At 63.0% G+C, this 56,621-nt stretch carries 51 protein-coding genes (2 of these 51 cut by a window edge); 23 read left to right on the plus strand and 28 right to left on the minus strand.

Annotation, left to right across the window (positions count from 1 at the left end; translation table 11 throughout):
- From JQ641_RS00530 to JQ641_RS00540, 3 genes are all read right to left on the minus strand, one after another.
- Positions 1-513 carry the 5' portion of a Bug family tripartite tricarboxylate transporter substrate binding protein gene (locus JQ641_RS00530; RefSeq protein WP_211993757.1) on the minus strand. The gene continues 477 nt to the left of window position 1, outside the view, so the window shows 513 of its 990 coding nt (coding positions 1-513); its start codon is at positions 511-513; its stop codon lies off the left edge, out of view.
- A gap of 98 nt (positions 514-611) precedes the next feature.
- Positions 612-1,520: a LysR family transcriptional regulator gene (locus JQ641_RS00535; RefSeq protein WP_211993759.1), complete on the minus strand. Its 909-nt coding sequence runs from the start codon at positions 1,518-1,520 to the stop codon at positions 612-614.
- A 43-nt stretch (positions 1,521-1,563) separates the two neighbouring features.
- Positions 1,564-2,418 (minus strand): hypothetical protein, encoded by an 855-nt coding sequence (locus JQ641_RS00540; protein WP_211993761.1) that lies wholly within the window; start codon positions 2,416-2,418, stop codon positions 1,564-1,566.
- Between the two features lie 244 nt (positions 2,419-2,662).
- Here JQ641_RS00540 and JQ641_RS00545 point away from each other — a divergent pair, with 244 nt between their 5' ends.
- The 5 genes from JQ641_RS00545 (at position 2,663) to JQ641_RS00560 (ending at position 6,147) form a co-directional block, all read left to right on the plus strand.
- Positions 2,663-3,415 (plus strand): SDR family NAD(P)-dependent oxidoreductase, encoded by a 753-nt coding sequence (locus JQ641_RS00545; protein WP_211993763.1) that lies wholly within the window; start codon positions 2,663-2,665, stop codon positions 3,413-3,415.
- Positions 3,416-3,478: 63 nt separating this feature from the next.
- Positions 3,479-4,177: a pirin family protein gene (locus JQ641_RS00550; protein WP_211993766.1), complete on the plus strand. Its 699-nt coding sequence runs from the start codon at positions 3,479-3,481 to the stop codon at positions 4,175-4,177.
- A 139-nt stretch (positions 4,178-4,316) separates the two neighbouring features.
- A complete protein-coding gene (gene wrbA / locus JQ641_RS00555) occupies positions 4,317-4,916 on the plus strand; it encodes an NAD(P)H:quinone oxidoreductase (protein ID WP_211993767.1) in 600 nt (199 codons plus the stop codon).
- Between the two features lie 68 nt (positions 4,917-4,984).
- A complete protein-coding gene (locus JQ641_RS38370; RefSeq protein ID WP_283815150.1) occupies positions 4,985-5,116 on the plus strand; it encodes a hypothetical protein in 132 nt (43 codons plus the stop codon).
- 83 nt (positions 5,117-5,199) lie between these two features.
- Positions 5,200-6,147: a DUF5996 family protein gene (locus tag JQ641_RS00560; RefSeq protein WP_211993768.1), complete on the plus strand. Its 948-nt coding sequence runs from the start codon at positions 5,200-5,202 to the stop codon at positions 6,145-6,147.
- A gap of 7 nt (positions 6,148-6,154) precedes the next feature.
- Here the strand turns inward: JQ641_RS00560 and JQ641_RS00565 are convergent, their stop codons facing one another.
- From JQ641_RS00565 to JQ641_RS00580, 4 genes are all read right to left on the minus strand, one after another.
- Positions 6,155-7,009, minus strand: a complete 855-nt coding sequence (locus tag JQ641_RS00565; protein ID WP_211993769.1) for a protein-L-isoaspartate O-methyltransferase family protein — start codon at positions 7,007-7,009, stop codon at positions 6,155-6,157.
- Between the two features lie 150 nt (positions 7,010-7,159).
- Positions 7,160-7,354, minus strand: a complete 195-nt coding sequence (locus tag JQ641_RS00570; protein WP_192738988.1) for a hypothetical protein — start codon at positions 7,352-7,354, stop codon at positions 7,160-7,162.
- Between the two features lie 162 nt (positions 7,355-7,516).
- The gene (locus JQ641_RS00575) at positions 7,517-8,713 is read right to left on the minus strand and encodes a GNAT family N-acetyltransferase (protein WP_211993770.1); all 1,197 of its coding nucleotides are present in this window, start codon (positions 8,711-8,713) and stop codon (positions 7,517-7,519) included.
- Positions 8,714-8,726: 13 nt separating this feature from the next.
- Positions 8,727-9,665 carry a hypothetical protein gene (locus JQ641_RS00580; RefSeq protein WP_211993771.1) on the minus strand — a complete coding sequence of 313 codons (939 nt, stop codon included), beginning with the start codon at positions 9,663-9,665 and terminating at the stop codon, positions 8,727-8,729.
- A 261-nt stretch (positions 9,666-9,926) separates the two neighbouring features.
- Between JQ641_RS00580 and JQ641_RS00585 the strand changes: the two genes are divergently transcribed.
- Complete coding sequence (locus tag JQ641_RS00585; protein WP_211993772.1) at positions 9,927-11,018, plus strand: glycosyltransferase family protein; 1,092 nt, start codon at positions 9,927-9,929, stop codon at positions 11,016-11,018.
- Positions 11,019-11,021: 3 nt separating this feature from the next.
- Here JQ641_RS00585 and JQ641_RS38605 read toward each other — a convergent pair whose 3' ends face one another.
- From JQ641_RS38605 to JQ641_RS00605, 4 genes are all read right to left on the minus strand, one after another.
- Positions 11,022-12,335, minus strand: a complete 1,314-nt coding sequence (locus tag JQ641_RS38605) for an O-antigen ligase family protein (protein WP_211993773.1) — start codon at positions 12,333-12,335, stop codon at positions 11,022-11,024.
- The gene (locus JQ641_RS00595; RefSeq protein ID WP_211993774.1) at positions 12,332-13,333 is read right to left on the minus strand and encodes a glycosyltransferase family 2 protein; all 1,002 of its coding nucleotides are present in this window, start codon (positions 13,331-13,333) and stop codon (positions 12,332-12,334) included. Before JQ641_RS00595 ends, JQ641_RS38605 begins: the two co-directional genes overlap by 4 nt.
- 168 nt (positions 13,334-13,501) lie before the next feature.
- The gene (locus JQ641_RS00600; protein WP_211993775.1) at positions 13,502-14,491 is read right to left on the minus strand and encodes a glycoside hydrolase family 26 protein; all 990 of its coding nucleotides are present in this window, start codon (positions 14,489-14,491) and stop codon (positions 13,502-13,504) included.
- Positions 14,478-16,373 carry an acyltransferase family protein gene (locus tag JQ641_RS00605; protein ID WP_211993776.1) on the minus strand — a complete coding sequence of 632 codons (1,896 nt, stop codon included), beginning with the start codon at positions 16,371-16,373 and terminating at the stop codon, positions 14,478-14,480. The genes JQ641_RS00600 and JQ641_RS00605 overlap by 14 nt, the downstream gene beginning before the upstream one ends.
- Before the next feature lie 513 nt (positions 16,374-16,886).
- Between JQ641_RS00605 and JQ641_RS00610 the strand changes: the two genes are divergently transcribed.
- From JQ641_RS00610 to JQ641_RS00640, 7 genes are all read left to right on the plus strand, one after another.
- Complete coding sequence (locus tag JQ641_RS00610) at positions 16,887-18,326, plus strand: lipopolysaccharide biosynthesis protein (RefSeq protein WP_211993778.1); 1,440 nt, start codon at positions 16,887-16,889, stop codon at positions 18,324-18,326.
- Positions 18,327-18,332: 6 nt separating this feature from the next.
- Entirely contained in the window at positions 18,333-19,139 is an 807-nt protein-coding gene (locus tag JQ641_RS00615) for a class I SAM-dependent methyltransferase (RefSeq protein ID WP_211993779.1), read from the plus strand.
- Positions 19,140-19,141: 2 nt separating this feature from the next.
- Positions 19,142-19,894 carry a polysaccharide deacetylase family protein gene (locus JQ641_RS00620; protein ID WP_249150121.1) on the plus strand — a complete coding sequence of 251 codons (753 nt, stop codon included), beginning with the start codon at positions 19,142-19,144 and terminating at the stop codon, positions 19,892-19,894.
- Positions 19,895-20,050: 156 nt separating this feature from the next.
- The gene (locus tag JQ641_RS00625) at positions 20,051-22,351 is read left to right on the plus strand and encodes an exopolysaccharide transport family protein (RefSeq protein ID WP_211993780.1); all 2,301 of its coding nucleotides are present in this window, start codon (positions 20,051-20,053) and stop codon (positions 22,349-22,351) included.
- On the plus strand, positions 22,344-23,165 hold the full coding sequence (locus JQ641_RS00630; protein ID WP_211993782.1) for a WecB/TagA/CpsF family glycosyltransferase: 822 nt from the start codon (positions 22,344-22,346) through the stop codon (positions 23,163-23,165). The genes JQ641_RS00625 and JQ641_RS00630 overlap by 8 nt, the downstream gene beginning before the upstream one ends.
- Complete coding sequence (galE, locus tag JQ641_RS00635) at positions 23,165-24,175, plus strand: UDP-glucose 4-epimerase GalE (RefSeq protein WP_211993784.1); 1,011 nt, start codon at positions 23,165-23,167, stop codon at positions 24,173-24,175. Before JQ641_RS00630 ends, galE begins: the two co-directional genes overlap by 1 nt.
- A gap of 186 nt (positions 24,176-24,361) precedes the next feature.
- Entirely contained in the window at positions 24,362-24,829 is a 468-nt protein-coding gene (locus JQ641_RS00640) for a cupin domain-containing protein (RefSeq protein ID WP_249150122.1), read from the plus strand.
- Positions 24,830-24,906: 77 nt separating this feature from the next.
- Here JQ641_RS00640 and JQ641_RS00645 read toward each other — a convergent pair whose 3' ends face one another.
- On the minus strand, positions 24,907-25,857 hold the full coding sequence (locus JQ641_RS00645; RefSeq protein ID WP_349628472.1) for a DUF6492 family protein: 951 nt from the start codon (positions 25,855-25,857) through the stop codon (positions 24,907-24,909).
- A gap of 316 nt (positions 25,858-26,173) precedes the next feature.
- Between JQ641_RS00645 and JQ641_RS00650 the strand changes: the two genes are divergently transcribed.
- Complete coding sequence (locus tag JQ641_RS00650) at positions 26,174-26,515, plus strand: hypothetical protein (protein WP_211993793.1); 342 nt, start codon at positions 26,174-26,176, stop codon at positions 26,513-26,515.
- On the opposite strand, the gene JQ641_RS00655 is transcribed toward JQ641_RS00650, so the two are convergent.
- The gene (locus JQ641_RS00655) at positions 26,489-30,592 is read right to left on the minus strand and encodes a bifunctional diguanylate cyclase/phosphodiesterase (RefSeq protein WP_211993795.1); all 4,104 of its coding nucleotides are present in this window, start codon (positions 30,590-30,592) and stop codon (positions 26,489-26,491) included. The two genes, JQ641_RS00650 and JQ641_RS00655, sit on opposite strands and share 27 nt — an antisense overlap.
- Before the next feature lie 380 nt (positions 30,593-30,972).
- On the opposite strand from JQ641_RS00655, the gene JQ641_RS00660 reads away from it, so the two are divergent.
- Genes JQ641_RS00660 through JQ641_RS00670 form a run of 3 tightly spaced genes read left to right on the plus strand, consistent with a single transcriptional unit; the run spans position 30,973 to position 34,225 of the window.
- A complete protein-coding gene (locus JQ641_RS00660; protein ID WP_211993796.1) occupies positions 30,973-32,025 on the plus strand; it encodes an Ldh family oxidoreductase in 1,053 nt (350 codons plus the stop codon).
- 31 nt (positions 32,026-32,056) lie between these two features.
- Entirely contained in the window at positions 32,057-33,424 is a 1,368-nt protein-coding gene (locus JQ641_RS00665) for an LLM class flavin-dependent oxidoreductase (protein WP_211993797.1), read from the plus strand.
- A 15-nt stretch (positions 33,425-33,439) separates the two neighbouring features.
- Positions 33,440-34,225, plus strand: a complete 786-nt coding sequence (locus JQ641_RS00670) for a fumarylacetoacetate hydrolase family protein (protein WP_211993799.1) — start codon at positions 33,440-33,442, stop codon at positions 34,223-34,225.
- A 3-nt stretch (positions 34,226-34,228) separates the two neighbouring features.
- Here JQ641_RS00670 and JQ641_RS00675 read toward each other — a convergent pair whose 3' ends face one another.
- Together JQ641_RS00675 and JQ641_RS00680 are read right to left on the minus strand one after the other, a co-directional pair.
- Positions 34,229-35,212, minus strand: coding sequence for a tripartite tricarboxylate transporter substrate binding protein (locus tag JQ641_RS00675; RefSeq protein WP_211993801.1), 984 nt, complete (start codon positions 35,210-35,212; stop codon positions 34,229-34,231).
- A 24-nt stretch (positions 35,213-35,236) separates the two neighbouring features.
- Complete coding sequence (locus JQ641_RS00680; RefSeq protein WP_211993803.1) at positions 35,237-36,124, minus strand: LysR substrate-binding domain-containing protein; 888 nt, start codon at positions 36,122-36,124, stop codon at positions 35,237-35,239.
- A gap of 101 nt (positions 36,125-36,225) precedes the next feature.
- Between JQ641_RS00680 and JQ641_RS00685 the strand changes: the two genes are divergently transcribed.
- Entirely contained in the window at positions 36,226-36,984 is a 759-nt protein-coding gene (locus JQ641_RS00685; protein WP_211993805.1) for a sulfite exporter TauE/SafE family protein, read from the plus strand.
- Positions 36,985-37,052: 68 nt separating this feature from the next.
- Here the strand turns inward: JQ641_RS00685 and JQ641_RS00690 are convergent, their stop codons facing one another.
- The 6 genes from JQ641_RS00690 to JQ641_RS00715 all read right to left on the minus strand — a co-directional run bounded on the left by JQ641_RS00690 (position 37,053) and on the right by JQ641_RS00715 (position 42,257).
- Positions 37,053-37,910 carry a D-amino-acid transaminase gene (locus JQ641_RS00690; protein WP_211993811.1) on the minus strand — a complete coding sequence of 286 codons (858 nt, stop codon included), beginning with the start codon at positions 37,908-37,910 and terminating at the stop codon, positions 37,053-37,055.
- Positions 37,911-38,090: 180 nt separating this feature from the next.
- On the minus strand, positions 38,091-38,822 hold the full coding sequence (locus JQ641_RS00695) for an amino acid ABC transporter ATP-binding protein (RefSeq protein WP_211993812.1): 732 nt from the start codon (positions 38,820-38,822) through the stop codon (positions 38,091-38,093).
- Between the two features lie 9 nt (positions 38,823-38,831).
- Positions 38,832-39,524: an amino acid ABC transporter permease gene (locus JQ641_RS00700; protein ID WP_192740329.1), complete on the minus strand. Its 693-nt coding sequence runs from the start codon at positions 39,522-39,524 to the stop codon at positions 38,832-38,834.
- A 3-nt stretch (positions 39,525-39,527) separates the two neighbouring features.
- Positions 39,528-40,259: an amino acid ABC transporter permease gene (locus JQ641_RS00705; RefSeq protein ID WP_211993813.1), complete on the minus strand. Its 732-nt coding sequence runs from the start codon at positions 40,257-40,259 to the stop codon at positions 39,528-39,530.
- A gap of 80 nt (positions 40,260-40,339) precedes the next feature.
- A complete protein-coding gene (locus JQ641_RS00710; RefSeq protein ID WP_249150154.1) occupies positions 40,340-41,191 on the minus strand; it encodes an amino acid ABC transporter substrate-binding protein in 852 nt (283 codons plus the stop codon).
- A gap of 91 nt (positions 41,192-41,282) precedes the next feature.
- Complete coding sequence (locus JQ641_RS00715) at positions 41,283-42,257, minus strand: LysR family transcriptional regulator (RefSeq protein ID WP_211994260.1); 975 nt, start codon at positions 42,255-42,257, stop codon at positions 41,283-41,285.
- A 415-nt stretch (positions 42,258-42,672) separates the two neighbouring features.
- Here JQ641_RS00715 and JQ641_RS00720 point away from each other — a divergent pair, with 415 nt between their 5' ends.
- Entirely contained in the window at positions 42,673-43,938 is a 1,266-nt protein-coding gene (locus tag JQ641_RS00720; RefSeq protein WP_211993814.1) for a D-amino acid dehydrogenase, read from the plus strand.
- Positions 43,939-43,952: 14 nt separating this feature from the next.
- On the opposite strand, the gene JQ641_RS00725 is transcribed toward JQ641_RS00720, so the two are convergent.
- Positions 43,953-44,816 carry an alpha/beta fold hydrolase gene (locus tag JQ641_RS00725; protein WP_211993817.1) on the minus strand — a complete coding sequence of 288 codons (864 nt, stop codon included), beginning with the start codon at positions 44,814-44,816 and terminating at the stop codon, positions 43,953-43,955.
- Complete coding sequence (locus tag JQ641_RS00730) at positions 44,813-45,229, minus strand: hypothetical protein (RefSeq protein ID WP_211993819.1); 417 nt, start codon at positions 45,227-45,229, stop codon at positions 44,813-44,815. Before JQ641_RS00730 ends, JQ641_RS00725 begins: the two co-directional genes overlap by 4 nt.
- 342 nt (positions 45,230-45,571) lie before the next feature.
- On the opposite strand from JQ641_RS00730, the gene JQ641_RS00735 reads away from it, so the two are divergent.
- From JQ641_RS00735 to JQ641_RS00745, 3 genes are all read left to right on the plus strand, one after another.
- Positions 45,572-46,537, plus strand: coding sequence for a tripartite tricarboxylate transporter substrate binding protein (locus JQ641_RS00735; protein ID WP_211993822.1), 966 nt, complete (start codon positions 45,572-45,574; stop codon positions 46,535-46,537).
- Positions 46,538-46,718: 181 nt separating this feature from the next.
- Entirely contained in the window at positions 46,719-47,204 is a 486-nt protein-coding gene (locus JQ641_RS00740; RefSeq protein ID WP_211993824.1) for a tripartite tricarboxylate transporter TctB family protein, read from the plus strand.
- Between the two features lie 7 nt (positions 47,205-47,211).
- Positions 47,212-48,720 carry a tripartite tricarboxylate transporter permease gene (locus JQ641_RS00745; RefSeq protein WP_192740337.1) on the plus strand — a complete coding sequence of 503 codons (1,509 nt, stop codon included), beginning with the start codon at positions 47,212-47,214 and terminating at the stop codon, positions 48,718-48,720.
- Between the two features lie 157 nt (positions 48,721-48,877).
- Here the strand turns inward: JQ641_RS00745 and JQ641_RS00750 are convergent, their stop codons facing one another.
- Together JQ641_RS00750 and JQ641_RS00755 are read right to left on the minus strand one after the other, a co-directional pair.
- Positions 48,878-49,714, minus strand: a complete 837-nt coding sequence (locus tag JQ641_RS00750; RefSeq protein WP_211993826.1) for an IclR family transcriptional regulator — start codon at positions 49,712-49,714, stop codon at positions 48,878-48,880.
- 164 nt (positions 49,715-49,878) lie between these two features.
- The gene (locus JQ641_RS00755) at positions 49,879-51,264 is read right to left on the minus strand and encodes a M20 family metallopeptidase (protein ID WP_211993828.1); all 1,386 of its coding nucleotides are present in this window, start codon (positions 51,262-51,264) and stop codon (positions 49,879-49,881) included.
- Between the two features lie 182 nt (positions 51,265-51,446).
- Between JQ641_RS00755 and JQ641_RS00760 the strand changes: the two genes are divergently transcribed.
- Positions 51,447-52,835: an LLM class flavin-dependent oxidoreductase gene (locus tag JQ641_RS00760; RefSeq protein WP_211993829.1), complete on the plus strand. Its 1,389-nt coding sequence runs from the start codon at positions 51,447-51,449 to the stop codon at positions 52,833-52,835.
- A 119-nt stretch (positions 52,836-52,954) separates the two neighbouring features.
- Here the strand turns inward: JQ641_RS00760 and JQ641_RS00765 are convergent, their stop codons facing one another.
- The 3 genes from JQ641_RS00765 to JQ641_RS00775 form a co-directional block, all read right to left on the minus strand.
- Complete coding sequence (locus tag JQ641_RS00765) at positions 52,955-54,619, minus strand: thiamine pyrophosphate-binding protein (protein ID WP_211993830.1); 1,665 nt, start codon at positions 54,617-54,619, stop codon at positions 52,955-52,957.
- Positions 54,620-54,886: 267 nt separating this feature from the next.
- The gene (locus JQ641_RS00770; RefSeq protein WP_249150123.1) at positions 54,887-55,402 is read right to left on the minus strand and encodes a GFA family protein; all 516 of its coding nucleotides are present in this window, start codon (positions 55,400-55,402) and stop codon (positions 54,887-54,889) included.
- Positions 55,403-55,509: 107 nt separating this feature from the next.
- Positions 55,510-56,621 carry the 3' portion of an alkene reductase gene (locus JQ641_RS00775; RefSeq protein WP_211993831.1) on the minus strand. 16 nt of this gene lie beyond the right edge of the window, so only the last 1,112 of its 1,128 coding nucleotides appear in the window; the start codon falls outside the window, past its right edge; its stop codon occupies positions 55,510-55,512.

The raw sequence follows: 56,621 nt of genomic DNA on the forward strand, positions 1-56,621 counted from the left end.
CAGCGTGCCGTAGGGGCCCGACGAGCCGTAGGGGATCTGGCCGGGGCGCTTTTTGGCGTCATCGACGAAATCCTGCAGCGTCTTCCATGGCGCCGAGGCCGGCACCGCCAGCAGCGTGGGGTCGGCCAGCACGCGCGCGACCGGCGCGAATTGCGATACTTCGTAGGCCACCGGCCGCTCGAACAGCCGGTCGGCTTCCGGCAGCACCGCCAGCGACGACAGCGTCATCAACAATGTGTAGCCGTCGGGCTCGGCGCGCGCCGCCGCCGCATTACCGACCGATCCGCCGCCGCCGCCGGCGCGGTTGTCGACGAGCACAGGCTTGCCGAGGATTTTCTCCAGCGCCTGCGCCACCGGCCGCGCCGCCAGATCAGCCTGGCCGCCGGGCGGAAACGGCACGATCATGGTGATGTTGCGCGAGGGGTACGCGGCTTGCGCGAAGGCCGTGTTAGCGAGCGCAGATTGCGCGAGCGGCAGCACGGCAGCGGTTTTGAGAAGTTCGCGGCGATTCATTGGCATTTCCCCCGGAGTTCTTGTTTTGGTTGTTGGAGGTAGCCTAGCCGAAACACCGTGCCCTGGGCAAAGGCGCCGTTCGTCGCGCCGTCTCGGAACTACTTCTTCTTCCCCTTGGCGAAATGCTTCATCAGAAACTCCGCCAGCACCTCGACGCGGGCGGGGCGCGGGCCGCCGGGCGGGGTTACCAGATGCACCGCGCCTTCCGGTTGCTTCCAGCCCTTGAGGATCACCTCGACCTCGCCGGAGGCGATCGCATCGCCGACGATGAAGTCGGGCAGATCGGCGATGCCGAGCCCTGCAATCACCGACGGCAACACCGCCTCGCCATTGTTGACGCGCAGTTGCCCGGCCGGGCGCACGCTGGCCTGCTCGCCGGCGGCGTTGGTGTAGTGCCAGACGCCTTGCGTCGAGAGATAGGCGTAGCCGAAACATTTGTGCTGGGAGAGATGCATCGGATGCGTCGGCCGGCCGTGGCGCTTGAGATAGGACGGCGCCGCCACCGTGTAGCGCGGCATCGCGCAGAGCCGCCGCGCGATCAGCGAGGAATCAGGCAGCCGCGCGATGCGCAGGCCGGCATCGAAGCCCTCGCCGATCAAATCCACCGTCGCATCGCTTAAGTGCAGGTCGATCGAGACTTCCGGATACTGGCTCAGGAATTCCGGCAATAGCGGCGCCACCGCCTTGACCCCGAACGTCATCGGCACCGCGAGCCGCACCAGCCCGCGCGGCGCCGTCGATTGCGACAGCGCCTCGTTCTCGGCCGCTTCACCATCGACCAGGAGCTGCGTCGCGCGCTCGGCGAGCTTTTGGCCGGCGTCGGTCAACGCCAGCCGCCGCGAGGTGCGGTTGAACAGCCGCGCGCCGAGACGTTGTTCGAGCCGGCTCACCGCCTTCGACACCGTGGCCTTGGACAGCGCGAGTTCGGTCGAAGCGGCCGCAAACGACCGCAATTCCACGACCTTCGCGAAAATCGCGAGCGCTTCGAAATCCGGAAGTTTCGCCATTCGGCCCGCCTGTCAGATTGGAATCATCGGGCCTCGCCCGAAATCAGGATGCGAGCTTCACGATACCATAGAGATTGAATTTGAAATCACCCTCCGCGTAATCGGACTCGAAGGACAGTTTGGCGCGGCGCGACTTAAGCGTTGCCTCCAGTCCTTGCCGCGCGATCTCGTCAGCGACCGCATCCATGGTCGCGACGGCTTCGCGTTCACTGCCATGGGACTTCGGCACAAACACTTCGGGCAATCCTGCCAGGTGAAAACCGACGCTTTCCAGATAATCGTCCGAGGCCAGCGGCCGCTTGGCAAATGCCAGGCGACAAACGCGTCGCAACGCGAAGTCATCATCGGATTTCAGTGCCGCACTGGCCTGAAGGATGAGTTCGTTCCACCTGACGAGGCCGTGCGCGACACCGGCGCTCTCGCCCTTGACGGCGGTAGCCCCTGCCTTGATGACCTGATGGACCAGCATCAAGGCACCGGTGGAAACGACCATGGCGGTTTCCGACGTCATCGGCGGGCCCAGCACGTACAGCACCGATTGGTGATTTTCCACCGCGTCCTCATCGGCGCTGGAGCGGGCATTGGGATGCACGCGATCCCACGAAACCCCAAACGAACGGCTCATGCGCGGATCCGGCTTGTCCTGGGAATAGGTGTGATCGATGCTGAAGCCGGTGGCGAAATCGCGGATGGCCATTGAAGCCGCGTCCGACAGCTTCGCCAGGCCGTTCGCACCGCCAAGGAAACAAAGAACGTGGCGGGGTTTCACCGCCAATCGCCGCGCTTTCGCAGCGGCATCCTGACCGGACGAGGCCGGCTTCCGGCCACCGGCGTCTGACGGTCCTGCCACCAGCAGCGCTCCCATCAATCCCAATACTCCGCGGCGAACGGCGTTCATGCGTAACTCCTCCATACGGCGCCTCGCGCCCGAGTGACTGGCATCAGTCTGGGCAAGCCGCCCGGCGGTTCGGTCCAAGAGACCGATTCCGTTGTTTGCGCGGCCGAAAATAATGGATGTCCGGCACGGGCGGCATTTCCATTAGCCCACAAATAGAAACAATATGTTTCGATAGTTTCTATTTATATACCACGTCGGGAGGCATATCCAATGGCCATCGGAATTCAAGCAACGGAGAAATCCAATGGCCAAGAAACTTTCGGGCAAGGTAGCACTCGTCACCGGCGGCTCCCGCGGTATCGGCGCAGCCAGCGCCCGCGCCCTCGCGGATCAGGGCGCCAACGTCGCCATCAGCTATGTCGCCTCCCCTGACAAGGCCGAAGCCGTCGTCAAGGAATTGAAAGCGAGGGGTGTCGAAGCTCGCGCCTTCAAGGCGGACCAGGCTTCATCTGTCGAGGTCGAGCAACTGGTGAACGACGTCGCCAAGCACTTTGGCCGGCTCGACATTCTCGTCAACAATGCCGGCGTCGCCGTCAGCGGCGCAGTCGATGATGTCAACGCCGACACCGCGGCACTGGCGCGGCAGGACGCGATCAATGTGCACGGCGTTGTCACCGCGATCCGCGCTGCCTCGAAACTGATGGGCGAAGGCGGACGCATCGTCACCATCGGTTCGGGCATTGCGACCCGCGCCTCGTTCCCGGGCCTCGCCGACTACGCCGCCACCAAGGCTGCGATCGTCGGCTACAGCAAGGGCGCATCGCGCGACCTCGGCCCCCGCGGCATCACTGTGAACGTGCTGCAGCCGGGCTCGATTGATACCGACATGAACCCGAAGGACGGCGGCGATTTCGCCGAAGCCCAGCGTACGCAGCACGCGCTGCAACGCTACGGCACCGCCGAAGAGATCGCAGCCGGCGTCGTGTTCCTCACCAGCCCGGACGCCTCGTTCGTGACCGGCACCGTCCTCAACGTCGATGGCGGCTTCGGCGCCTGATCCAATCCAACCTGGGCGCGTTGCGCCTGCTCCTCGCACAAAACTCAACAAGGAGTATTTCCCATGATCGAACTCAGACCCTTTGCAAAACTCGGCGGCGCTGACCACGGCTGGCTGAAGGCAAAGCATCACTTCTCCTTCGGCAGCCATTATGACCCCGACAATATGGGGCATGGTAGCTTACGGGTGTGGAATGACGACGAGATCGCCCCCAACACCGGCTTTCCCGCCCATCCCCATGCCAACATGGAAATCATCACCTATGTGCGCGAAGGCGCGATCACCCATCAGGACTCCCTTGGCAACAAGGGCCGCACTGAAGCCGGCGACGTGCAGGTGATGAGCGCCGGATCCGGCATTCGTCACGCCGAGTATAATCTGGAGCCGACCAATACACGTATCTTCCAGATCTGGATCGAGCCGACCACACAGGGCGGCCAGCCGACCTGGGGAGCAAAGCCGTTTCCGAAGTCGGACCGTTCCGGCAAGCTCGTCACCATCGCCAGCGGCATTGCCGGCGACAAGGATGCACTGCCGATCCGCGCCGACGCCCGCGTGCTCGCCACCACGCTGAAGGCCGGCGAGAGCGCGGAGTACGAAGCCGGCAAGGCGCGGCATCTGTATCTGGTGCCGGCAGCGGGTAGCGTCGAAGTCAACGGCGTGCGCGTCAACGCCCGCGATGGTGCCGCGATCCGCGATGAGGCCAGGCTGACCATTACGGCGCTGGAAGATAGCGAACTGGTGCTGGTCGACGCGGCGTAGTCACCACACTCAATAGTCGTCATGCCCGGCCTTGTGCCGGGCATCCACGACTTCCCCCAGCAGATCGAAAGACGTGGATGGCCGGGACAAGCCCGGCCATGACGAACTTCAATTAAACCAACCTCAAAGGAGAGCCATCATGGCCAAAGTACTCGTCCTCTATTACTCCGCTTACGGTCACATCGAGGCGATGGCGAACGCCATTGCCGAAGGCGCGCGCGAAGCCGGCGCCACTGTCGATATCAAGCGCGTGCCCGAACTGGTGCCCGCCGAGGTCGCCAAGGCGTCGTACTACAAGGTCGACCAGGCCGCTCCCATCGCGAAAGTCGAAGAACTCGCCAATTACGATGCCATCATCGTCGGCACCGGCACCCGCTTCGGCCGGATGGCGTCGCAGATGGCGAACTTCCTCGATCAGGCCGGCGGCCTCTGGGCCAAGGGCGCCCTGCACGGCAAGGTCGGCGGCGCCTTCACCGCAACCGCCACGCAACATGGCGGCCAGGAGACCACGCTGTTTTCGATCATCACCAACCTGCTGCACTTCGGCATGACCATCGTCGGCCTCAACTACGGCTTTGCCGGCCAGATGAAGCTCGATGAAGTCACCGGCGGCGCGCCCTATGGCGCCACCACGATCACCGGCGGCGATGGCAGCCGTCAGCCGAGCGACAACGAGCTCGCCGGCGCGCGCTATCAAGGACGCGTGATCGCGGAGACCGCGAAAAAACTGCATGGCTGATGCGAGATGGGCGGCATTCTCATTTGAGATTGCCGCCCCATTTATCCATCGGGGACGATGGATTTAGCATGGTCGAACTTCTCTTTATGGCCCAACTGGTGCGCCGACCGCTGCAGGCGATTGCACGGCGCTGGTGGTGCCGCAGCCTTTTCCGCGCCTCGCGCGGGCAGCGGCGCTGCCCGGAGTGCACCAAATCGTGAAATCGGTCTGACGGTTTCGTGATACGAAACGGATTCGTGATACGGAATCCACCACTCGCTTTTCACCGATACGGGGTTCAGGCATGAGCAATCTTCCGCAATCCCCGTGGCCGGAATTGCCGACCGCGGCGTGGCGTGACACCTATGCGACGCTGCATCTCTGGACCCAGATCGTCGGCAAGATCAGGTTGAGCAAAGCCCCCTGGCTGAACCATTCCTGGCATGTGGCGCTCTATGTTACGCCGCGCGGGCTGACGACGACGCCAGTGCCGGACGGCACACGTACGTTCCAGATCGATCTTGATTTCATCGATCACGTCCTGCGCATCTCGACCAGCGATGGCGCGAAGCGGCAGTTTGCGCTTCCGGGAAAATCGGTAGCCAGCTTCTACGCCGCCACCTTGGTGACGCTGACCGAGCTGGACATTTCCGTCACCATCGACGAGATGCCGAATGAACTGCCGGACCCGGTCCGGTTTTCGGAAGATAACGTCCACGCTTCCTACGATCCCGAAGCGGTCAAGGGTTTTCTGCAGATTCTCGTAAACTGCGATCGCGTCTTCAAGCAATTCCGCACCGGCTTTCTCGGCAAGGCCAGCCCGGTGCATTTCTTCTGGGGCAGCTTTGATCTGGCGGTGACCCGCTTCTCCGGCCGTCGCGCGCCACGTCATCCCGGTGGCGTACCGTATCTGTCCGACGACGTCGCCTGCGAAGCGTATTCGCACGAGGTCAGCAGCGCCGGCTTCTGGCCGGGAAGCGGCGCGATCGATTATCCCGCCTTCTACTGCTACGCCTATCCGGAGCCTGCGGGCTTTCGCGCTACGAAGGTGCGGCCGGACGCGGCGTTCTTCAGCGAAGCGCTCGGCGAATTCATCCTGCCCTATGATGCCGTGCGCACGGCTGATAATCCCGACCAGGCGTTGCTGGATTTCCTGCAAAGCACCTATGAAGCCGCGGCGATTTCAGCGAAATGGGATCGCGACGCGCTGGAATGCGACTTGGGCCAACCCAGCGTGGTGCGGCAGGTTTAGCCGCGGATCAATTCTCGTGGCCAGGGCTGGCTTCTGCCGTTGAAAGCCACCAGCCATCACCCGCAAACCAGCAGGTGTCATCGACGGCGCCATCGAGCCGGAGCGACCGCACGTCTTCCCACCCCTGCAGAAACGCCTCCGTCAGGCGGCGGCCGGCATCCTCGTCCTGAAGACCGATGCAGCCAATAAACTGTGCCCGGCCGCGGAACCTCGCCGGCCAGACCGCGCCCTGATCGGGACGTGTGACCAGCAGCATCCCGCCATGCACACCCGCGGGCGCAAGTGGAAACAACAGCCGGCCACCGCGACGCAACGCATCGAGCCACTGTTGGGCTGGCTGGGCCGCACCGGCACACACGTAGATCAAATCCGCTTTCGGCAAATCCGCCGCAATGCCCGATTTTGACTGAACGCTTACCTGTGGCAGGTCTTTCAGATTGTCGCGCGCGCGATCCGCCAGGCCTTCGTCAATCTCATAGGCGTGCACCTGACCGCGCGGCCCGACGAGTTGTGCGAGAATCGCTGTGTAGTATCCCGTGCCCACGCCGACTTGCAGAACCGTCTCACCTTCCTTCAATTCGCAGCCATCGAGCCAGTAGGCATGCGCGCTGGGCATTCCGATATTGAGACGTTGCGCGCTATCCAGCGCGACCAGCGCATTCTGATAAATAAACGCCGGATCATCATTCGGGGTCGTCACGTAATCATGCGCGCCGAGCGTGATCAGCCAGGGCCCGGGCCCCACAAACGGTTCGCGCTTGACCGCGCGAAAAGCCTGTTCAATCCGGGAATCCCGGACCTTGGCTGCGGCGCAGACAAGGCTGGCATAGAATGAATGCAGATTTTCCGACCGCTCTTGCATGATCAACTTCCGGCGTTGCGATGCTCGATCCTATTCGAGGCTGTCGCCTGCAGGAAGTTCCGCACGATGGCCAAAAAAGCCGGGAAGCGCCGCCATCACGGCGAAACGGGATCGCGATATAGTTTCAAGTCCAATCGGAATGAAACGGCGCTAATGCTGCAATTGCGGCTTGACCACGGTCTGGCGAACTTCTGCGCCGCAGTCGGCGCATTCAAAGGTGAAGTCGATCTTCGCCATGCTCCAATGCGGCTCGACGTCCCTTACAAACATCGGAATCCCGATGCAGCTCGGACAAATGACGAAAGCCGGCTCGATGTTGTCGTGATGGTGGATATAGGCTGGCATGTCGGCACTCCCCACGGAAGCATTTTGTAGCCCTTGACCCGACCATCAGCATACGCCGCTGCCGTAAGGGCGATCATGAACTCTTGCGAACACAGGTAGAACAGCCGCACAATCCCGCCGAGTGTGACAGATTTGCACGACCGTGTCGTCTCTGCCACAGCGTCAATTCTCTTCGCGCGGCAAGGGTTTACCAGGCGCCCGCTTCAAATAAGCCATGAGCTTCGGATAGTTGCGCAGCTCGCGCGCGGCGCGGTCGCGCAATGCGTAGGGCAATCCGCGCAGGCTCAAGGCGGCGCTGATGTCGACCAGTGGCAGCGGTGTCACGCCAAAACGTCGCTTATAGTCATAATCGCCCACGCTGAAGTCGAACTCGCGCACGCCGTCTCTGTGCAAGGCAGCCATGGTACGTTCGATGACCAGCCGGCCCGGCGAACAAGCCGACCATGTGTCGCCGGCATTGCTGACCCGCAGCATGACATAGCGCAGGCCACTGCGAACGCCCAGCAAGGTCGCGACGACTTCCTCGCCGACGGTCAGCGCCGACAACACGGCATAGCCTTCACTGAGGCCATCACGTACGAGGTTTCGATAGAAATCGGCGCAGGCCCCGTCGCCGAGAATGAAGCTCGCCCCGAGATGCTGCATGCGGGCGCTCTGTTGCGCATCCAGGGTGGCAAGAACGCGCAAGGCTTCGTCGTTCTCTCCTGCAATCCTGAATGCAGCGCCGGGATACGCCGTAAACGCGCGCCAGCTCCGTTCGAGAACCCTGCGGACGTCGCGCTTCAGCGAACGCTTGTACTGATCGAAATCCTCGCCTGTGGTGACGAGATTACCGTTCAGCGAGCACGGCCCGGCACCATCCAGCATCGCCAGCGGGTTGGACCCGCCCTGCAGATCGAGTGGCATTTTCTTGAAGCGAATGAGATCAGCGCCGCCAGGCAGCCGGCGCAACGCCAGCCGCAGCTCGCGCCACAGGATGGCTGCCGCCTTAGGTTCGCGCGGCGCGGCCGGACCGAGCAGCGGCGCATTGTAGTCGGTCAGTTCGAGGTCGGCGAACTCTACGACGCAGATGCGCTTCAGCTTGCGCCTGATCAGCGGCAGAAGCAGTGCGACTTCGCCTGTCGCACGGTCCCTGACCGTTGCAATGAGCGGCTCGATACCGGGCTGTCCGGCGAACGCGCCATACCATGCCGCGAGCCATTTTTCGTGCTGGAAGATGGTCGCCTGTCCACGACGATACGCACCGTCCCAGTTACCTGCGACGGTATCCCAATTGTCGAACTCCACGGAGAACGCCGCAACCTGCGACGTGCGGTTGCGCCCCACGTGCCGTGCTGCGTCGTTCGTCAGTGTCGTCACGATCAAGCCGCCTTCATGCCGCCTTGAGAAGATCGACCACCTGCTCCGGATGATCGTGGTCGAGCCGGAATTCGATCTCGTTGCGCGCCTTGCGCTCGCGCTTGACCCAGGAAGTGTTGCGCAGTGCCTTCTGCATCACCGCCTTGCCCCAGAACGCCGGACCCTTGAGCGAACGGCTCTTGGGCGTATATCCGAAGCGATTGCGCAGCAGGCCGTTGGCCAGATTGACGATCCGGGTCCGCCTGATCTCTTCATTTTCGTAACCCACCGTCATGGAGATGTTGACGGTGCCGAGATTGTCGACGCGGTGCGGCGCGTTCAGCGGCCAGTTCAGCATTTGCCCAGGTTCGAGATCGAGCACGGTCGCATAGCGATCGTACCATTCATGATAGGGCATATCGAGTTCGAGCTCGAACAGCTGGATGTCCTCGAGGTTCTTCGGAGTGACGAAGGGAGGGTTCGACGGATAGATATGGACGCGCTTGCGGCCGGCGATTTGAATCAGGCTCTGGCCGGGAAGATCGGCGTGGTAGTGAACCTGCGCCTTCGGCGCCGACAGCAGAATGCCTGCGTTGTACTGGTGCGGCAGCGCGAAGTGCGGGACCTTCTCGCCGATTTCGGCAAACATCTGGGCCAGCAGGTCGCTGTAGCGCTGGTCGATATCCGAAACCATGCGCAGGTTGAGCCAGAGGTCGCCTCTGGAAATCGCGTCGATGACCTGATGTCCGCTGAAATTGCCGATATCGCCATGCCGCCAGATACGCTTGTCGCCCTTCACGCCGGTCTGCATCAGGCTGTAGTGCTCGCGCGGATAATTCTCGATCAGTGCGGCAAGATGATCCATCGAGAACAACGGTGACTTGTGCATGTTGTGCGCAAGCCGGATGGGTGCGTGTCCCCACAGCACCGAATGGGTGTCGTCCCAATTACTAAAAATGCGATCTGCTGCCATCGTCCAACTCCTTTTTGACCTAAATTTTTTTCGCTCCGGATGACGACCGATTTCGGCTGCGTCCTGCGCGCTGTCCCGAAATCTCAGATGGCTGCCACGCCGTCGATCATCCGATGTCCCGTTATGAGACGGCCGGACAACCTTCACGCTCTAACTGGCAAGAAGGATGCCGCAGGGGTGTCGCACCCACTTACCGGACGATAAGGTCTGGGATGTATGGCTAACGCTGGCATAACCGAGAGAGCGCCGGCGACCCCCACGATGGCTTCAGAACCGCAATATCGGGCGCTGTTTCTCGGCGCGGGACCGCAAATGCAGTGCGGCGTCGGGCAATTCACGCGATTGCTGGGCGAGTGGATCGAAAAGGCCGAACCCGGCAGCTGCACGACGTTAACCCTGACGCGATCGGAAGGGTCATTCAGCGATATCTGGCGCGCCGTCGGCTCCGCACGGAGCGTGGTCTGCAACTTTCCGATCGTGGCCTGGAAGCGCGTGATGTTCGCGCCGCTGCTGGCGATGGCCATGGCGCGGCTGCGCCGGCGCAAAACTGTCCTGATTCAGCACGAATGGGCCGGACTGCATTGGCTGCGCCGGATCACCTACATGCCGGCCCTCCTGCTCGCCGACACTATCGTCATGTTCTCGCCGCTGGTGCGGCAGGAACTCGCCGAGGATTCCCTGGTGGGCTGGACCGCGAAGAAAATTGTGCTGGCCCCGCTGCCGCCGAACATAGAGGCGCCTGCAGGGATGGCGGATTCGGAGTTGCGCCGGCGTCTCGTTGCCGCAAGGCAAGACGGGCAGCTGGTGATCGGTCATTTCGGCTCGATCTATCCGGCCAAACAACCCAATGCGCTGCTGGAGATCGGCGCGATCCTGAAGCAACGTGGGCTGAGGCCCCTGATCGTCTATGTCGGCTCCTTCATCCGCGGCACCGACAATGTCGAGGAGGCATTCCACGCCCGCGCCGCGGAACTCGGGATCGCCGATAATGTGATCGTATCCGGTTTCGTCGCCTCCGATCACGAGGTGTTCGGACTGTTCGGCGCGGTCGACGGGTTTTGTTATCCGCTCGATGAAGGGCTCACCGCGCGCCGCTCCAGCGTTCTTGCCTGCGTGCAGGCCGGCCGGCCGCTGATCGTGACCGGCCCTGCGCTGCCCGACGAATTCGACCATCACGCGCGCTTCAAGGAATTGATCGATCGCTGTGCCATCGTGCTCGTGCCGCGTGGATCGAGCGCGGACGCCTACGCCGATGACATCGTTGCCGCGCTGAAACGGCCGCCGGTGCAGGCCGCGTTCGACTTCGATGGGTGGTGGCAGGACGTCGCGAACGCGGTTCGCGCGCAGCTTTGAGCCTCACTCCCGGACGCGAAATCGCGCCAGAAAGTGCAGGCCGAACACCGCCACCAGGAAGGTGAACCACAGGGGATCGGCGCGGTCGAGGAAGAAGCTCTCCATCGCCGACAGATAAAGTCCAAACAGCCAGATGCGCAACAGCGCCATCGCCAGCGGACCGTTGTTGCCGCCCTGGTCGGCTTGCTGGAAATTCCGCAGCGGCGCGATCACCAGCACCACGATGAGCAGAGTAAGGCCGGGCAGGCCCATGCCGAGCGCGGTATCGAGATAACCATTGTGGCTGTGCGCCGCGAACGCGGCCCATTCCTTGCCCGCAGGCAACTCCTCGAACGCCTTGCTGCCCCAGAACGCCACGAAGCCATAGCCGGTTGCCAGCCGCTGCCGCAGCGCGTCCAGCGCAAAATTCCAGATGTCGGTACGGCCGGTGAAGGTCGAATCCAGCGGCAGCAGCTTGGCGACCGCGGCCAGGCCTTCGCTCATGACGGTGCCGACGCTGAGCATGTTCAGCAATAGCAGCGGCGTCAGCAGCAGGATCGCCCGCACCCAGAACGAGCGAAACACAGATGTAAGCGACGTCAAAAGCAGCACGGCGAAGCACAGCGTCAGCGAACTCTTGCCGGCGGCATGAAACAGAAACAGCGAACTCAAGCCGATAATGACCGCGCCGGACAGAAGGGCGCCGGAACGCGCGATGTAGATCCCCAGGAACAGCAGCATCGCCATCACGCCGGCGGCAACGTTCTTGTGACCGAAGGCGCCGCGCCAGTCGCCGGCAAGCAGCGGCTCCTGCGGGTCAGTCGCCTGATGGATCGCAAATTGCGGCGCCAGCAGGATTCCGAGGTAACAGACCGCGAGCAGGATCAGCGCCGCGATACTGAGGAACCGCATCAGCTCGTTTTGCGATTTCGGCAGCAGCAGCATGGTCGACGTCACAGCGATAACGCACGCCGTCAAAACAAACCGCCGCATCGACGTGGCGGGATCGACCGACAGAACCACCGTCACACAGATCCATCCGGCAAACAGCAGGAACGATGGCGTCAGCAACGTGGCCAGCCCGCGCATGTTGTCACGCGCCGCCAGCGTAATCATCAGCACCGCAAGGCCGCCGAAAACCAGATAGGTCGGCGCCTCATTGCCGGTACTGACTTCACCGATCTGAATGTCGCCGAGATCGGCGAACGGCCGCAAGGAAATCCATGCCAGCACCAGCGCTCCGACGAACGCGGCGCAGCGGACGACATCCAGCACCTGCTGCCGCCAAACCCCTCCTGCGACGATACGAAGCTGAGACGTGATGGCGAGTTGGCTCACGTTATCTTCGAGGCCTTGTAGGGTTGAGGTTCGATGCCGATTGCGGCCAGCACGCTGCCGATCGCTACCGTCATCGGATGCATCGCAATGATGCGGTCGCGCTCGGTCAGGGCCGCCCGCGCAGCCTGGAGAAACGACAACGGAAACGCCGCCAGCAATTTCAGCGTCAGCCTGGCGCGTAGCCAGAGTGTCGGTGTCGCCTTGCGCTGGACGTGATAATTGATCGCGCCGATCCGCAGGCCGCGGCTGATCAGCCAGCTCAGCCTGGTCCGGCTCGGTGGCACCGTCTCGCTGATCGTGGCCTCCGCCACCCAGTGAAAGCGCATGCCAAGACGCAGGCAGCGGTAGAAGAAATCGGTGTCGCCGCCGCCGAGAAAATTGAAACGCAGATCGAACGCCGGGGCGTCGACACGCTCGAACACCGAGCGCCTGATCAGGCAATTGCCGCAACCATAGATCACCGGAACCGGTCCTGACGTGTCGTAGGCCGGGGCGAAGGCCGGGTGACGACGCAGCCCGCGCTTTCGCGCGTCGTCGAAGTCAGGCATGACCGGCCCGCCGACGATGTCGGCGCCGGTGGCTTCGGCGGTCAATATCATGCGCTCCAGCCAGTCCGGCGAGGCAATTTCGTCATCGTCGATCATCAGGAAACTTGTTGCCGCCGGGAAGGTTGCCAGCGCCGTCTCGAACGCCGCGTTGATCGCATGGCAATTGCCCTGGCGCGGCTCGACCACGCAGAGACCGGGAAACTTGTTCGATGCCAGGAACTCGGTCGCAACCGGAACGCTCTCGCTCCGCAGCGCATCGTTCTCGACCATCACAACCGCAAAGCGGTGACCGGTACGCTGGCGGGCCAGCGATTCCAGCGTCTGCCGCAGATGCTGCGGCCGGCGAAAGCAGGGAATGCAGATGACGATCCCGATCGAGGAGGGATCGAGGGCCGGCGAGATCGCCGCCAGGGCACGGGCGGCGTTCGGCATGGTGTCAGCGGTTTCCATCGGCGGGCAATCCGTTCAACTCTGGCGCATGACGTTTGCTATGGGTCCAGACGATACAAGAGCATTGCTGCAATATCCGGTCCGACAGGATGCCTGGTGGTGGCGAATTGTTCCCGACGGTTAATGGACGGGGTTAAGTTTGAATTAAATCAGGTTCAGGCCCCTCGCTCAGCGGCTGAACAGCTTTCCGAACAGCTTCTGGGATTTGGGAAACTGCCCGCCCGAGATCCGGGTTGGCCACAATCCGTCGACGTCGAAATAGGCGGCGTAGGCGATATTGTTCCTGTTCTTCACGAACCAGTCATGCATCTGCTGAATGAAGTATGGATTGTCGCCGAAATTACCGACGCCCCATTCGGGATAGCTCATCTGCTTGCCATGTTTGGCGGCAAAGTCGCGGTGCCATTCCAAGCCGAACGGCGCCTTGAGATAGAAGGCGTTCCAACGCTCTTCCGGCGAGCGCTCATGTTTGAAATCGTAGATATCCAGACCGATGTAGTCGACGACATCGTCACCGGGATAGGCGAGGTCGGCCGGCGTATCCTGCGTTCCCCATCCCGGACACCAATCATATTTGAACGCGTCGGAGTGGCGCCGGAAGATTCCGACCACGCGCCGGAACGCAGCGATGTAATCGGCTTCATGATCCTTGGCGAACCACGCCATCTGCGACAGATTCATCTCCCAGCCGAGACGGATGATCGCCCTCGGCTGCGCATCGGCAATCGCACGCGCCGCCGCTTCGAACTCGCCGTCGTGCAAGCCATTGGCGACGTCGGCGAGCGGCGTCCCCGGAACGGTCAGCGGCACCGACCAGACGACATTCCGCGACGGGTTGAGCTTCTTCCAGATGCCGGGAACCCAGGTCAGCTTGTGGAAATCTTCCCAATTCGCCTGGCCGTAGAAATCAACGCCGACCACCGACGATGGCGGCTGCTTCAACCATTTCTCCCAGGTCTGCAGCGTGCGCTCGCGCCCAACGGGACCCCAATCGACGAAGGCTCCGGCGAACTTTGCAGGACTGGAGTTGACGCGCGGGGCCGCGTTGGTGTCGACGCGGGCGAGCAACAGCAGGCTCAACACGAACGCCACCAGGAAGAATACCAGGCGCCTGAGGCCCACCCGGCGGCGAGGCGCGGGGCGGTCAGTTCGAAACATTAGACGTCCTTGTCAATTTGTTGCCGAAGGCACGAGACAGCCTCCGGCCGACCTCGGCTGCGCCCTTGTCGGTGAGATGGCCCGCGTCGAACTGCAAGGGAATATCGGCCTCGACAAACTCATCGCAACCACCGTCCCGGCAGACTGCATCGTAGACCGATGCATAGGTCGCGCCGCGAGCCTTTACCAGGGCGCTCATGGCAAGATCGCGCTCCCGGATTCCGGGCGTCCGCTTTGTGCTGGCAAGCGAAGGATGGTCGCGCAAAATCCCGTCGATCAGGAGCCGCGGCAGAGGGGCATCGTATTCGACGATCGGTCCAAGCACGATGACATCGATCCCTCTGGATTTCAGGGTATCCAGCGTGGCCGACAGGTTCGGCAGATCCTCATCCTTCCATGACGCGGAGAGAATTACCTTGTCGACATGGTTGTTGACGAGGAAATCGTTGAACGCGAGATCCATCAGATCGCGACAGGCTTTCATTTCGACCAGCGCCCCCGCCGGAACAGCCGGACGGCATTGGCTGACAGTTGCCTGCATGATGTTCACCTGCGGCATGGCGACCGACAGCCCGGACCAGAGGTGCGCGGCATGACTATCGCCAATGAGCAGATAGTTCGGCCGCGCCGGATCCAGTTTCAGGCAGGCCTCAGTGTCGAACCGCTGGCGGTTGGCCGATATGAAGCAGCGTCCGGTCCGGAACGCCGCGGACGAATCGTAGGCAAGATAGGCGCCGATATCGACGACGCGTTGCGGAAAACGGTATGGCGCGCCGCTCGCGACGAACACCAGCGCGCAAAGCGCAAATGTCGAGCCGATCGCGGCTGATGCGGCGCCGAAGACGGCACCCTTCGATGTCTCCCGCGCCATAGAACGGAACGGCAATTCGACCAGCTTCCACGACAGATAGGCGAGCCCCACCGACAGCGTGATCAACGTCAGCGTGGTCGATGCCGCCGATTCCGCGCCGAACACCATGTCGGTGCGCTGGAACACGATCAGCGGCCAGTGCCACAAATAGAGCGAATAGGATATCAGCCCGATAGCGACGAAGGGCGGCAGCGCCAGCAATCGCCCGGCCATCGATGCCCCGCTCTCGCTGGAAGCGATCACCAGGGCTGCGCCGAGGCAGGCGAGCGATGTCATCAAGAGAAGCGGCGCTGACGCCGATCCAAACAGGATCACGCCGAGCAGCAGTAGCAGCCCGGCTCCGCCGCAAATGTTCTTCCAGAATGTGGTTTCCGGCACCGGAATGAATTTGACCGCCAGCATCGCACCCAGCGCCAGCTCCCAGGCGCGGAAGGGCGTGAGATAGAATGTAAAGGAGAGATTTCTCGTACTCATGGCGATGGCAGCCGCTAACGAGAGCGCAGCGACAGCCGCGAACAGTGATTTGGCGTATTTCGGGACCCAGCGATAGACAAAAAGCATCAACAACGGCGCGATGAAGTAGAACTGCTCCTCCACGCTAAGCGACCAGGTATGTAGCAGAGGCTTTGTTTCGGCCGGCGCATCGAAATATCCGGCGGTCTGCGCAAAATAGGCGTTGGAAACCGAGCCGATGGCGCTGGCAAGGCTCTTTGCATAGCCAATCAATTCGGCCGGCAGGAAATAGATATAGGCGAAGACGCTCGTCACCAGGAACATCACGAACAGCGCGGGGAGGATTCGCAGTATCCGGCGCTTGTAGAAATTCCCGAGCGAGAACGATCCGTTGCGGATATCCGCATCGATCATGCCGCAGATCAGGTAACCCGAGATGACAAAGAAGATGTCGACGCCGACGAAGCCGCCCGCGAATCCGGGTACACCGACATGGTAAAGAACCACCGGAACTACAGCGAGGGCCCGCAGCCCGTCGATATCCGCGCGGTACTTCATTGCTGAGCCCTCGCGACGCTGCCGCAGCCGCGTCCGGTCTTCACCGTTTCAAAAGCGGACACTCTGGACAGCAAAGGTGTGCCGAAACGGGTTGAAGCCACCGCGACCTCACCGGGCGCAGCAAAATTGGATTGGAATGGCGGGCAATCTGTCATGGGGGGCACTCATGGCGATGAACATCGGCGAAGCGGAATCGTGCTCTGCAATATCCGGGCAACTCCGCAAAACCGCCGCTTCGCGCACAAATTGCGCTGGCATCGTGGTTACCGCGCGCGGTTAACCCGCTTTCGACGGTGAACCGAACGCAGAATTAACCACACCGGATCGCCGCGACCGTCAGCGGAACCGTTCGGCACCGATCTTGCTCAATGGTCTGGCAAAGGGATTCCGAGTCCAGAAAGTGCCCGCCTTGAACGTCATCGCCAGCGAGATTTCCGACATCAACCGAGTAGCGTCGTGCGACGCCATGCTCGGGCGCGGAGTCACGGGCAATCAAGCGGGGCTCGCAGCGCCATGCTGATCGGACAAGCCAGCATCAATCTGACCGCCAATATCCTCTCGGCCTTGCTGGGCCTATTGAGCGTGTTCATTTTCACGCGGCTGTTCTCGCCGCATGATTATGGCGTCTATCTGCTGGGCATCGGTTTTGCGTCCGTCATCAGCGTCTTCCTCGTCGGCTGGTTCCGTAATCTCATTCTGAGCGGACACGCCCGCGACGACGGCCCCGATGTGCGCGGCCGCGTCATCTCGGGTTACCTGATCTGCTGCCTCACCGCGCCTATCGCCTATGTCCTGGGACGGCTGGTCGGACTGGATACGAATGCGGCGCTGGCGGCGGTGGTGCTTTCCATCGCGATCGGGCTGTTCGAACTGACCCAGGATCTGGTTCGCGCCCGCTTGATGGCACTTTCGGTCATGAAGGCCACGCTGGTCCGCGCCGTCGCCGTGCTCGGCCTCGGTGCTGTCGTGGCGCTGGTCAGTCCGTCTGGCTTCCTGCTGCTGCTGTCGTCCGCGCTCGCCTACCTGCTTGCGGTGCTGGTCCAGTCGCGCACCGCCTGGCGCGGCACCAAGGCCAAATTCGACGGCACCGGCCTTGTGGCGCTGGCGAAGACCGGCCTGCCCCTCACCCTTTCACTTACCTTGCTCGCGATTTCCAGCGTCACCGATCGCTTCATGATCGCCAATCTGGTCGGCGCAGCGGATGCCGGCAAGTATGTCGCCGCGCTCGATCTGGTCCGGCAGACCCTGATGATGCCGGCCATGAGCGCCGCCGCGGCATTCTTTCCGATGGCGGTGCAGATTCATGCCAGCAAGGGCGACGCGGCGGTGCGATCGCATCTGTCCGAATGCGTCGAGTTGCTGCTCAGCATCACGCTGCCGGCCTGCCTCGGCTTCGCAGTCATTTCCGCCCATGTCGCCAATATCATTCTCGGGCCGGATTTCCGCGAGCTGGCCGCCCAGACCATGCCGATCATCGCGGTAGCCGTGGTGTTCCAGATCCTGACCCAGCAATATCTGCACGCCAGTTTCCTGCTCTCCGGGCGCAACTCGTTCTATCTGATCAATACCGCCTCGATCATCGCGGCCAATGTGATCCTGTCCTACGTCCTGGTCAGCCATTACGGCACGGTCGGCGCGGCCTGGGCGCGGCTCGGCGCCGACGTGGTCGGATTTTCCTGCGCGCTGGTCCTCAGCCGCTTCGCCTTCAAGGTCCCGCTGCCGCTCGGCCGGCTGGCGCAGATCATGATCGCAGGACTGGTCATGGCGCTGACCGTCGCTGCGCTCGACCGAAACCTGCATGTCGCCGATCTGACCGCCTGCGCCGTGCTGGCCAGCGCCGGTCTCATCACCTACGCGGCCCTGTGCTGGTTGTTCGACATCTCCCGGATTCGCGGCCGCCTGAAAACCGGCTTCGCGATGTTCCGGGCCAAATTCGCAAACATCAACGGATAAGAACAAATGACCAAGACATTTGCCCTCAATCCCCTTCATTCGGCTTTCCCTGACGCCGCCGACAAGCCGGCCGCGCTGCATCCGCAGTCGCTGCTCGACCTGCCGCCCGGCGAGGCCCGGCAGAGCCTCTTGACCGTTCACAGCATCCTCGAAGCGAAATTGCCCGCGACCGACCTTAAAATCTATGAGGCCGGCGGCGGCTCGACCAGCTTCCTGCCGCTTAGCGTGCTGCGGCGCGCCCACGTCACCGTGGTCGATATCGACGAAGACCAGATCCGCAACAATGATTACGCGCAGGAGACGATCCTCGGCGACATCCAGACTCATCGCTTCGCGCCCGACAGTTTCGATCTCGTGATCTGCTACAATGTGATCGAGCATGTGCCCGACGTCGAAGCGGCGCTGCTTGGCTTCTGCCAGTCGCTAAAGAACAACGGATTGGTCCTGATCGGCGCGCCGAATCCAAGGTCGCTGTCCGGCGTCGTCACCAAATACTCGCCGCACTGGTTCCACGTCTGGTTCTATCGCCATATCCGCGGCGATGAGAACGCCGGCCTGCCCGGCTGCGCGCCGTTCCCGACTCATTTTCATCCGCTGGTCACGCTGGCGAACCTGGAAACCTTTGCCGACAGGCACGGGCTGCAGATGATCTATTGCAAGCAGTATGAGAGCCCGCGCTATCCGGAGATGCGCCGGCGCAAGCCGCTGTTCGCGAGCCTGATCGACGCGGCCGCCAAGGTGCTGAACGTCTTCCTGCCCGGCAAGACCGACGTGCGGCACGGCGACTATCACGTGATCTTGAGGAAGCGCTGAGCATGAACGCGATGCTCTCAGAGGCAAAGGCGAAGGTCAGCCACCGGCTGGCGATGCACCTGCACGCCAATTCCTTCCGGATGCGCAACACCACGCCGATGGTCAGCTTTACCTTTGACGATCTCCCAAAAAGCGCGGCTACGACCGGCGCGGATCTGCTCGAAACACACGGTGCGCGGGGCACCTTCTATGTATCGGGAGGCCTGATTGGCGGCGAAGCGCGGGAATGGCCGACGGGCGACGCCGACGACCTGCTTTCCCTACATCGCCGTGGCCACGAAATCGGCTGTCATACATTCTCGCACCGGCGCGCCAGCGATCTCGACGTGGCCGCCCTTGCCAACGAAATCATGCGAAACCGCGGCTACCTCCGCGCGCTGGACGCCTCGATCGAAACCGAGACTTTTGCCTATCCTTACGGATTAGGATCGGTTGGACGGAAGAACCAGCTCAAGGATCAGTTCCAGACCTGCCGCAGCATCGAACCTGGCATCAACAGCGGCACAGTCGATTTACAGCTTCTTCGCGCCGTGCCGCTGATCGACGGCCAGATGGACCGCGCCGGGATCGAACGCATGTTCGACGATGCCGAAACCAATAACGGATGGTTAATTTTCTACGGCCACGACGTCGCTGAACAGCCGAGCCCCTGGGGCTGCTCGCCAGCGCTGCTCAACCACGCCCTCGAGGCGGCGGCGCGCCGGGAAATCCCGGCTATGACCATGGCGGAGGCATTGCGATGCGCCCGCGCATAAACGCTTTGTTTGCCATTTCGGTGAATAGTCCCTCAATGAGTATGGTTAATTTTCCCTGTTGCGTTTTTGGCGCGTTGAAGCCCCGCGCGCGTGGCGTAAAGCGAAGAGTAACCCCTCAGCCGATGTGTGCGGCAGTTGGAATGGAAGCTGGGGTCGATGCTTATCTATGACGAGCCGATAAACCAGGCCAAGCCTGACCCCCGGCACGCCGCAATGCCGGCATTGGGTGGCTTCAGCGTGCTCGATCTGGTTCAGCTGCTGTGGCGGCGGAAGATCGCGATCGCCTCGGCGGCGCTGCTCTGCGCCTGCATCGCGGTGGCGATCGGCAAGAGCCTGACACCGAAATACACCGCAACGGCCCAGCTCTACGTCGATCCCCGCGAATTGCAGCTGGTCGATCGCGAACTCACGCCGCGCGCCCCGGACCTGTCCGGCCTTGCGATGGTGGTCGAGAGCCAGGGGCGCGTGATCACCTCGAACAACGTGCTGTTGCAGGTGATCCGCGAGACCCATCTCGAGAAGGACCCCGAGTTCGGCGGCGGCAGCGGCAAGGGCCTGTTCGGTTCGCTGCTCGGCCTGTTCGGGATCGAGCTGCGCCCGACCGCCGAGCAGCGCAAGCTCGTCGAGATGGCGGCGCTGGAAACCCTGATCCGCCACATCAATGTGAAGAAGACCGACAAGACCTTCATCGTCGACATCGAGGTCTGGTCGATCGACCCGGCCAAGGCGGCGATGCTCTCAAATGCAATCGCCAAGGCCTATCTGACCGAGAATACGCAATCGCAAGCCGCGAGGGTCCGTCGCGCCACCAGCGATCTTTCGAGCCGGCTGACGGAACTGCAGGATCGGCTTCGTACCGCCGAGAACACGCTCGCGGTCTACAAGGCACAGAACAATTTCGTCGGCACGCAGGACACGCTGATCAGCGACCAGCAACTCTCCGCCAGCAACCAGCGGCTTGCCGCCGCGCGGGCGCTGACGCTCGACGCGCAGGCCAAATACGATCAGATCGCAGCCAGCCGCAAGACGTCGGCAGACGCCGGCGCCATTCCCGAGGCGCTGCAATCGCCGACCATCGCCAATCTGCGTTCGCAATATGCCGAAGCCAGGAAGCGCCAGGCCGAATTGCAGAGCGAGTTGGGGCCGCGTCATCCCGCCTTGCGCCAGATGGAGAAGCAGGTCGAGGATCTACGCCGGACCATCGGCGAGGAAACCGATCGCTTTCTGCAGGCGGCGAAGAATGACCTGACCCGCGCCCGGGATTACGAGGCATCGCTGAACAAGGCGCTCGAAACCCAGAAGCGCCAGAGCGTCCAGATGAGCCAGGCCGCGGTCAAGCTGCGTGAACTCGAACGCGACGTCGAAGCCAGCCGCGACGTCTACCAGTCGTTCCTCAAGCGCTCGCGCGAGACCGAGGAGCAGGAGACCCTGAACACCTCGAGCGCCCGCATCATCGGCGACGCCACCGTGCCGCAGCGGCGCACCTTCCCGCCGGGCATGGCCTTGTTCGCCATGATCGGCTTTGTGCTGGGCGGGCTCGCCTCGGCTGCGTGGATCATCGCTGTCGATCAGTTGTCGCCTGGCGCGAACCCGGTTCGACCCAACACACGGGTCAGGACATCAGCCTCATCAGCCGCGCAAAATCGGACGCCTGCGGCCTCGAGGCAACCGTCGGGCACGCCGCAGCCGGCCGTCAGCCTGATCGCGAAGCCGTCGATCACGCGGCTGCAGGAATCAGACGTGGTGCGCACCCTCGGCGGAATCCTTGCGACGGGCGGCACCCTCGATGTCGTCAAGCTCGGCTGGCCGACGCTCCGCGCCGGTTTCCCGCTGATGACGTTCCTCAACACCATGCGCGAAATCCGGACCGCACTGGCGACGCGCACAACCAAGGACACCGCGCCCGTCCTGGCCGTGATCGGTGCCGGCAATGGCGAGGACCGCAGCATTGCCGCCCTCAACGTCGCGCTCTCGGCCGCCCGCGATGGCGCCAGGGTGCTGCTGATCGACGCCGATCAAAAGACCTATACGCTGTCGAACAAGGTGGCCCACCTGGCTAAGGAAGAGACCGGCCGCCTCGGCTGGCTCAATATTGGCGCCAAGGCTGCGCGCGCCATCAAGAGCGCGAACGGGATTTCGATCCTGCCGGCCCTCAAGGCCTCGGATACCAAGGCTAGCGACACCATCCGCAAGGCGATTGCGCAGGCGCGCATCGGCGGCGACTACGATCTGGTGGTCCTCGACGGGCCCGCCATGCCGTGGAGCCCGGCCGACCACGCGCTGTTCGACGCCACCGATGGGCTGGTCGCGATCCTGCCGGTCAAGCTCGACATCAACGAGAGCATGGAAGACATCATCACCGCGCTCGGCGAGACCGAGCGCAAGCTGGTCGGTGTCGTCATCAACGAACTCACCCCCACGGCCGTCAACCGTCAGCGAGACAAACAGTATGCGTGAGCGTCGCTTAAACCCCCTCGGCAGAGCCGTTACTGCCGGCGTTCCCCGAATCACACTGGGCGGGCTGCGGCTTGCCGTGCTCGACCTCGAGCAGACCGCGGACTTCATGATCGAGATGGTGTTCCCGCAACGCCGGCTCGCTCGCCCGCTCTATCTGACCTCGGCCAATGGCGAGGTGCTGGCGCGCTGCTCCACCGAACCGATGACCGACCGGCTGTTTCGTTCCGCCGACCTGATCAATGCCGACGGCCAGCCGCTCGTGACGGTGTCGCGGTTGAAATCGTCGACGCCGCTGCCCGAGCGCGTCGCGACCACCGACCTGTTCCACGTCGTCGCCCGCAAGGCGCAGGCGGCCGGATTGACCTTCTACATGTTCGGCGCCGATGAGGCGGAGAACGCCGCCGCCGTCGCCAACGTTCGCAGGCTTTATCCGGACCTGAAGATCATCGGACATTCGCACGGTTTCCTCCGCGGCGACGCGCTGCGGGCCAAGGTCGACGAAATCAACGCGCTGGCGCCCGATTACCTCTGGCTTGCGCTCGGCGTTCCCTATGAGCAGGCCTTTGTCGAGGAATACACCTCGCGCCTGTTCAGGGTTGGCGTGATCAAGACCTCTGGCGGACTGTTCAACTTCCTGTCGGGCAGCCGGGCCCGCGCACCGTCTTGGATGCAGGCGGTCGGGCTCGAATGGGCCTGGCGCATCTGGCTGGAACCGCGCCGGCTGTTCTGGCGCTATTTCACCACCAATCCGCGCGCGCTCTATCTGCTGTTCAACAAGAGCCGGCCTTCGGCCACCGAACGGACCCGGGACTGATGGGCGCCGGTCTGGCGAGCGATCGTCCGGCCATCCTGGTCACGGGCGGCGCGGGCTATATCGGCTCGCATTGCTGCCGGGCGCTCGATGCGGCCGGTTATCTCCCCGTCTGCTACGACAACTTTTCGACTGGCCACCGCAGCTTTGTCGCGGGCGCGCTGGTTACCGGCGACATCGCCGACAAGGCCACGCTGGCGCGCGCCTTCGGCGAGCACGACATCGTCGCGGTCATGCATTTCGCCGCGTCCAGCCTGGTCGGCGAATCCGTCGTCGACCCGCGGAAGTACTACGTCAACAACCTCGCCGGCACGCTGGCGCTGCTGGATGCGATGCGCGAGGCCGGCTGCAGCCGCCTGGTGTTCTCGTCGACCGGCGCGGTCTATGGCAATGCCGACAGCAAGGCGCTGCCCGAAAACTATCCCTGCGCGCCGATCAATCCCTATGGCGCCTCGAAATGGATGATCGAGCGCGTGCTTTCGGACTATCGCGGGGCTTACGGGCTCGGCTCGTTCGCGCTGCGTTACTTCAACGCCAGCGGCGCCGATCCCGCCGGCGGCATCGGCGAGCAGCGCGAGGTGGAAACCCATCTCATTCCGCGCGCGATGATGGCGCTGCAGGGCCACGTGCCGGACTTTGCGGTGTTCGGCGACGATTACGCGACGCCGGACGGCACCGCGATCCGCGACTACATCCATGTCACCGACCTTGCCGCCGCCCATGTGCTGGCGCTGAAGCTCTTGCTCGAAGGGCATTCCGGCGGCGTCTTCAATCTCGGCACCGGCAAGGGATTTTCGGTGCGGGAGATCCTCGCGGCGATCGCGAGCGAGACCGGGCGCGAAGTGCCGCACGTCGTCAAGCCACGCCGCGCCGGCGACCCGACCTATCTGGTCGCGGACGCTTCCGCCGCGCACGAAACGCTGCACTTCCGCCCTGCTTTTTCGGACCTTCCGACCATCATCCGCACCGCCTGGGCCTGGCATAGCAAAGCTCACCCGCTCAAAAACGGGTGAGTTTGCACACCGGTGAGACCGGTGTAAGCCGCATTGTCCCTGCTGTCCTGTATGTCCGCGATCATCGTCTCTCGCCTGTCACGCATGCAGGCACGCGGCTTGCCCCGTGGGAACGAGACCGGCTAGCATCCACGACAACACAGATGAGCGCATTTCAGCTCACGCATGACAAAAAGGGAGCAAACCATGACGGCGACCAACCGGCTTTGGCGATACCTCGTGACGCCCCTTGCTCTCGCCGGGATGCTCAGCATCTCCTCGGCAGCTGAACTCAATCCTGCCGCCGTCACTTACAAACTGCCGGACCAGATTCCGTGGGGCCCGGTCAATTCCGCGGGCGCGCAAAGTGCCGTCGTCGTCGGCGATCCGAGCAAGCCGGGCTTCTATATGGTCTACAATAAATGGACCAAGGGCAATCATTTCAGCCGCCCGCATTTCCATCCCAACGACCGCTACATCGTCGTGCTGCAGGGTACCTGGTGGGTCGGTTCAGGCCCGAAATTCGATCCCGCCAACACGACGCCGATGCCTGCGGGCAGTTTCGTCACGCATTTCGCCAAACAAGTGCATTGGGACGGCGCCAAGGATGAAGATGCCGTTCTCCTGATTATGGGCGAAGGGCCGGCGACCTCGACTGGAGCGGAAGAAAAATAGCCGCAGTGCTGCAATTCTATTCCAGCAACTAACTTCGTTCGCGGACGTGTCCGGCGTTCTAAGCGGAAACGACGAGTTCAGACCGCTTCCCTTGTCATGACCGCATTCGCGCCCTGCGCCGAAGCGGGACCTTGCGGCTGCAACGGCGCGTCGTTATTCGACAAACCCGCGACCTTGCGGATAAGCGATACCGGGGTTGCCGAGAACGACTCGATGCAAAGTGCGACGACGTCAGGCGGCGAGCTGTCGACCATGGCGATCACGGCCTTTTCGTCCAATTGATCCGGTTCCCAGTAGGAAGTCGCCAGGCTTTGCGTGGTCAGCCGGTGCGTCGCCTTGTGGGTCGGCGACTGGTTCACAAAGTACCCATAGAGGATGTATTCGGAAAACGAGCGCGTCTTGCCAAGCGCCACCGCCCACGGCATTCCGGTGACGGCTTCGATCGTGGCGGTCATGTCCCGCAAGGTCGACCTGTCCCAGACGAGCACATTGCCGATGTAATCGTCGGCCGGGAACACCGTGGTGCTGCTGCCCAGCAGGCGATCGCTGTTTCGAACCCAGACGGAATGCGACGGCTTATCGGCCGGAATCGCCAGACGGTCGACATAGAGCGGGGTCAAGTCCGCGCAGGCATAGGCGGCCACATCGAACGGACGAAAGAACGTGTTATCGGAATCGACGATGCAATAGCGCTGATGCGGCAGGTGCAAGGCGCCCGCGATCTTGAGAAGCTGCTGGATATGCCAGCCGTGGAGCGGGCCCGACCGGAACGACCACCACGTCCTGCGCCCCTTGCGCGAAACAAACGGCGGCAACGCCCTCAGCCAGGACGGCAAGAAGCGCGAACTCGGCAGCACGGTGCGGCGGCCATTCTCGAACCTGGCAAAGTACGGCAGGTCATCGTCATTGACGATGACGTAATGCCGTTCGTATCCGCTGACGAACCGATCGAGACTTTCGCAGAGTAATTCGAAGCGATCGAGGTCGCCGCGATAGGTCGGGGTCATCAATGCTACGTCTTTGATCACGCCGCTTCCTGTCATGATGGTTCTGTGCGACCGGCGATCGAGATCGATCCCGATCAGGTTGATACAATAGATGATCGCTTGAGGGCTTCAAACAACGCTTCGCAGTTAAGATAAACAGTGCCTGATCGAGCTGGCTCCGGATGCCCCAGGACAAAAGCGTGGAAGGCCTGCGATATTCCAACGGTCAATTCCGTGAAAACGATGCCTGATTTCCGGCGGGGTTTTGCCTGTGTGAAGGTAAGGTTATTGAATGGTTAACCGGCGCGCATTGCGCCGGCCGCAGATGCGGATATCATCGGCAAGAAGGGACCTTTCGATGCATCCGGCGGCAAAACTGCAGTTTGAGCGCGTTGTCGTCGAATTTGGGCGATGGCGCGCACTCGCTGAGGATGACCGGCCGCCCGCTCCAGCCTGGTGGTGGGGACCGGCGGTCGAGGTACGGGATATCGCCCAGGCGCTACCGGCGCGTTGGAGCGCCAGATTGGGTTTGCCCGATGGCGCGACTTACGCCGACGGCGCCGGCGTGCTGTTCCAATCCCTGGCTGGCCAGGTCATCCAGCCCTGGCCTTATGACTTTTCGCGCAAGGTGAGGTCCACGGACTCGGACGTGCGCGATTTGCAAGCGCAGCCGTCAGACGACAGTGCTTTCCAGCCTTGAAGGCGAAGCCGGTTCACGCGCATCGCCGGCGTCGGGTTGCAGCGGCGGCGAGGCCAGCAGCGGCTCGGTTCGAAGCATATCCGCCATCTGCTGCGGCGGCAGCGGTTTTGAGAACAGGAAGCCTTGCATTTCATCGCAGGCGTGATTGCGCAGGAACGTCTGCTGCTCGATGGTCTCGACGCCCTCGGCGATCACAGTCATCCCCAGCGCCTTGCCCATGCTGATGATCGCCTGCGTGATGGCCTGGTCCTCTGAATCAACAGGCAGATCGCGGACGAAGGAGCGATCGATCTTGATGGTGTCGATCGGGAATTGCTTCATCAGCGACATCGACGAATAGCCGGTGCCGAAATCGTCGATTGCAAGCCGGATGCCGCGGTTCTGGATCGCGTCGAGCACCTTGATCGCCCGCGACACGTTGCGCATCACCATGCTTTCCGTGACCTCGAGCTGCAGTAGCACCGGCGACATGCCGCTTGCCAGCAACGCCTCGTCGACATCATGCAACAGATTGGCGTCGGCGAACTGCCGCGGCGACAGGTTGACGGCCATCGTCACCGGGCGCAGTCCGCGACGTTGCCAGGCCATGTTTTGCGCGCAGGCTTCCGTCAGTACCCAGCGGCCGATCGGCACGATCAGCCCGGTCTCTTCCGCCAGCGGAATGAATTGCCCCGGCGACACCAGGCCGAGTTCGGGATGGTTCCAGCGCAACAGCGCCTCGACGCCGGTGATCTGACCGCTCGCCATATCGACCTTCGGCTGGTAGTGCAGCGAAAACTGATCACGCTCCAGCGCGCGGCGCAGGGCGCTCTCCAGCGTCAGACGCTCGATCGACTGCGCCTTGATCTCCCTGGTGAAGAAGCGGAAGCTGTTCTTGCCGTCCTCCTTGGCAAGATACATCGCCATGTCGGCGTTCTTGGTCAGCGTCTGCATGTCGGCGCCGTCGGACGGATACATCGCGATGCCGATCGAGGCCGTGGTGTGGCACTCATGGCCGCTGAGCTGCAAGGGCTGGCTCAACACGGACAAGAGCCCACCGGCGATGCGTTCGACCTCGTGCGGTTCGGCGGCCTCTTCCAGGATCACGACGAATTCATCACCGCCGAGCCGCGCCACCACGTCGCTCGAACGCAGCGCAGCCCGCAGCCTGCCTCCGACTTCCACCAGCAGCATGTCACCGGCGTCATGGCCCAGCGAGTCGTTGATGACCTTGAACCTGTCGAGATCGATGAACAGCACCGCAAACGACCGCTGATAGCGCTCCGCGGCATCGATCGTCCGGCGCAGCATGCCGTTGAACATCTCGCGGTTCGGAAGGTTGGTCAGGCTGTCATGCGAGGCCAGATATTCGATCCGCTCGTCCGCCCGCATCTTCTCGTCGGCGCGGTCAAAATTCTCCAGCGCGAGCGATACGTTGTCGATGAGCCGCTGCAGCAGTTCGGAGAATTCCGGCGTGAACGTATCCTTCTCGATCGCAACGAAGATCATGACGCCAACGACCCGCCCCCGAACCAGCAGCGGGTAGGCTGCGCTCGCACGGGTCCCATCCCTGCGGGCGCGCGCATGGAACACCTGGCTACGCGGGTCGGCGAGGTAGTCGTTGATGATGCAGGGCTTGCCGGAGCGGATCGCCATGCCGGCGGATCCGCGTCCTTCCGGATGGACCTTATTGGCGGACACCCGCACCTCGCGCGAACTGGCGGCGGTCGGTCCGGCGGCCGCGACAATGTCCAGATAATCGCTGTCGGTTCTCGTCAGTGCAATGGAAGTGGCGGTAAACTTGCCGCCGTTTGCGGTGGCCTGGCACACCAGATCGAACAACTCAGCGCGGGTCGTCGCCCGCACGATCGCTTCATTGGTCGCGCTGAGCGCCGCGAGCATGCGGGTCAGACGTTCTTTCTGCTCCTCGGTCTTCGCCTTCTCGTCGGCGCGCTCGAACGTCTCCAGCGAGAACGACACATTGTCGGCGAGCCGTTGCAGGAGTTCGGTGAATTCATGCGTGAAGGCGTCCCTTTGCAAGGAGACGTAGAGCATGACGCCGACCACCTGCCCGCGTACAAAGAGCGGAAAGCCGGCGGCTGATCTGGAGCCGAGTTCGCGGGCCTTGGCGTGAAATGCCGCGGCGCGCGGATCGGTTAGATAATCGTTGAAGATGCAGGCCTGGCCCGAGCGGAACGTGATCCCGCAAACACCGCGGCCTTCCGGACGCGCTTCATTGATCGACAGGGTGATCTGCCGCGCGCTCTGGCCGGTCGGACCCGCGCCGGCCACGATTTCCATGAAATCGCTGCCGGGCTTTGCCAGCGCGACGGTGGTGGAGGTGAACCTGCCGCCGGTCGCCGCCGCCTCGCAAACCAGTTGATACAGTTCGTCGCGTGATCCCGCCCGAACGATCGCCTCATTGGTTGCACTGAGCGCCGCGAGCATGCGTGTAAGGCTCTCCTTCTGGCGCTCGGTCTTCGCTTTCTCGTCGGCGCGATCGAAACTTTCGAGCGCAAAAGACACATTGTCGGCCAGCCGTTGCAACAGCTCGGCAAACTCCACCGTGAACGTGTCCGCCTGGGAGGAAATGAACAACATGACCCCGACGATCCGCTCCTCGACCAGCAGCGGAAACGCGGCGCCTGATTTGGCGCCGTCGTTGTTAATCACCTGATCGAACGCATTGTTTTGCGGACCTGCCAGGAAATCGTTGTTGATGCAGGCCTGCCGGGAACGGAACGCCGTCCCGCAGACCCCGCGGCCTTCCGGAACAGCCGCGCTGATCGAGACCTTCAGACGGCGGGCGTTTTCCGCCGTCGGCCCGGCCGAGGCGACCATGTTGAAAGAATCGCTGTCTGATCTGACGAGGAGGATGCTGGTCGAATTGAAGCGGCCCCCCAGTGCTGCGGCAGCGCATACCAGTTCGAACATCTCGGCGCGCGACCTGGCCCGCATGATCGCTTCATTGGTCGCGCTGAGCGCCGCGAACATCCGTGTCAACCGCTCTTTCTGTTCGTCGGCTTTCGCCTTGGCGTTGGCGCGTTCAAAGTTTTCGAGTGCAAACGAGACGTTTTCCCCGATCCGCGCTAGCAGTGCGATGATCTCCTCATCCGCCGCCCATGCCTTGCCGACAAAGAACATCACGACACCGACGCTTTGCCCCGCCCTGATCAGGGGCACGGCGACGCAGGCAACGACGCCGGCCTCACGTCCGGCCTGCTGCCACGGGCCACCCTGCGAGATGTCGTGGTTGACGCAAAGCCGCTGCGTCCGGAACGCCTGACCGGCAACCCCCTTGCCGTAGTCGTTGTCGGCATCGATCGAGAAGCGTGTCCGGGTCAGCAGATCGAGGCTCTCGCCGGTGCCGGCCGCGGGCTTCAGCCAGATCGAATCCGGCTCTGACAGCAGGACCACCGTCGCGACCGACTTTCCGCTGTAAACGGCGGCATCGCAAACGCGCTGGTAGAGCTCCTGTTCGGTCTTGGCGCGAAGAATCGCTTCGTTGGTCGCGCTGATGGCGCCGAACATGCGATTCAGCCGCCGCATCGTCCGCTCGCCATCCTTGCGCGCAGCTTCATGATCGAAATTGTCGAGGGCAAATGAAATGTTCGCCGACATGCGTTCGAGCAATGCGACGACCGGGGCATCGATCGACCCGACTTCGCGCCGCGTGACGAGGAAGACGCCGATGCTGCGGCCGTTGCAGGTCAGCGGCAAGCCGGCGGCCGCGCCGACCTGTCCGGCAGCGGCACCCTGACGCCAGGCCAGCGAATGCGCGTCGTTGAGATAATCGTTGCTGATGCAGAGCTTCTGATCGCGAAAGGCCTGACCGCAAACCCCCGAGCCCTCCGGGGCATCAGCCAGAATCGAAATGTCGATGCCGCGCAGCCTTGCGGTGTCTTCGCCGAATCCGGCCGCAAACCGAAGCAGGTTGGTATCCGGGTCCAACAAAAAGACGGCGGTGGCCAGGAAGTCCCCGCTGGAGAAAGCGGCTTCACAGACCTTTTCGTACAGTTCTTCCGGCGATTTCGCGTACAGGATCGCTTCGTTGGTCGCATTCAACGCAGCAAATGTACGCGCGATACTGGTCTTCACGGCTCTCAAGCTCCCAGCAGACAATAAGGGCCTGCTGCCCCACGGAATTTTATGCGCGGGAGAGGCCTAAATGGTCGTTATTGGCGGCCGGAAGTTGCGATTCAGAGTAAATGCCTGCCCAACATCGCAAGGCCGTCCTCCGAAGAACTACGGTTCTGTTCACGATTTATCAGCCATGGCAGCGGCGGGCCTCCGGCGACCAACGGCCTGGGCGGCGCGATAGCCAATTTTCGTCAGGTGAAATCCGAACCGCGCGAGCCCACCTCACGGGCATGCCCGGTACGGATATTCTGCCCTTGCTCTCCCGCCACCGCTTTGAGACCATGCTACGACAACAACAAGCAAGACCCGCTGCTCGCGGGCATTCGATGAGGAAACCCATGCCGATCGTTCAGGCCGACCGTCTCGCACGCATCGGCGCGGCACTGCTCAGGGCCGCCGGCGCATCGGACGAGGAAGCCACAGCGGTCGCCGTCGGCTGCGTCAACGCCAACCTCGCCGGCCACGATTCCCACGGCATCATCGCGATCCCGACCTATATCGACCGCGTCAAGGCCGGCCATATCGTGCCCGGGGCGAAGTGGACCATCGTCCAGGAATCGCCGACCACGACCGTGATCGACGGCCATTGGGGTTTTGGGTTTCACGTCAACGCCAAGGCGATGGCGCTGACAATCGAGAAGGCGAAGACCGCCAACGTCGCCGCCTGCACGGTGTTTCGCCAGAGCCATGTCGGCCGGCTCGCCGCCTATCCGTTGATGGCGATGCAGGAGGGCATGATCGGCATTGCGACCGCCGACTCCGGCCGCTCGCCGAAGATCGTGGCGCCGTTCGGCGGCCGCGAGGCACGGCTCGGCACCAACCCGATCTCGATTGCCGTTCCCTCTGATCTCGACGCGCCGTTTTACCTTGACATGGCAACCTCCGCCGTCGCCGCCGGCAAGATTGCGCTGGCCGTCTCGCGCAACGAGGAAATCCCGAAGGGATGGATCGTCGATGCCGAGGGACGGCACACCACTGACCCCAGGGAATACAGGAAGGGCGGCGCGCTGCTGCCGCTCGGCGGCAGCGAGGGTTACAAGGGCAGCGGCCTTGCCGCGATGGTCGAGGTGTTATGCGGGCTGCTCACCGGGCTCGGCTTCGGCGTCGAGCCGACCGGGCGTCACAATGACGGATGCTTCATGGCGGTGTTCAACGTCGCCGCGTTCCGGCCGCTGAAGGATTTCAAGAAGGAAGTCGCCGAATTCGCGCGCTATCTGAAAGAGACACCAACGTCCGAAGGTTCCACCGGCGTGTTCTATCCGGGCGAGGTCGAATATATCCGCGAGCAGCAGCGCAAGGTTTCCGGCATCGAAATCGAGGACGCGACCTGGGACAAATTGCGGGCGCTGGCCGGCGAGTACAAGCTCGCGGCCGAACTCGATCTGACATGAAGCCGCGCTTGGCCGATACGGGGAGAAAGATATGACACGGCAAATGGTGATGGTCGGCTTCCTGCAGGCGCAGAACTGCACCAATTTGCCGAGTTCCTGGCGGCACCCGGAATCGCGCGACGATTCGATGTCGGCCGATTACTATCAGGAGATCGCCCGGATTCTCGAAGCCGGCAAATTCCACATGGCCTTCTTCGACGATCGCCTGGCAATGCCGGACCGCTACGGCAATGACCACGCTCACACCGTCGAATACGGCATCCGCTGCGTGAAGATGGACCCGATCGTGGTGCTGACCACGATGGGCATGGTCACCGAGAAACTTGGGCTGGCCTCGACCTGCTCGACCACCTATTTCGAGCCGTTCGATGTCGCGCGCCGCTTCGCCACGCTCGATCTGATGACCGGCGGACGCGCGGGGTGGAACGTCGTCACCTCGCTCAATGACGGCGAGGCCCACAACATGGGCAAGGATGCCCATCTCGAGCATGACTTCCGCTACGACCGCGCCGACGAATTCATGGAAGTCGTGCTCGGCCATTGGGACACCTGGGAAGACGGCTCGCTGATCATGGACAAGAACAGCGGCCGCTTCGCCGATCCGGCCAAGGTCAGGCGGCTCGACCACAAGGGCCAATTCTTCAAGTCGCGCGGGCCGTTCACCGTGCCGCGCTCGGCGCAGGGTCATCCGGTCATCATCCAGGCCGGCGCGTCCGGGCGCGGCCAGCGCTTTGCGGGGCGATGGGGCGAGGTGATTTTCACCGCCGCACGCAACGTGGCCGCGGCCAAGGAGGGCTATGCGGCGGTCCGCAACGAAGCGGCGAAAGCCGGCCGCGATCCCGACCAGATGTTCCTCTGCAATCTCACCACGCCCGTCTGCGGCGCGACCAAGGGTGAGGCCGAGGACAAGATGGCTGTCATCAACAAGCTGCCGCTGCAGATCGATGCGCTGTCGCTGCTCGCCGAAGCGCTGAACTACGACTTCGCCTCCAAGCCGCTCGACGAGCCTCTGACAACGGAAGAGCTCAAGAGCATGCAAGGCATTCTCGGCATTCGCGACGGCGTGCTCAAGAATTCAGGCAAGACCAATCCCAGCGCGCGCGACTTCGTCACCTTCTCCGGCCGCGGCCAGGTGCAGGACGCGATCGTCGGGGGCCCGAAGGAGATCGCGGACAAGCTAGAGGAGATGTTCGTCGAGCGCGGCTGTGACGGCTTTGTTATCGCGGCCACCATCGTGCCCGGCTCCTACGCCGACTTCGTCAAGCATGTCGTGCCGGAACTGCAGCGCCGCGGCCTGTTCCACAAGGATTATGCCGGCAAGACGTTGCGCGAGAATCTCGGTCTGCCGCGCACCAAAGCCGGCGCCTGGAAAACCAAGCCGCAGGCGGCTGCCGAATAAAGCAAAGGACACTTCATGCGTTGGCTCAAATTCACTGCCGCCGGAAACACATCCTGGGGCCTCGTCGAGGGCGACAGGGTCATATCAGTCAGCGGCGATCCGTTCGACGAATGGCAGCGCGGCGCGCAATCCCATGCGCTCAAGGACGTGAAGATCGAATTGCCGCTGATCCCGCGCACGTTCTATTGCGTCGGCCTGAACTATCTGAAGCATCTCAAGGAAGCCGCCGACAAGGCCGGCACGGTTCCGAACGTGCCTGACCGGCCCGAGATCGGCTACCGCGCGCAGAACGCGCTGATCGCCCATGATGAGGATGTGGTGATTCCGGCGACTGCGACCGAGAAAATCCATTACGAGGGTGAACTGGTCGTCGTCATCGGCAAGAAGGCAAAACACCTCAACGAAGCCAACGCACTGTCCTGCGTGTTCGGCTACACCATCGGCAACGACGTCAGCGAACGGACCTGGCAGAAGGCCGATCGCAGCCTGTGGCGATCCAAGAATGCCGACACCTTCAAGCCGATGGGCCCCTGGATCGAGACCGAGGTCGACCTCGACCGGATGGAAACCGCGATCCGGGTTAACGGGAAGGAGACCGGCCGCTTCCGTACCAACGAGATGATCTTCGGCATCGTGCCGTTCATCGTGGAATTGACGAAGTATTTCACGCTGTGGCCGGGCGACGTGATCTGGATGGGCACCGACGGCGCCTCGCCGGACCTGAAGGCCGGCGACGTGGTCGAGATCGACATCACCGGCATCGGCACCCTGCGCAATAAATTTGTCGCCGAGAAGCGGTAGCGCCTATTCGATCTTGATCCCGGCGTCCTGGATCACCTTGCGCCAGCGCGTTTCCTCGACGTTGAAATAGCGGTCGAGTGCTTCGGGCGGTTCTGCCACCATCACGAGCCCTTCGTTGACGCCGAGTTTCTTGAACGCCTCCGACTGGACGGCCTTGGCGGCCGACTTGTTCAGGAGGTCGATGATGTCAGGCGGCGTTTTGGCGGGCGCGTACAGGCCGTACCAGGCTTCGGCCGCGTAACCGGCAACACCGGCTTCCGACACCGTCGGCAATTCCGGAAAGGCCGGCGAGCGCTCGGCCGACGTCACCGCGATCGCGCGCAACTGGCCGGCCGCGACCAGCGAGGCGGCGCTGGCAACGGTGGTGAAAATCACCTGGATCTGTCCGCCGAGCAGGTCGGTGATCGCGGGTGCCGCGCCCTTGTAGGGCACGGTGGTCAGGTTGACCTTGGCCATGTGCTTGAACAGTTCGCCGGCCAGATGCGCCGAGGTGCCGGTGCCATAGGTGCCATACGACAGTTTATTGGGCTCGGCTTTGGCCACCGCAATCAGGTCGGCGATCGATTTGATCGGCGACGCCGGATTGACCACGACGAGGTTGAAGGAACGCGCGATCAACGCCACCGCCGCAAAATCCTTATGCGCATCGTAAGGCAGCTTCGCGTTCAGGCTTGGATTGACGGCGTTGGCAAAGGTTCCCATCAGCAGCGTGTAACCGTCAGCGGGGCTGGCCGCGACCGACTGCGTGCCGATGATGGTGCCCGCACCCGGCTTGTTCTCGATGATGATGGAGGCGCCGAGATCTTTTGCCATCTCCTGCGCCAGCGTCCGCGCGATCACGTCGGTGCCGCCGCCCGGTGCGAACGGCACCACGATCCTGATGGTCCGTTCGGGATATCCTGCGAGGGCGTGCGGGCTCGAAAACACGAGGCACGCGGCAAGCGCCAACAGGGCGGACAGGATCTTCGTATCGCGCGCGAATTGCATGCTTGAACATACCACAAACCACCATCAAGCAGATGTTGGTTTCGATCCCAATGATTCGAGCAACCAGGCGCGCAGCACCGCCAGACCGGGATCGTCGCGGCGGAAGGGGCGATAGACCAGATACCAAGCCCGCTTCTTCGGTACGGTGATCGAAAACGGCGCCACCAGGCGTCCCCTCGCCATGTCGTCCTCGACATAGGGACGCAACCCGATCGCGACGCCGATTCCGTCCACCGCTGCCTGCAGCGCCATCGCGTAGTTGCCGAAGCTCGGCCCGTGCACCTTGCCGCGCGGCTTCACCCCGGCCGCCGCGAGCCACAGGCTCCAGTCTTCCGGCGAGTGCGACACCTGCAGCATGTCTTGCCGGGTCAGCTTCGATGGACTGCTGAGACGCGCCGCGACCGCTTTGCTGCAAACCGGGAAGAGGTCGGTCGTGAACAGTAGTTCGGATTCGTAGCCTACCCAGTTGCCGTCGCCGAGCAGGATTCCGCAGGTCCAGTCGTCGCGAAACGGATTGATGGCGCCGCCAGTCGAGAGCCGGACGTCGATTTCGGGATGCTGTTCGTAAAAGCCGCGCAACCGCGGGATCAGCCAGCGGACCGCAAACGAGGGGCCGACGCCAAGCGTCAGCACCGGCGTGGTGCGCATCGCCGTGACCTGCTCGGCAATGCCGGCGATGGCGTCAAAGGCCGAAGTCAGGCCGGGCTGCAGCGCCTTGCCTTGCGGCGTCAGGTCGAGGCCATTGGCCCGGCGCTCGAACAGTTGAAAGCCGAACCGCTCCTCGAGCAGCCGCACCATGCGGCTCACAGCCGCCTGCGTCACGTTCAGCTCGGCCGCGGCGCCGACGAAGCTGCCATGGCGGGCAGCCGCCTCGAAGGCGCGCAATCCATTCAGCGAAGGCAGGCGTCGCATCGGACAGACCAAGTTTTCCTGAGCCTATGGGCCAGATAAACCCGTTTGCGCGGCGGCTGTCAAATCCGCGATGTAGGCCATCGAATTTCATGGAGGTCGCCATGATCAGTGTGCCTTTCGCCGCAGCGCTCGCCACGTCCGTGCTGTCCACCTCGTTCATTTCGGGGGTGTTCGGCATGGCCGGCGGCATGATCCTGATGGGTTTGCTGCTGACTTTGATGCCTTTGGCGCCGGCGATGGCGCTGCACGCCATCACCCAGATCGCCTCCAACGCCGCCCGCGCCTGGCTCTGGCGGCAGCACATCTGCTGGCCGATCGTGGCGCGCTACGCCGCCGGCGCACTGATAGCATCGCTTGCCATCGCGTTCGGACCGGTCACGCCCACCAAGCCGATGGCCCTAATTTTCATTGGCCTGGTGAGCCTCGTCGGACTTGCACTGCCGGCCCGGTGGACGCCCAACGTCATGGAGCACCGGCAGGCCGTCGGCTGCGGCACCCTCTGCACGGCGCTGCACCTGACCTGCGGCGTCTCAGGTCCGATGCTCGATCTGTTCTTCGTGCGCTCCGACCTCGGCACCAGACAGATTGTCGCGACCAAGGCCGCGATCAACACCGGCGGACATTTGGTCAAGCTGGTCTATTTCGGTCACGCGCTTTTCGCTGGAGACGGCACGATCTCACCGGTCGCGATCGTGCTCGCCATCGTGGCGGCGCTGCTCGGAACCCAGCTGTCGCGGATCCTGCTCGAGGCCATCGACGATTCCAGCTTCCGGCAATGGTCGCAGCGGCTGATCGCGGCAATCGCCGTCGTCAGCCTCGCGCAGGGCGTCGTCCTTCAATTCGAAGAGCTGAGGCGGTGAGGCTTATGGCCATCGGCCTCGGCGCCATTTACCCGGTGAAAGCGAAGGCTGCGGCGGCCTAGCGCCGCCTAGACCGCCGTCGCCTTGGCGAACTCGACATAGATTTCGCGCAGGCGATCGGTCATCGGGCCGGGCTTGCCGTTCGCGACTTTCTTGCCGTCGATCGATACCACCGCCTGCACGAACACGGTGGCACTGGTGATGAAGGCTTCCTTCGCGGCGAGCGCCTCGTCCACCGTAAAGGCGCGCTCCTCGATCCGGAGCTGGCGTTCTTCGGCCAGCTTGACCACCGCCTTGCGGGTACAGCCCGGCAAGATCTCGCTGCCGTTCTGCCGCGTCACCAGCACGTCGTCCTGCGTCAGGATGAAGGCCGAGGACGAGCCGCCCTCGGTGATCTTGCCGTCCTCGATCATCCAGGCCTCGCCGGCGCCGGCCACGGCTGCCGCCTGCTTTGCCAGCACTTGCGCCAGCAGCGCCACGCTCTTGATGTCGCGGCGGGTCCAGCGCAGATCGGGCACGGTTATGACGGCGATGCCCGTCTTGGCGGACTGTGCGTTGATGATGTCTTTCACGGAGGTAAACATGATCAGCGTCGGCTTGACGCCCTTTGGAAATGCAAAATCGCGGCCGGTGTCGGCGCCACGCGTCACTTCCAGATAGACCATGCCGTTGACAAGATTGTTGCGCGTCACCAGCTCCTTCTGGATCTCCTGAATCCGTTCGATGGTCTCCGGCAGCGCCAGCTCGATCTCGCCGACCGAACGCTCCAGCCGCGCCAGATGCGACGCATTGTCGATCAGCTTGCCGTCCAGCACGGCGGCGACTTCATAGATGCCGTCGGCGAACAGGAATCCGCGGTCGAGAATCGACACCTTGGCGTCGGCCATGGGCACGAATGAACCGTTGACGTAAGCGATCTGTTCCAAGCGAAGTCTCCTGAAGGCGCAAAGAATACTAGGGGCCTCATATACGCAAATTGTTAGTGCCGATAAACCCTCAACGTCATTCCGGGGCGTGCGAAGCACGAGCCCGGAATCCATAACCACCACCGAGAGTATGGATTCCGGGCTCGCGCCAAACGGCGCGCCCCGGAATGACGGAGGGGCCTAATGCGACAGAATCTTCGACAAAAATTTCTGCGCGCGGTCGCTGCGCGGCTTGCCGAAGAAGTCGTCCTTCTGCGCATCCTCGACGATCTCGCCCTGGTCCATGAAGATCACGCGATGCGCCACCTTGCGGGCAAAGCCCATTTCGTGGGTCACGACCATCATGGTCATGCCCTCGCGGGCCAGATCGACCATCACATCGAGCACTTCGCTGATCATTTCGGGATCGAGCGCCGAGGTCGGCTCGTCGAACAGCATGGCAATCGGATCCATCGCCAGCGCGCGTGCAATCGCCACGCGCTGCTGCTGTCCGCCTGACAGTTCGGCCGGATACTTGTTGGCGTGAACCTTCAATCCGACGCGGTCGAGCAGCTTGGCGCCCTTGGCCATCGCTTCGTCGTGCGACCGGCCCAAAACCTTCTCCTGCGCCAGGCACAGATTCTCGATGATCTTCAGGTGCGGGAACAGTTCAAAATGCTGGAACACCATGCCGACGCGGGCGCGCAGCTTCGGCAGGTCGGTCTTCGGATCATTGACCTTGATGCCGTCGAGGATGATGTCGCCCTCCTGGATCGGCTCCAGCGCGTTGACACATTTGATCAGCGTCGACTTGCCCGAGCCTGACGGGCCGCACACGACAACCACTTCGCCCTTGGCGACCTTGGTCGTGCAGTCCTTCAGCGCCTGGAAGGTCGACCCGTACCATTTACTGACGTGATTGATTTCGATCATGCGCGTTCCCTAACGAACAATACTGATACGCGCCTGCAGGCGCCGGACGCCAAACGAGGCGACGCAGGAAATCGTGAAATAGACCACCGCCGCGAACAGGTACATCTCGACCAGCCGGCCGTCGCGCTGCGCAACCTTGCTCGCCGCGCCGAGGAAATCCGGCATCGACAGCACATAGACCAGCGAAGTGTCCTGGAACAGCACGATGGTTTGGGTCAGCAGCACCGGCAACATATTGCGGAACGCCTGCGGCAGCACGACGTAGCGCATGGTCTGGGCGTAGGTCATGCCGAGCGCATTGGCCGCGGCAGGCTGGCCCTTGGAGATCGACTGGATGCCGGCGCGCATGATCTCGGAAAAATACGCCGCCTCGAACATGATGAAGGTGACGAGCGCGGAGGTGAAGGCGCCGACGCTGATCGGGCGCGACGCGCCGGTCAGCCATTGCCCGACATAAGGCACCAGGAAATAGAACCAGAAGATCACCAGCACCAGCGGCAGTGACCGCATGAAGTCGACGTAAAGCCCGGCGATCCGGCCAAGCACCTTGAAACCGGACAGCCGCATCAGCGCGATCAGCGTGCCGAAGATGATCCCGCCGAGCGCGGAGAGCGCGGTCAGGGTCAGCGTAAACGCCATGCCGTCGAGAAAGAGGTAGCCGAGCGAACGGCGGATGACGTCGAAATCGAAAGTGGCGAACATGCGCTATTTCCCCGTGATGTAGCCGGGGATCGCCAGGCTGCGTTCGAGGAAGCGCATGCCGGTGACGACGATGATGTTGATCAAGAGATACATCACGGTCGCGGCGGTGAAAGCCTCGAATACCTGGAACGAGAATTCCTGCATCGACCGCGCCTGGCCGGTCAGTTCGATCAGGCCGATGGTGATCGCGACCGCCGTGTTCTTGATGGTGTTGAGGAACTCCGAAGTCAGCGGCGGCATGATAATTCGGAACGCAATCGGCAGCAGCACGTAGCGATAACCCTGCAACGTCGTCAGCCCGAGCGCGGTCGCGGCCTGCTTTTGCCCGCGCGGCAGCGAGGCGATGCCGGCGGCCAGTTGCACGGCGACGCGCGCCGACATGAACAGGCCGATCCCGATCGCCGCGGTATAGAACGGCGCATTTGGCATCTGCTTCAGCCACAGCCCCCAGCTCCGCGGCAGCAGTTCCGGCAGCACAAAGAACCAGAGAAACAGCTGCACCAGAAGCGGCATGTTGCGGAAGAACTCGACCCAGGCGAAGCCGATCCAATAGGCGGTCTTTGACGGCAGTGTTCGCAACACGCCGACAATCGAGCCGAATATCAGCGCGATGATCCAGGCGAAGATTCCGGTCTGGATCGTAAGCCACAGTCCCGTCAGCAGCATATGGAAATAGGTGCCGGTCCCGCCCGGGGCCGGCTCGAAGAAGATGCTCCAGTTCCAATTGTAATTCACGAAGGCCTACCGTCCCCTGCGCCACCGAAACGTACCCATGCAATGGTTGGGCCATTGCATGGGTAGAAGCATCTATTTGCTTATTTGTAGGCGTCCGGATCCGGCGAGTCAGACGGCTTGGCGTACTGATTCTTCAGCTCCGCACTCATCGGCGAGTTCAGGTTCAGGCCCTTGGGCGGGATCTTCTGGGTGAACCACTTGTCGTAGATCTTCTGGCCCTCGCCGCCGGTATAGAGCGCTGATGTGGCGGCATCGACCACCTTCTTGAAGGCCGGGTCGTCCTTGCGCAGCATGATGCCATAGGGCTCCGGCTTGGAGAACGCGTCCTTGGAGATCACGTAGTCATCCGGAGCTTTCGAGCCGGCAACCAGGCTCGCCAGCAGGATGTCGTCCATCACGAACGCCACCGCGCGGTCGGTCTCGACCATCAGGAAGGCTTCGGCGTGGTCCTTGGCCGGAATGATGTTGGCGCCGAGCTTCTTTTCCGCATTGGCTTCGGTGAGCTGCTTGATGTTGGTGGTGCCCGATGTCGAAACCACCGCCTTGCCCTTCAGATCGTCGATCGAGTTGATCTTGCTCGACTTCTTCGAGACGTAGCGGCTCGCGGTCAGGAAGTGGGTGTTGGTGTAGGCGATCTGCTTCTGGCGTTCGGCGTTGTTGGTGGTCGAGCCGCATTCCAGGTCGATGGTGCCGTTGGCCAGCAGCGGAATCCGGGTCGACGACGTCACCGGATTGAGCTTGACCTCGAGCTTGTCGAGCTTGAGCTCTTTCTTCACGGCATCGACGATCTTGTGGCAGATGTCCATGGCGTAGCCGACCGGCTTCTGGCTGTCGTCGAGATAGGAGAAAGGAATCGACGAATCCCGGAAGCCGAGCGTGATGGCCCCCGTATCCTTGATGTTCTTCAACGTTCCGGTGAGTTCCTGCGCCATCGCCGGCGTGGCGCACAACGCGCTGGCCAGCAGACAGCCGATAATATGACGGTGTTTCACGTGACTTCTCCCTTTTTTGGTTTGAAATTCATCATCCACCCGATCTCGACGACCTGGAAGGTGATTTGGCCGACGATCGCGAGGCGGTCCTTTCCTGATTGCCCCCATCATGTCCGGCACTATACCTGCATAACTCGGACCAAAACAGATTTAGCGACCGCTGGCTATTCGTCCTATCTCTAAGGGCGACCATTGACAAAGGTAGCGCCCATTTGTCACCGCCGACCGCCGTCAGCCCCTTGCGGCCGGATGCCGCCACCGTGCTCTCGCAAAGCCAGGCGACGCCGCGGCCGGCTAGCGCCATTTCGCACAGCACGTCCGACATGTCGCTTTCGATCACCCGGGTGCCGGAAACCGGGGCATTCTCCAGGATGAGATCGACCAGGCGCGCAAAATAGACGCCCGGCGAGTACATCAGAAGCGGCACCGGATGGGTCGGCCGGCCGGGCAGCGAGGCGCTCCCCTTCGTCACCAGCGCCTGGCTGGCATAGGGTCGCAGGAATTCGGTGCCGAGGATCGCACGTTCATAGCGGTCCGGATCGAGATGGATCGGCTGCTGGGCGTGGTGGTAGCAGATCATCAGGTCGACATTGTTCGAAACCAGCGAGGTGACGAGGTCGTGGATATTGCCGACCACGACCGAGCAGCTCAGGCGCCGTTCCTGCGACCAGAGCTGCCACCAATGCGGCAGGCGGGAAGTCGCCATCGCAAACGGCAACGCGATCCTGATATGTTCGTGACGGCGAACCGGCTTACCGCCAAGCTCCACGCGCGCGTCCAGCATTTGCCGCAGCAGCTCGCCGGCATGTTCGCGAAACCGCTCACCCTGCGGCGTCAATTGTGTCGGATAGACGCTGCGGTCGATCAGGTCGAAGCCGAGCCAGGCCTCCAGCGATTTGATCCGGCGGCTGAACGCGGCCTGCGAGGTGTTTCGTCGCTCGGCCGCCCGCGTAAAGTTGCCGGTCTCGGCCACCATCAGGAAATCCTGCAACCAGCGTAGCTCCATCACGCACCTTGCCTGGACGCGTGGCGCCGCGCCGACCTGCCGCGCCACTCCAGGCGGCGCAAGGCAGCGAACAGCGTCGGGTGCTCGTTGCCGGTCAAGAATGTAATCCCCCATGCGCGGAACCTAGCCAATCGGCACGCGCTTTGACCAATGCAAGGTTTGCATCACGGCGCCCGGACGTCGCCGAAGGGTGCATCCCGATCAATCGGCGCCCTGTCATAACCCGGCCCACAACCCGCTCAAAACCATCACCCCTCGCCAGCGTGCTACGCCGCGGCCGACGATGCAAGTTTTGCATTATGCGACCTTCGCATCAGTGGCGGCGCGTGAACGGCCTAGTCTGGCGGTGTCCACTCCATCCATTCGTCCCGAGCTACGTTTCGATCGGGCGGCCGTTTCAAAAAGAGACATCGAAATGAAAATTTGTGTGCTTGGAGCCGGCGTCATCGGCCTTACCACGGCGTGGCGCCTCGCCGAAGCCGGACACGATGTCATCGTCGTCGACCGCAACGTTTCCACCGGGGCGGACGCCAGCGCCGCGAATGGCGGCCAGCTTAGCTACGCCTTCGTGGCGCCGCTGGCCTCGCCGGCGCTGTTGATGAAGCTTCCATCGCTATTGATGTCGAAGGGTTCGCCCATTCGCATCCGGCCGGGCCTGGACCCTGCTTTGGTGGCGTGGGGTGCGCGTTTCCTGCTCGCCTGCCGCTCGAACGCCGTGCAAGAGACCATTGGCGCCCAACTCGCGCTCGCCGCCTTGAGCCGGAGCGAGTTGGCACAGCTGTCCGAGGCCCTTGCGCTCGCATTCGGATTGAAGACTGCAGGCAAGCTCGTCGTATTCCGGACAGGCAAGGAATTCGACACGGCGCGAGGCGCAATTGCCAGGATGGGCACAGGTGACGATCGGCAACAGGTCCTGACACCTGCCGAGTGCCTGGCGCTGGAGCCTGGGCTCAAGCTCGACGTACGCGAGCTCGCGGGCGGAATTTACACGGCCTCCGAGCAAGTCGGGGATTGTGCGGCGTTCTGCGCCGCACTCACGGCCCGCATGAAGCAGCGAAGCAACATCGAATGGCTGCTGGGCGCGCCGGTGGTTGGGCCGGTCAGGTCCGGCGGCCGCCTCTGCGCGGTCGAGACCACCAGGGGGCGTGTGCAAGCGGACCGCTTCGTGCTGTGCATGGGCGCGGCATCGCGTGCCTTTGCGCGCGCTTGCGGATTCTACCTGCCGATCTATCCGGTCAAGGGTTACAGCATCACCCTGACACCGCCTGACGAAACCCACGCGCTTCGCCACAGCGTCACCGATATGGAACGCAAGCTGGTGTTCGCGCCGCTCACGTCCGGCGAAAGGACGACGATAAGGGTCGCGGGCATCGCCGACCTCGAGAGTGATGATGCCAGGATCGATGTCGGGCGCATCGACACGCTGCGCCACGCTTCAACCGAGTTGCTCGGTATCAATGCTACCGGCGACGTCCAGCCCTGGTGCGGGCTTCGCCCGATGACGCCCGACAGCCGGCCGATCATCGGCTGGTCGCCGCTTGATGGCCTGTTCATCAATTCAGGCCATGGCATGCTCGGCTGGACGCTTGCCTGCGGCAGCGCGCGGCTGACGGCGGATTTGATTGACCGCAAGCCGCCGGCGATCGAAGGCGGACCCTTCGCCTTGCACCGCGCGGCTTGAAGCGACGACGGTGGCTAGCCGGTGGCTTTGGCCGACGCGACGATCTGGGCCAGCACCGGTTCAATGTAGCGGCGAAACTGTTCGGGGTTCTCGCTCATCGGAAAATGGCCGAGCTGCTCCATGATGGTGACATGGGCGCCGCTGATCGCGGCCGCGGTGCGCTTGGTGTCTTCCGGCGTGCAGGAGAAGTCATATTCGCCGGTGAGCAGAAACAGCGGGCAGACATCGGTGTCGATGTTCTCGACCCGGCCGCGCAGATCGCCGTCGACCCGATAGAAATACAGATCGCCCTTGAAGACGCCGGGTCCACCCTGCTTGTAACCCCACAGCGTCTCGGTCCGCGCCGCTTGCGGGCCCTGCGGCGCAATCAGACCCGACACCAGCGCGGCGCAGACTTCGCCGCCATGAACGTCGGGGCGGTTGAGCCATGACGTGTCGTACCACGGCGCCTGGAAATCGGCGGCTTCCAAACCGATCAGCGCCCGGAATTCGGCGGCGTGATCGATCGCGAGATTGAGCACGATGCGGCCGCCGATCGAGCAGCCCATCACCACCGGCTTGTCCAGTTTCAGCGCCTTGCAGAAGGCGCGGATGGTTTCGGTGTAGCGCGCGGTGGTGAGCTGATATTCGTCGCCGTTCCAACTCGCCGGCGGATTGGATTTGCCGTGCCAGGGCATGTCGAAGGCGATGATCCGAAAATGCTTCGCAAACTCCGCGTCGACGAGCAGATGCCGCCATTGCCGCGCATCGGAACCCGCGGTGTGCAGGCACACCAGCGGAATGCCGGCGCCGTTTTCCTCGAAATAAATGCGGTGCATTTCGCCGCCGATGTCGACATGGACATAGCGGCCGATCATCGGCTCGACATAGCCGCTCATGATGCCGCCACCGCGAAATGCTGCCGCGGCAACGCCAGCACATCCTTGAAGTACTGCAGATGCGTCATGAAGGGATGCAGATCGCCCTCGATAGCAGCCTCGCCGCGCTTGGTCAGCGCGAGCAGATCATGCCAGCCCGGCCGCGGCGCGGGTTGCCAGTACGCGGCCCAGGCCGCCGGCGAAGCGCGATAGGCAAACCGCCAGGAGCGCATCAGCACCGGCGCTGGTGTCAAATCGACGATCCGGCCGGCACGGATCGAGGCGTGAAGAGGATGGCCGGTCGGCCCGAGCAGACACTCGCAATCGAGAAACCGGCCGCGCACGATCAGCTCCGGCGCCTGTTCGAGCAGCGCGGGGATTGTCGCGAATGCCTTGATAACCGCAACGTCGGTCGCGTTCGAAGCTGAACTCATGCGCTCCAGGGGGTTTCCGGCAATAACGGCATCGGGAGAACGGAACCGGTCCGTCACATCGGGATATGATGACCTGAACATTCCGTGGTCGCAAGGTTTGCGGCCCGGCGTTGAAGCCGTGCAACCATGCTTGCCGCACACGGCGAGCCGGAAAATTCCGTATCTCGGGATGCCACGGCAGACCAATTGTCGCAGATGTCAATTCCAGCCAACTGCTGAGACGATTGCATGGGTTAGCGCGGCCAATGCGCTTTTCTTCGCCTGCGTTTTCAGAGAAGATTGAAGGCATCAAGAGAAACAAAGAGGCCTCGCTTCCAACGGGGCCGCGAGGGAGAGTTTGAGATGTCGAGACCAAGCCGTTTGATGTTCGCTGTCGCCGCCGTCGGCATGCTGATTTCCGCCGCCGCCGGCGCGCAGGAATATCCCACCAAGCCGATCACCCTGATCGTGCCGTGGCCGGCGGGCGGATCGACCGACCTCACGATGCGCGCAATCGCCGAAAGCGCCTCCAAGATTCTCGGCCAGCCAATCGCGATCGACAACAAGGCGGGTGGCGGAGGCACCGTCGGCCCGGCCACCATGGCGGCCGCCGCCAAGCCGGATGGCTACACCATCGCGCAGCTACCGATCACCGTGTTCCGCCTGCCGCTGATGCAGGAAGTGTCCTGGGATCCATCCAAGGATTTCTCCTACATCATCCACCTCACCGGCTATACCTTCGGTGTCACCACCAATACCGAGTCGCAGTTCAAGACCTGGAAGGACGTCGTCGACTTCGCCAAGCAGAATCCCGGCAAGGTGACCTACGCGACCCCGGGCGCCGGAACCTCGCTGCATATCGGCATGGAGCAGATCGCGACGCTCGCCGGCATCAAGCTGACGCAGGTGCCGTTCAAGGGCGGCGCGGAGACCAACGCCGCGGTGCTCGGCCAGCACACCATGCTGCAGGCGGATTCGACCGGATGGCGACCGCTGGTCGACGCCGGCAAGTTGCGCCTGCTGATGGTGTGGACCTCGGCGCGCTCGCCGAATTTCCCCGACGTGCCGACGCTGAAAGAACTCGGCTATCCCATGGTCTATGACTCGCCGTTCGGCATCGCCGGACCGAAGGGCATGGACCCGAAGATCGTCGCCAAGCTGCACGACGCCTTCAAGAAGGCCATCGAGGACCCGGCCGTGATCGCAACGCTCGCGAAATACGACATGGTGCCGAATTACAAGAACACCGAGGACTACAAGAAGTTCGTCGTCGAGGTCACCAATTCCGAACGCAAGGTGATCGACTCGCTCGGGTTGGCGAAGAAGTAGCATAGACCATCCTCATGTCCCGGACGCGGTGCGGCGCGAAGCGCTGCTCCGCGGAGCCGGGACCCACAACACAGCAAGATGAACCCCGGCTTTGCAGCGCATCGCCATAGCGTGTGGAAGACACGCGTAAGCGCGCTTATGGTGCTGCGTAGCGTCCGGGGAACGGCTGAGAGAACAATCCATGAGCAATAACAGCAACGTCAAATTCCGCTTCAACAATTCCGAATTGTGGGGTGGATTGATCGGGCTCGGGCTCGGCCTTTTCGTCATCCGGTCCGGGCTCAAGCTGAAACTGGGAACCATCAACGATCCCGGCTCCGGCTACGTGCTGTTCTACACCGGCATCCTGATGTGCCTGTTCGCGGCATCGATCATCATAGCGTCGCTCAGCGAGGGCGGACCGACTTTCGGTTCGCGCTGGGAGAATGCGCGCTGGACCAAGCCGCTGATCGTCATCGCCTCCCTCACCGCATTTGCCTTCTCGCTCGACACGTTCGGCTTTCTGCTGTCGTCGATCCCGTTGATGGTGCTGCTGTTGCGGCTGATCGATCCGGTGCGCTGGTCGCTGGCGATCCCGATCGCCGTCATCGCGCCGCTCGGCATGTGGTGGATTCTGAAACGTTTGCTTTTGATCCAGCTGCCTTCGGGCATCTTTGAAATCGGTTGACCGCGACATGGACACCATCATCAACGTCGCGCACGGTTTCGGCATCGCTCTGTTGCCGGTCAACCTGGTCTATTGCTTCATCGGCGTCTTCATCGGCACGCTGGTCGGCGTGCTCCCCGGCATCGGGCCGATCTCGGCGATGTCGCTGTTGCTGCCGGTCACGCTGTCGGGAACGCCGGAATCCGGCATCATCATGATGGCCGGCATCTATTATGGCTCGATGTATGGCGGATCGACCACGTCGATCCTGGTCAACATCCCCGGGGAAGCGGCTTCCGTCGTCACCTGCATCGACGGCCACCAGATGGCGAAACAAGGCCGCGCCGGGCCGGCGCTCGGCATCTCTGCCTTCGGCTCCTTCATCGCCGGTACCTTCGCGCTGATCGCCTTGATGCTGGTGGCGCCGTCCCTGGCCAGCGTCGCGATCGCGTTCGGGCCGGCCGACTATTTCAGCCTGATGGCGCTGGGCCTCGTGGTGCTGACCTTCCTCACGCAGGGATCGATGGCGAAGGCGCTGCTGATGGCCTGCATCGGCATCGTGCTTGGCCTGATCGGGCTGGACAGCATCACCGCGCAGCCGCGCCTGACCTTCGGCCGGATTGAATTGATCGACGGCATCGGCCTCGTCCCCGTGGTGATGGGCCTGTTCGGCGTCGCCGAGGTGCTGCTCAATACCGAGCAGATCATCAAGCGCGACATCATCAACGCCAAGATCACGCAGCTGTTTCCGAGCAAGGAAGACTGGAAGGCCAGCACCGGGCCGGTCGCACGCGGAACCGTTCTCGGCTTCTTCCTCGGCATCCTGCCGGGCGGCGGCGCCGTGATCTCGTCATTTGCGTCCTACGCGCTGGAGAAGCGGCTGTCGAAAACGCCGGAGCGTTTTGGCAATGGCGCGATCGAAGGCGTGGCGGGACCCGAAGCCGCCAACAATGCCGCGGCGGGCGGCGCCTTCATTCCGCTGATGACGCTGGGCATCCCGCCGAACGTGGTGATGGCGTTATTGTTGGGCGCGTTCGTGATCCACGGCCTGCAGCCAGGTCCGCTGCTGATCACCCAGAACCCGGGCCTGTTCTGGGGCATTGTTGCCAGCATGTATATCGGCAATGTGATGCTGCTGGTGCTCAATCTGCCGATGATCGGGATGTGGGTTCAGCTGCTGAAGCTGCCGTACAACATTCTGTTTCCGCTGATCGTCCTGTTCACGATCATCGGTGTCTATTGCTCCAGCAACAACGTGTTCGACGTCTACGTCATGATCGCGTTCGGCGTGATCGGCTATTTCATGCGCAAGCTCGGCTACGAGCCGGCGCCGCTGGTGCTGGCCTTCGTGCTCGGGCCGATGCTGGAGAACAATTTGCGTAAATCGCTGATCCTCTCGCAGGGTGACCTGATGACCTTCGTCACACGGCCGATCTCGGCCACCTGCCTGGCGCTCGCGGTGGTGCTGCTGGTCGGACCGCTGCTGCCCTCGCTGCGCAAGAAGCGCGAGCTGGTCGCGCTGGATGAAGGGGTTTGATCGTGGCTTCATCCTTCGAGACGCCACGCTTGCGCGTGGCTCCTCAGGATGAGGTCTGACAGTTCAAGTGTTAGACCCTCATGGTGAGGAGCGCGGCAACGCCGCGCGTCTCGAACCACGAGGCCACCGAATACGCCGCATTGATTCCGAACTCGCCCTAGCTCGGCTTGATCACCTTCAGCGCACCCGGTTTCGCCGGCTGCGCCATTGCCCGTGTCAGGATCAACGCTTCCTTCTTCAGCATCTCCGCAAGTTCGGTTTCGCGCCGCCTGATCCGGTCGCTGGAGGCGCCGACGCTCAGCGCCGCAATCACCTGCCCGGCATCGTCGCGGATCGGCACGCCGACCCCGCCCATGCCGGGAAGCGCGACGTCGATCTGCACGGTGTGGCCATGCTTGCGGGCAGCCATGATCCGCTCGCGCAGATATTTCGATGTGATGCGCGGCGATTTCGCCAGCCGCGGCATGATGATTTCGATGATGGCGTCGATCTCGGCGTCCGGCAACCATACCATCAGCGCAAGGCTGCCGGCGCCGACGCCGAGCGGCCGGCGGCTGCCGATCTGCAGGTAATTGGGCTGCAACGGATGGCTGCCGACGGAGCGCGCCAGATACAGCGCCTCTACCCCGCTGCGCACCGACAACAGCGCGGTATCGGCGGATCGCTCCGAAAGCCGCAGCAGGCTCGGCTGCGCCAGCTCGGCGATGTCGACGGTGCGGCGCGCGCTAACCGCCATCACCCGCGCCTCCTGGCCGAGCTCGTAGGTTTTCGCGCCGGTCACGCGGGTGACAAAGCCCTCCTCGATCAGCGAGCCGAGGATGCGCAGCGCCGTCGCCTTGTTCAGCGAGGTGACGTCAGCGATCTCGGTGAGCCGCAGCGGCGAGTTCTGCGCCAGCACGCGCAGGATCGCGCAGACCTTCTGGATGGCGTTGAAATTGGCCGGCTGCCCGACGACGGACAGCGCTGGCTTCTTCTTAGGTGACGTCGCGTTCATGCCGCCCTTCCCCGCATCGCGCTCCCCTGATCCTAGAGAGCGCGGCGCGCGGACGACAGAGCAATATTTCGCCTGACGATACGCCGAGGTAATATTTGTACGTGAAAATGGCAATTTCGCGCCGCAGCATCATTCTTATTCCGTCACACGAACCATTTGCGGCATCACGATTTACGCGGCACCTCGCCCAGATCCCAGAACAGGCCTGCCATGATGGCCAGCGCTTCCTCGGTGACCGGCAGGAGGATGTGTTCATCCGGCGCGTGCTGCGAGCAGCCGGGATAGGAATGCGGAATCCAGATCGTCGGCAGGCCGAGCCCTTCGGCAAAGACGCCATTGGGCAGCGAGCCGCCGATATTCGGCAGGATCGCCGGCGCCTTTCCGGTGGTCTGCCGGATCGAGTTCGCCGCCCAGTTGACCCAGGGGCTGTCCAGATCGGTACGTGACGCGCCAAACCTCTGCTGCCCGCTGACATCCACCATCGGAAAGCCATTGGCGTGCAGATAGGTCCTGACAGCGTCGACCACCTTTTCGTATTCGGTGCCGACCACGAAGCGAAGCTGCAGAACGGCACGAGCCACGCCTGGAATCGCGTTCGCCGGCTGATCGATATTGCCCGATGACATCGCCAGCACTTCGAGCGTGTTCCAGGCATAGACCCGTTCGGCGGCGGAGAGGCCGTCCTCGCCCCAGTTCTCGGAGACCTGCGGCTCATCCGCCGTGGGCTCGACCTCCACATCGGCAAGTGCCGTGCGGATCAGGTTCGAGATGCGCGGCGGCTTCATGATGTCGAGCTTCATCCGCCCCCTGTGATCGACCAGCGCGGCGATCGCGTTGGCCAGGATGGTCGCGGGGTTGGCGAGCAGGCCGCCCCAATTGCCGGAATGATTGCCGCCTTCGCGCAGGTTGACGTCGAGATGGATGCGCACGCCGCCGCGGCAGCCGAGGAAGATGGTGGGACGATCCGCCGAAAGCCGCGGACCATCGGATGCGAGCAACAGGTCGGCCTTGAGTTCCTGCTGCAGCGACTCGCAGACCTCAGCCAGATCAGGCGAACCGATCTCCTCGCTGGTCTCGATGATGAACTTGGCATTGAAGCCGAGCTTGCCGCCACGGGCTTCGCGGACCGCCCGCAACGCCGCCATGTTGATGCTGTGCTGCCCCTTGTTGTCGGCGGTGCCGCGGCCGTAGACGCGATCGCCCTTGGTCGTGGTTTGCCACGGATTGAGATTGTCGCGCCATTCACCGACCATACCACCCACGACATCGCCATGGCCGTACGACAGGACTGTCAACAGCGAAGGATCCTCGCGATAGTCCGCCAGCAGATACGGACCCTTGCCGATCGGCGACTCGATCAGCCGGGTCGAAAACCCGAGCTCTTCAAAGGCAGGCTGCAGTCCTTCCACGAGATAGGCGCGCAGGGGATCGCCCGGCAGCGGCTCCTGGCTCTGCGTAGGGAAACCGACCCGGCGGTTGAGCTCGGCGAGAAATTCGCCGGAGTGAAACTGCTGACGGACATTTTCAATCGCGTCGGCTCTCGTTGCCATGCTCTTTCCTTTTGCGTTCGCGAACGTATCACTGGTTAGTGTAGCCAGACAATCCATCTACTGGAAGTAGCACAAGTCGGACCGAATAGGGCCTTGCTAAGCCTCATGGAATGCAACAATTTCCGCCAACAGCCGGCACCCGACCAGGCGGCGTATCCGGGAATACCCAAGGTTCCACCATCATGAAAAAACAGATCCGGCTCAACGCCTTTGCCATGAACTGCGTGGCGCATCAATCGCCCGGGCTGTGGACCCATCCGCGCGACCGCACCCTTGACTATAATCGCCTGCCCTATTGGCTCGATCTCGCCAGGACGCTGGAACGCGGGCGTTTCGACGGCCTGTTTCTCGCCGACGTGTTCGGCGTCTATGACGTGTTCGGCTCCAGCCCCGACGCGGCGCTGCGCAACGCCGCGCAGACCCCCTCGAATGAACCCTTGATGCTGATTCCGGCGATGGCGGCGGTGACGAAGCATCTCGGCTTCGGCGTCACCAGCAATCTGTCGTTCGAGCCGCCCTATCCGTTCGCGCGGCGGATGTCGACGCTCGATCACCTCACCGAGGGACGGGTCGGCTGGAACGTGGTGACCGGCTATCTCGACAGCGCCGCGCGCGGCGCCGGCAAGGACAAGCAGACCGCGCATGACGACCGCTACGAGATCGCGGACGAATATATGGAGCTGGTCTACAAGCTCTGGGAAGGCAGCTGGGAAGACGCCGCCGTGTTGCGCGACCGCGCGCGCGGCATCTTCGCCGATCCTGCCAAGGTGCATCCGATCTCGCATGAGGGCAATCATTACCGGCTCAATGCGATTCATCTCAGCGAACCGTCGCCGCAGCGCACGCCGGTGCTGTACCAGGCCGGCACCTCGCCGCGCGGCCGGCAGTTCGCGGCCCGGCACGCCGAATGCGTGTTCATGTCGGGCCCGTCGGCCAAGATAATCGGGCCGCGCGTGTCGGCGATCCGCGCTGAGGCCAAGGCAATCGGGCGCAACCCGGCCGAGATCCTGATGTTCTCGATGATGACGATCATCCTCGGCAGCACCGAGGCGGAGGCCAAGGCGAAATACGCCGACTATCGCAAGCACATCAATCCCGAGGGCGCGCTGGCGCTGATGTCGGGCTGGACCGGCGTCGATTTCTCCGGCTACGACCTCGACCAGCAGGTCCGCCACGTCCAGAACGACGCCGGCCGCTCCGCGCTCGACAACGTCACCCGCGCCGATCCGGATCGGGTCTGGACCGTGCGCGAAGTCATCGAACATGTCGGCATCGGCGGCGCCGGACCCGTCGTGGTCGGCACGCCCGAGAAGGTCGCCGACGATATCGAGGCCTGGTTCGAGCAGACCGACGTCGACGGCCTCAACGTCGCCTTCGCCACCTCGCCCGGCGATTTCGAGGATATCGCCGACATGCTGGTACCCGAATTGACCCGGCGCGGACGATACAAGAGCGCGTATGCCGAGGGCACGCTGCGCGAGAAGCTGTTCGGCGAGGGCCGCGCCAGGCTGACGGCGCAGCACCCGGCGAGCCAGTATCGGCCGGGTACGCGGGTGAAGGCGGCGGAGTAGACCGTCTCGTAGTCCGTAGGGTGGGCAAAGCGAAGCGTGCCCACCATTGGAGACCGAGATCTGGATGGATGGTGGGCACGGCGCACGTGCGCCTTTGCCCACCCTACGACAGCATTCAATCAATTCACCGAATTACTCACCACCACCTCGATCAGCTTGGTGCCGGGGCGACCAATCGCCGACGACAGCACGGACTTCAACTGGCCTGGATCGGTGACGCGAATAGCTTCCAGCCCGAGCGATTTGGCGAGCCCGGTGAAATCGACCGGCGGATCGACGAAGTCCATGCCGACATAATGGTCGTCGCCGTGGAAGGCGAGCAGGCGCTGCTTGATGATGCGGTAGCCGCCATTGTTGACGATGACGAAGGTCAGCGGCAATTTGTGGTTCGCGGCGGTCCATAGCGACTGGATCGAATACATCGAGCTGCCGTCGCCGGAATAACACACCACCGGGCGCTCGGGATTGGCGAGGCTGACGCCGACCGAAGCCGGCAGGCCCCAGCCGATGCCGCCCGAGGCCAGCGCGTGATAGCCGTAGCGGTCGCGATGCGGGCGCAGCGCCAGGATTTGCCGCGACGACGTCAGGCCTTCGTCGACCAGGATCGCATTGTCAGGCATCGCCTCGACTACTTGCAGCGCCAGCCAGTCCGGATCGATCGGCGATTTGGTACTGGCCTTCGATATCTGTTCGATCAGCGGCTTCCGTTTCGCGGTCCAGTTCTTTGGGGCCAGCGCGGCCACGCCCTGCTTCGCACGCGTCTCCAGCGCGCCGCCACCGGCCGATTTCAGCGCCGGAATCAATGCGCGCAAGGTTTCCTTGACGTCGGCCTTGAGCGCGATCTCGGCGCTATAATTCTTGGCGAGGTCCCAGTCGACCAGACCGATCTGCACGATGCCGAGCCCATCGGGCAGCGGATCGACTTCGCTGTAGACCGACATCCGCAGCGGATCGGCGCCGAGCACGATCATCAGATCGTACGGCGACAGCACCTCGCGAACCTGCTTCTGCAGGCGCGACAGCGCGCCCATGAAGCACGGGCTTTCCGACAGGAAGTGCGCGCCGTAGGGCGTCGAACATTGATAGGCCGGCGCGCCGATCGCCTCCGCGAACTGCGCGGCTTCCTTGAGCGCGTCGCTCTTGACGATCTCGTCGCCAGTGATGATGACCGGCCGTTCGGCTTTGAGGATGCGCGCGACCAGCGCCTGCAGCGCCTCGTCCGATGGTTTGACGCGGGTATCGACGCGGGTGGAGCGGCCGAGCTCGATGCCGGCTTCGGCATTGAGGATGTCGCCCGGCAGCGAGATGAACACCGGTCCGGTCGGCGGCGTAGTTGCGATCTTGGCGGCGCGGCGCACGATCCGCGGCAGGTCCTCCAGCCGCGTCACCTCGACGGCCCATTTCACCAGCGGCTCCGCCATCTGCACCAGCGGGCCATACAGCACCGGCTCCATCAGCCCGTGGCCCTGCTCCTGCTGGCCTGCGGTCAGGATCATCGGCGTGCCGGTGAAGGCCGCGTTGAACAGCGAGCCCATCGCGTTGCCGAGCCCGGGCGCAACGTGGACGTTGCAGGCGACGAGCTTGCCCGAGGCACGGCTGTAGCCGTCGGCGATCGCGACCACCAGGCTCTCCTGCATCGCCATCACATAGGTGAGGTCAGGATGATCTTTCAGGGCGTGCATGATCGGCAGTTCGGTGGTGCCGGGATTGCCGAACAGATGCGTGACGCCCTCGTCCTTCAGCAACGCGAGAAAGGCCGAGCGCCCGGTAATGCGATTTTTCATACTTCCTCCTGCCCGAGGTTCGTTGACCTTTCGGGATCACGCCATCATGACGATCGGCAATGATGAGATCAAATGGAGCACGGTCATGGCTGCATTGCGCTGACGAATCCCGCGATCGTGTCCCGGACGCGGTGCAGCGCTTCTTAGCGATGCACCGCAGAGCCGGGACCCATATTCTTGCACGCCCAGCCTCAATGGGCCCCGGCTCAGCAGCGCAGCATTTCATGCTGCGCAGCGTCCGGGGCACGAGTGCGGTGATGACGACACTCAAAACATCCCCTCGCGATCAGCGCGTTTCTTCTTTTTCGAGCGCTGCCAGACCACGCCGGGATAACCTTTCAGCGGCACCAGCGGCTCGCCGGTGTAGGCCCATTCCTGCAATTCCTCGATCGCGATGTGGTAGAGCGGCTGGCGGCCGGTGCGGCCGGTGAACAGCGCGCGCGGAATGTTGACCATGTGCGGCGAACGCGGCCGCTCATAGGCGATCGGCGTGCCGCAGCTGTTGCAGAAGCTGCGCGCGGTCTTGGTCGCCTTGTCTTCATAGCGCGTGATGGACGTCTTGCCCTTGGTGATGCGGAAGCGCTTGCGCCAGCTTCCGACATAGGTCGCATAGGCCGCGCCATGGGCGCGGCGGCTCGACGGCGTATGATCGTGCCAGGCCCAGCGCGCCGGCACGTCGATCTCGAAGCAGACTTTGCCGCACAGGCATTGGCCGGCGGCGGGTTTTCCCACCGCCACCGGTTTTGCCTTTTTCTTTTCCGTTACTTCCTCTTCCGGAAACATGCTCGGTCCTCTCGGCGATCATGTAGCCCGGATGAGCGCAGCGACATCCGGGAGCGCTGGTGAGACCGGTCCCGGATGTCGCTTCGCTCATCCGGGCTACAATCTCCTCACGCCTGCGCCAACTCGTCGTGCGCGGGGTAATCGGTATAGCCGGCGACGTCGCCGCCATAGAAGGTCGCGCGGTTATACGGCGTCAGCGGGAAGCCGCGTTGCAGCCGGCGCGGCAGGTCCGGATTGGAAATGAAGACCCGCCCGAACGCGATCGCATCGGCATGGCCAGCGGCAATCGCGGCATTCGCCGCCTCGCCGGTGAAGCCGCCGGCCGTGATCAGCACGCCTTTCCAGATGGGGCGGAACAGTACCATCGCCGACGGCACGTTCTGATGGTTGACCTCGGCGCGGCCGGCGCCGCTGGAGCGCGGTTCGATGAAATGCAGATAAGCGAGGCCGAGCGGATTGAGCGATTGCACGACATGGCCATAGAGCGGCATCGGGTCCGGCTCGCCGCTGCCGTTGGCGATTCCATACGGCGACAACCGCAGGCCGACGCGGTTCGCGCCCCACACCTCGACCACGGCCTCGGTCACTTCCATCAGGAAGCGCGTGCGGTTTTCGATTCCGCCGCCATATTGATCGGTGCGCAGATTGGTGTGCGACTGCAGGAACTGCTCGATCAGATAACCGTTGGCGCCATGGATCTCGACGCCGTCGAAGCCGGCGGCAAGCGCATTCTTCGCCGCCTGCCGGTAGGCATCGACCACGCCGGGGATTTCGGATGTCTCGAGCGCGCGCGGCGTCTCGTAGGCCACGGCTTTGCCGTCGGCCGTCCCGGTCTTCAGATCGGGCGGGATCGCAACCGCCGAGGGCGCCACCGGCAGCACGCCGCCGGGTTGGAACGAGGAATGCGAAACGCGGCCGACATGCCAGAGCTGCAGGAAGATCACGCCGCCCCTGGCGTGAACGGCATCGACGACCTTACGCCAACCCGCGATCTGCTGTTCCGTATAAATTCCGGGGACGCCGGGGCTGCCAAAACCCGTCGCCATCACGGGCGAGGCTTCGGCTATCAGCAATCCGCCCGGCGTCGCGCGCTGGGCGTAATATTCCGCGTTCAGCGGCCGCGGCGCGAGGCTGGGCTTTTCCGCCCGCATCCGCGTCAGCGGCGCCAGGGCGAGACGATGCTTGAGCTGGTAGGGACCGATCTGCAGCGGGGAAAACA

It is taken from the genome of Bradyrhizobium sp. JYMT SZCCT0180, assembly GCF_018130165.1.
Lineage (GTDB): Bacteria > Pseudomonadota > Alphaproteobacteria > Rhizobiales > Xanthobacteraceae > Bradyrhizobium.

What these genes read in the sequence shown, in the direction of transcription:
- JQ641_RS00535 (WP_211993759.1), bottom strand. Translation starts at nt 1,520, where the DNA reads ATGGCGAAACTTCCGGATTTCGAAGCGCTCGCGATTTTCGCGAAGGTC.
- JQ641_RS00540 (WP_211993761.1), bottom strand. Translation starts at nt 2,418, where the DNA reads ATGAACGCCGTTCGCCGCGGAGTATTGGGATTGATGGGAGCGCTGCTG.
- JQ641_RS00545 (WP_211993763.1), top strand. Translation starts at nt 2,663, where the DNA reads ATGGCCAAGAAACTTTCGGGCAAGGTAGCACTCGTCACCGGCGGCTCC.
- JQ641_RS00550 (WP_211993766.1), top strand. Translation starts at nt 3,479, where the DNA reads ATGATCGAACTCAGACCCTTTGCAAAACTCGGCGGCGCTGACCACGGC.
- wrbA (WP_211993767.1), top strand. Translation starts at nt 4,317, where the DNA reads ATGGCCAAAGTACTCGTCCTCTATTACTCCGCTTACGGTCACATCGAG.
- JQ641_RS38370 (WP_283815150.1), top strand. Translation starts at nt 4,985, where the DNA reads ATGGTCGAACTTCTCTTTATGGCCCAACTGGTGCGCCGACCGCTGCAG.
- JQ641_RS00560 (WP_211993768.1), top strand. Translation starts at nt 5,200, where the DNA reads ATGAGCAATCTTCCGCAATCCCCGTGGCCGGAATTGCCGACCGCGGCG.
- JQ641_RS00565 (WP_211993769.1), bottom strand. Translation starts at nt 7,009, where the DNA reads ATGCAAGAGCGGTCGGAAAATCTGCATTCATTCTATGCCAGCCTTGTC.
- JQ641_RS00570 (WP_192738988.1), bottom strand. Translation starts at nt 7,354, where the DNA reads ATGCCAGCCTATATCCACCATCACGACAACATCGAGCCGGCTTTCGTC.
- JQ641_RS00580 (WP_211993771.1), bottom strand. Translation starts at nt 9,665, where the DNA reads ATGGCAGCAGATCGCATTTTTAGTAATTGGGACGACACCCATTCGGTG.
- JQ641_RS00585 (WP_211993772.1), top strand. Translation starts at nt 9,927, where the DNA reads ATGGCTTCAGAACCGCAATATCGGGCGCTGTTTCTCGGCGCGGGACCG.
- JQ641_RS00595 (WP_211993774.1), bottom strand. Translation starts at nt 13,333, where the DNA reads ATGGAAACCGCTGACACCATGCCGAACGCCGCCCGTGCCCTGGCGGCG.
- JQ641_RS00600 (WP_211993775.1), bottom strand. Translation starts at nt 14,491, where the DNA reads ATGTTTCGAACTGACCGCCCCGCGCCTCGCCGCCGGGTGGGCCTCAGG.
- JQ641_RS00605 (WP_211993776.1), bottom strand. Translation starts at nt 16,373, where the DNA reads ATGAAGTACCGCGCGGATATCGACGGGCTGCGGGCCCTCGCTGTAGTT.
- JQ641_RS00610 (WP_211993778.1), top strand. Translation starts at nt 16,887, where the DNA reads ATGCTGATCGGACAAGCCAGCATCAATCTGACCGCCAATATCCTCTCG.
- JQ641_RS00615 (WP_211993779.1), top strand. Translation starts at nt 18,333, where the DNA reads ATGACCAAGACATTTGCCCTCAATCCCCTTCATTCGGCTTTCCCTGAC.
- JQ641_RS00620 (WP_249150121.1), top strand. Translation starts at nt 19,142, where the DNA reads ATGAACGCGATGCTCTCAGAGGCAAAGGCGAAGGTCAGCCACCGGCTG.
- JQ641_RS00625 (WP_211993780.1), top strand. Translation starts at nt 20,051, where the DNA reads ATGCTTATCTATGACGAGCCGATAAACCAGGCCAAGCCTGACCCCCGG.
- JQ641_RS00630 (WP_211993782.1), top strand. Translation starts at nt 22,344, where the DNA reads ATGCGTGAGCGTCGCTTAAACCCCCTCGGCAGAGCCGTTACTGCCGGC.
- galE (WP_211993784.1), top strand. Translation starts at nt 23,165, where the DNA reads ATGGGCGCCGGTCTGGCGAGCGATCGTCCGGCCATCCTGGTCACGGGC.
- JQ641_RS00640 (WP_249150122.1), top strand. Translation starts at nt 24,362, where the DNA reads ATGACGGCGACCAACCGGCTTTGGCGATACCTCGTGACGCCCCTTGCT.
- JQ641_RS00650 (WP_211993793.1), top strand. Translation starts at nt 26,174, where the DNA reads ATGCATCCGGCGGCAAAACTGCAGTTTGAGCGCGTTGTCGTCGAATTT.
- JQ641_RS00660 (WP_211993796.1), top strand. Translation starts at nt 30,973, where the DNA reads ATGCCGATCGTTCAGGCCGACCGTCTCGCACGCATCGGCGCGGCACTG.
- JQ641_RS00665 (WP_211993797.1), top strand. Translation starts at nt 32,057, where the DNA reads ATGACACGGCAAATGGTGATGGTCGGCTTCCTGCAGGCGCAGAACTGC.
- JQ641_RS00670 (WP_211993799.1), top strand. Translation starts at nt 33,440, where the DNA reads ATGCGTTGGCTCAAATTCACTGCCGCCGGAAACACATCCTGGGGCCTC.
- JQ641_RS00675 (WP_211993801.1), bottom strand. Translation starts at nt 35,212, where the DNA reads ATGCAATTCGCGCGCGATACGAAGATCCTGTCCGCCCTGTTGGCGCTT.
- JQ641_RS00680 (WP_211993803.1), bottom strand. Translation starts at nt 36,124, where the DNA reads ATGCGACGCCTGCCTTCGCTGAATGGATTGCGCGCCTTCGAGGCGGCT.
- JQ641_RS00685 (WP_211993805.1), top strand. Translation starts at nt 36,226, where the DNA reads ATGATCAGTGTGCCTTTCGCCGCAGCGCTCGCCACGTCCGTGCTGTCC.
- JQ641_RS00695 (WP_211993812.1), bottom strand. Translation starts at nt 38,822, where the DNA reads ATGATCGAAATCAATCACGTCAGTAAATGGTACGGGTCGACCTTCCAG.
- JQ641_RS00700 (WP_192740329.1), bottom strand. Translation starts at nt 39,524, where the DNA reads ATGTTCGCCACTTTCGATTTCGACGTCATCCGCCGTTCGCTCGGCTAC.
- JQ641_RS00710 (WP_249150154.1), bottom strand. Translation starts at nt 41,191, where the DNA reads ATGGCGCAGGAACTCACCGGAACGTTGAAGAACATCAAGGATACGGGG.
- JQ641_RS00715 (WP_211994260.1), bottom strand. Translation starts at nt 42,257, where the DNA reads ATGGAGCTACGCTGGTTGCAGGATTTCCTGATGGTGGCCGAGACCGGC.
- JQ641_RS00720 (WP_211993814.1), top strand. Translation starts at nt 42,673, where the DNA reads ATGAAAATTTGTGTGCTTGGAGCCGGCGTCATCGGCCTTACCACGGCG.
- JQ641_RS00725 (WP_211993817.1), bottom strand. Translation starts at nt 44,816, where the DNA reads ATGAGCGGCTATGTCGAGCCGATGATCGGCCGCTATGTCCATGTCGAC.
- JQ641_RS00730 (WP_211993819.1), bottom strand. Translation starts at nt 45,229, where the DNA reads ATGAGTTCAGCTTCGAACGCGACCGACGTTGCGGTTATCAAGGCATTC.
- JQ641_RS00735 (WP_211993822.1), top strand. Translation starts at nt 45,572, where the DNA reads ATGTCGAGACCAAGCCGTTTGATGTTCGCTGTCGCCGCCGTCGGCATG.
- JQ641_RS00740 (WP_211993824.1), top strand. Translation starts at nt 46,719, where the DNA reads ATGAGCAATAACAGCAACGTCAAATTCCGCTTCAACAATTCCGAATTG.
- JQ641_RS00745 (WP_192740337.1), top strand. Translation starts at nt 47,212, where the DNA reads ATGGACACCATCATCAACGTCGCGCACGGTTTCGGCATCGCTCTGTTG.
- JQ641_RS00750 (WP_211993826.1), bottom strand. Translation starts at nt 49,714, where the DNA reads ATGAACGCGACGTCACCTAAGAAGAAGCCAGCGCTGTCCGTCGTCGGG.
- JQ641_RS00755 (WP_211993828.1), bottom strand. Translation starts at nt 51,264, where the DNA reads ATGGCAACGAGAGCCGACGCGATTGAAAATGTCCGTCAGCAGTTTCAC.
- JQ641_RS00760 (WP_211993829.1), top strand. Translation starts at nt 51,447, where the DNA reads ATGAAAAAACAGATCCGGCTCAACGCCTTTGCCATGAACTGCGTGGCG.
- JQ641_RS00765 (WP_211993830.1), bottom strand. Translation starts at nt 54,619, where the DNA reads ATGAAAAATCGCATTACCGGGCGCTCGGCCTTTCTCGCGTTGCTGAAG.
- JQ641_RS00770 (WP_249150123.1), bottom strand. Translation starts at nt 55,402, where the DNA reads ATGTTTCCGGAAGAGGAAGTAACGGAAAAGAAAAAGGCAAAACCGGTG.